Origin of the sequence: Klebsiella sp. G-Nf4 (assembly GCF_002810615.1) — a bacterium.
Taxonomy (GTDB): domain Bacteria; phylum Pseudomonadota; class Gammaproteobacteria; order Enterobacterales; family Enterobacteriaceae; genus Klebsiella; species Klebsiella variicola.
Map to the genome: position 1 here is coordinate 450,400 of NZ_PION01000001.1, position 57,671 is coordinate 508,070.

The 57,671-nt window shown below is 55.2% G+C and carries 48 protein-coding genes, 1 pseudogene and 1 riboswitch (2 of these 50 only partly in view); of the genes and pseudogenes, 26 read left to right on the forward strand and 23 right to left on the reverse strand.

Annotation, left to right across the window (positions count from 1 at the left end):
* The 3 genes from pqqB to CWM57_RS02275 form a co-directional block, all read right to left on the reverse strand.
* On the reverse strand, nt 1-622 hold the 5' portion of the coding sequence (pqqB, locus tag CWM57_RS02265) for a pyrroloquinoline quinone biosynthesis protein PqqB (protein WP_100675547.1). Its footprint begins 305 nt before the window's first position; 622 of the gene's 927 nt are visible here — the first part of the coding sequence; the start codon lies at nt 620-622; its stop codon lies beyond the left edge, outside the window.
* 54 nt (nt 623-676) lie between these two features.
* Nucleotides 677-748: a pyrroloquinoline quinone precursor peptide PqqA gene (gene pqqA / locus CWM57_RS02270; protein ID WP_002905689.1), complete on the reverse strand. Its 72-nt coding sequence runs from the start codon at nt 746-748 to the stop codon at nt 677-679.
* Nucleotides 749-884: 136 nt separating this feature from the next.
* Nucleotides 885-1,904: a dipeptidase gene (locus CWM57_RS02275; RefSeq protein ID WP_100675548.1), complete on the reverse strand. Its 1,020-nt coding sequence runs from the start codon at nt 1,902-1,904 to the stop codon at nt 885-887.
* A 243-nt stretch (nt 1,905-2,147) separates the two neighbouring features.
* On the opposite strand from CWM57_RS02275, the gene CWM57_RS02280 reads away from it, so the two are divergent.
* The 4 genes from CWM57_RS02280 (at nt 2,148) to CWM57_RS02295 (ending at nt 6,600) form a co-directional block, all read left to right on the forward strand.
* The gene (locus CWM57_RS02280; protein WP_100675549.1) at nt 2,148-3,140 is read left to right on the forward strand and encodes an alpha/beta fold hydrolase; all 993 of its coding nucleotides are present in this window, start codon (nt 2,148-2,150) and stop codon (nt 3,138-3,140) included.
* A gap of 86 nt (nt 3,141-3,226) precedes the next feature.
* Nucleotides 3,227-3,967: a response regulator gene (locus CWM57_RS02285; RefSeq protein ID WP_004180014.1), complete on the forward strand. Its 741-nt coding sequence runs from the start codon at nt 3,227-3,229 to the stop codon at nt 3,965-3,967.
* Complete coding sequence (locus tag CWM57_RS02290; protein WP_074385769.1) at nt 3,964-5,307, forward strand: sensor histidine kinase; 1,344 nt, start codon at nt 3,964-3,966, stop codon at nt 5,305-5,307. Before CWM57_RS02285 ends, CWM57_RS02290 begins: the two co-directional genes overlap by 4 nt.
* A gap of 102 nt (nt 5,308-5,409) precedes the next feature.
* Entirely contained in the window at nt 5,410-6,600 is a 1,191-nt protein-coding gene (locus CWM57_RS02295; protein ID WP_100630522.1) for a cytochrome c biogenesis protein/redoxin, read from the forward strand.
* 907 nt (nt 6,601-7,507) lie between these two features.
* On the opposite strand, the gene CWM57_RS02300 is transcribed toward CWM57_RS02295, so the two are convergent.
* From CWM57_RS02300 to tenA, 7 genes are all read right to left on the reverse strand, one after another.
* On the reverse strand, nt 7,508-8,401 hold the full coding sequence (locus CWM57_RS02300; RefSeq protein ID WP_074385771.1) for a LysR substrate-binding domain-containing protein: 894 nt from the start codon (nt 8,399-8,401) through the stop codon (nt 7,508-7,510).
* A gap of 205 nt (nt 8,402-8,606) precedes the next feature.
* A complete protein-coding gene (locus CWM57_RS02305) occupies nt 8,607-10,088 on the reverse strand; it encodes a pyridoxal phosphate-dependent decarboxylase family protein (RefSeq protein ID WP_165784124.1) in 1,482 nt (493 codons plus the stop codon).
* 9 nt (nt 10,089-10,097) lie between these two features.
* Nucleotides 10,098-11,483, reverse strand: a complete 1,386-nt coding sequence (locus CWM57_RS02310; protein WP_008804788.1) for a diaminobutyrate--2-oxoglutarate transaminase — start codon at nt 11,481-11,483, stop codon at nt 10,098-10,100.
* Between the two features lie 306 nt (nt 11,484-11,789).
* On the reverse strand, nt 11,790-12,725 hold the full coding sequence (locus tag CWM57_RS02315) for an ABC transporter substrate-binding protein (RefSeq protein WP_100675550.1): 936 nt from the start codon (nt 12,723-12,725) through the stop codon (nt 11,790-11,792).
* Between the two features lie 24 nt (nt 12,726-12,749).
* Entirely contained in the window at nt 12,750-13,490 is a 741-nt protein-coding gene (locus tag CWM57_RS02320) for an ABC transporter permease (protein ID WP_074385774.1), read from the reverse strand.
* Complete coding sequence (locus tag CWM57_RS02325) at nt 13,487-14,215, reverse strand: ABC transporter ATP-binding protein (RefSeq protein ID WP_100675551.1); 729 nt, start codon at nt 14,213-14,215, stop codon at nt 13,487-13,489. Before CWM57_RS02325 ends, CWM57_RS02320 begins: the two co-directional genes overlap by 4 nt.
* Nucleotides 14,212-14,907 carry a thiaminase II gene (gene tenA / locus CWM57_RS02330; protein WP_100630520.1) on the reverse strand — a complete coding sequence of 232 codons (696 nt, stop codon included), beginning with the start codon at nt 14,905-14,907 and terminating at the stop codon, nt 14,212-14,214. Before tenA ends, CWM57_RS02325 begins: the two co-directional genes overlap by 4 nt.
* Nucleotides 14,908-14,975: 68 nt before the next feature.
* A riboswitch (TPP riboswitch) is annotated at nt 14,976-15,077 on the reverse strand.
* Between the two features lie 220 nt (nt 15,078-15,297).
* Here tenA and CWM57_RS02335 point away from each other — a divergent pair.
* From CWM57_RS02335 to CWM57_RS02345, 3 genes are all read left to right on the forward strand, one after another.
* Entirely contained in the window at nt 15,298-16,419 is a 1,122-nt protein-coding gene (locus CWM57_RS02335; protein ID WP_100675552.1) for a BamA/TamA family outer membrane protein, read from the forward strand.
* Between the two features lie 18 nt (nt 16,420-16,437).
* Nucleotides 16,438-17,388, forward strand: a complete 951-nt coding sequence (locus CWM57_RS02340) for a porin family protein (protein WP_165784125.1) — start codon at nt 16,438-16,440, stop codon at nt 17,386-17,388.
* Nucleotides 17,389-17,453: 65 nt separating this feature from the next.
* On the forward strand, nt 17,454-18,560 hold the full coding sequence (locus CWM57_RS02345) for a DUF4056 domain-containing protein (RefSeq protein ID WP_100675553.1): 1,107 nt from the start codon (nt 17,454-17,456) through the stop codon (nt 18,558-18,560).
* 37 nt (nt 18,561-18,597) lie between these two features.
* On the opposite strand, the gene CWM57_RS02350 is transcribed toward CWM57_RS02345, so the two are convergent.
* From CWM57_RS02350 to CWM57_RS02360, 3 genes are all read right to left on the reverse strand, one after another.
* The gene (locus CWM57_RS02350) at nt 18,598-19,770 is read right to left on the reverse strand and encodes a Gfo/Idh/MocA family protein (RefSeq protein WP_022065966.1); all 1,173 of its coding nucleotides are present in this window, start codon (nt 19,768-19,770) and stop codon (nt 18,598-18,600) included.
* A 13-nt stretch (nt 19,771-19,783) separates the two neighbouring features.
* A complete protein-coding gene (locus tag CWM57_RS02355; RefSeq protein ID WP_100675554.1) occupies nt 19,784-20,707 on the reverse strand; it encodes a TIM barrel protein in 924 nt (307 codons plus the stop codon).
* 191 nt (nt 20,708-20,898) lie between these two features.
* On the reverse strand, nt 20,899-21,939 hold the full coding sequence (locus CWM57_RS02360) for a LacI family DNA-binding transcriptional regulator (protein ID WP_074385780.1): 1,041 nt from the start codon (nt 21,937-21,939) through the stop codon (nt 20,899-20,901).
* Nucleotides 21,940-22,338: 399 nt separating this feature from the next.
* On the opposite strand from CWM57_RS02360, the gene CWM57_RS02365 reads away from it, so the two are divergent.
* Nucleotides 22,339-23,595 carry a sensor domain-containing diguanylate cyclase gene (locus tag CWM57_RS02365; protein WP_074385781.1) on the forward strand — a complete coding sequence of 419 codons (1,257 nt, stop codon included), beginning with the start codon at nt 22,339-22,341 and terminating at the stop codon, nt 23,593-23,595.
* 124 nt (nt 23,596-23,719) lie between these two features.
* Nucleotides 23,720-24,661 carry a hypothetical protein gene (locus tag CWM57_RS02370; RefSeq protein WP_074385782.1) on the forward strand — a complete coding sequence of 314 codons (942 nt, stop codon included), beginning with the start codon at nt 23,720-23,722 and terminating at the stop codon, nt 24,659-24,661.
* Between the two features lie 60 nt (nt 24,662-24,721).
* Here the strand turns inward: CWM57_RS02370 and guaD are convergent, their stop codons facing one another.
* Entirely contained in the window at nt 24,722-26,032 is a 1,311-nt protein-coding gene (gene guaD / locus CWM57_RS02375; RefSeq protein ID WP_100630515.1) for a guanine deaminase, read from the reverse strand.
* Nucleotides 26,033-26,133: 101 nt separating this feature from the next.
* A complete protein-coding gene (locus tag CWM57_RS02380) occupies nt 26,134-27,630 on the reverse strand; it encodes an NCS1 family nucleobase:cation symporter-1 (protein WP_100675555.1) in 1,497 nt (498 codons plus the stop codon).
* A gap of 144 nt (nt 27,631-27,774) precedes the next feature.
* Between CWM57_RS02380 and CWM57_RS02385 the strand changes: the two genes are divergently transcribed.
* The 3 genes and pseudogenes from CWM57_RS02385 to puuE all read left to right on the forward strand — a co-directional run bounded on the left by CWM57_RS02385 (nt 27,775) and on the right by puuE (nt 30,179).
* Nucleotides 27,775-28,491 carry a GntR family transcriptional regulator gene (locus CWM57_RS02385; protein ID WP_002905523.1) on the forward strand — a complete coding sequence of 239 codons (717 nt, stop codon included), beginning with the start codon at nt 27,775-27,777 and terminating at the stop codon, nt 28,489-28,491.
* Nucleotides 28,491-29,359 (forward strand): annotated as a pseudogene (locus CWM57_RS02390) (aspartate/glutamate racemase family protein); the annotation flags it as partial. The gene CWM57_RS02385 and the pseudogene CWM57_RS02390, both read left to right, overlap by 1 nt.
* Entirely contained in the window at nt 29,247-30,179 is a 933-nt protein-coding gene (gene puuE / locus CWM57_RS02395; protein ID WP_074385786.1) for an allantoinase PuuE, read from the forward strand. The pseudogene CWM57_RS02390 and the gene puuE, both read left to right, overlap by 113 nt.
* A 185-nt stretch (nt 30,180-30,364) precedes the next feature.
* On the opposite strand, the gene CWM57_RS02400 is transcribed toward puuE, so the two are convergent.
* Nucleotides 30,365-30,946, reverse strand: a complete 582-nt coding sequence (locus CWM57_RS02400) for a hypothetical protein (RefSeq protein WP_074385787.1) — start codon at nt 30,944-30,946, stop codon at nt 30,365-30,367.
* A gap of 165 nt (nt 30,947-31,111) precedes the next feature.
* Between CWM57_RS02400 and CWM57_RS02405 the strand changes: the two genes are divergently transcribed.
* From CWM57_RS02405 to CWM57_RS02440, 7 genes are all read left to right on the forward strand, one after another.
* Nucleotides 31,112-31,648, forward strand: a complete 537-nt coding sequence (locus tag CWM57_RS02405; protein ID WP_074385788.1) for a dihydrofolate reductase family protein — start codon at nt 31,112-31,114, stop codon at nt 31,646-31,648.
* Between the two features lie 248 nt (nt 31,649-31,896).
* On the forward strand, nt 31,897-32,121 hold the full coding sequence (locus CWM57_RS02410; RefSeq protein WP_071839073.1) for a hypothetical protein: 225 nt from the start codon (nt 31,897-31,899) through the stop codon (nt 32,119-32,121).
* Nucleotides 32,122-32,954: 833 nt separating this feature from the next.
* A complete protein-coding gene (locus tag CWM57_RS02420; RefSeq protein ID WP_074386186.1) occupies nt 32,955-34,406 on the forward strand; it encodes a circularly permuted type 2 ATP-grasp protein in 1,452 nt (483 codons plus the stop codon).
* 5 nt (nt 34,407-34,411) lie between these two features.
* Complete coding sequence (locus tag CWM57_RS02425; protein WP_074386187.1) at nt 34,412-35,356, forward strand: alpha-E domain-containing protein; 945 nt, start codon at nt 34,412-34,414, stop codon at nt 35,354-35,356.
* Nucleotides 35,353-38,697: a DUF2126 domain-containing protein gene (locus CWM57_RS02430; RefSeq protein ID WP_100675556.1), complete on the forward strand. Its 3,345-nt coding sequence runs from the start codon at nt 35,353-35,355 to the stop codon at nt 38,695-38,697. Before CWM57_RS02425 ends, CWM57_RS02430 begins: the two co-directional genes overlap by 4 nt.
* Before the next feature lie 24 nt (nt 38,698-38,721).
* A complete protein-coding gene (locus tag CWM57_RS02435; RefSeq protein ID WP_074385791.1) occupies nt 38,722-41,268 on the forward strand; it encodes a circularly permuted type 2 ATP-grasp protein in 2,547 nt (848 codons plus the stop codon).
* Nucleotides 41,265-42,146, forward strand: coding sequence for a transglutaminase family protein (locus tag CWM57_RS02440; protein ID WP_074385792.1), 882 nt, complete (start codon nt 41,265-41,267; stop codon nt 42,144-42,146). Before CWM57_RS02435 ends, CWM57_RS02440 begins: the two co-directional genes overlap by 4 nt.
* A 60-nt stretch (nt 42,147-42,206) precedes the next feature.
* On the opposite strand, the gene CWM57_RS02445 is transcribed toward CWM57_RS02440, so the two are convergent.
* From CWM57_RS02445 to CWM57_RS02470, 5 genes are all read right to left on the reverse strand, one after another.
* Nucleotides 42,207-42,968, reverse strand: a complete 762-nt coding sequence (locus CWM57_RS02445) for an amino acid ABC transporter ATP-binding protein (RefSeq protein WP_061154520.1) — start codon at nt 42,966-42,968, stop codon at nt 42,207-42,209.
* Between the two features lie 8 nt (nt 42,969-42,976).
* The gene (locus tag CWM57_RS02450) at nt 42,977-44,077 is read right to left on the reverse strand and encodes an amino acid ABC transporter permease (RefSeq protein ID WP_074385793.1); all 1,101 of its coding nucleotides are present in this window, start codon (nt 44,075-44,077) and stop codon (nt 42,977-42,979) included.
* Between the two features lie 15 nt (nt 44,078-44,092).
* Nucleotides 44,093-45,271, reverse strand: coding sequence for an amino acid ABC transporter permease (locus CWM57_RS02455; protein WP_100675557.1), 1,179 nt, complete (start codon nt 45,269-45,271; stop codon nt 44,093-44,095).
* Between the two features lie 70 nt (nt 45,272-45,341).
* Nucleotides 45,342-46,367 carry an amino acid ABC transporter substrate-binding protein gene (locus tag CWM57_RS02460; RefSeq protein WP_061154523.1) on the reverse strand — a complete coding sequence of 342 codons (1,026 nt, stop codon included), beginning with the start codon at nt 46,365-46,367 and terminating at the stop codon, nt 45,342-45,344.
* 548 nt (nt 46,368-46,915) lie between these two features.
* Nucleotides 46,916-47,851 carry a LysR family transcriptional regulator gene (locus CWM57_RS02470; RefSeq protein ID WP_074385796.1) on the reverse strand — a complete coding sequence of 312 codons (936 nt, stop codon included), beginning with the start codon at nt 47,849-47,851 and terminating at the stop codon, nt 46,916-46,918.
* Between the two features lie 99 nt (nt 47,852-47,950).
* Between CWM57_RS02470 and CWM57_RS02475 the strand changes: the two genes are divergently transcribed.
* From CWM57_RS02475 to CWM57_RS02500, 6 genes are all read left to right on the forward strand, one after another.
* Nucleotides 47,951-48,385 carry a DMT family transporter gene (locus CWM57_RS02475; RefSeq protein WP_085334002.1) on the forward strand — a complete coding sequence of 145 codons (435 nt, stop codon included), beginning with the start codon at nt 47,951-47,953 and terminating at the stop codon, nt 48,383-48,385.
* A 9-nt stretch (nt 48,386-48,394) separates the two neighbouring features.
* Nucleotides 48,395-48,886, forward strand: a complete 492-nt coding sequence (locus CWM57_RS02480) for a DMT family transporter (RefSeq protein ID WP_074385797.1) — start codon at nt 48,395-48,397, stop codon at nt 48,884-48,886.
* Nucleotides 48,887-49,727: 841 nt separating this feature from the next.
* Complete coding sequence (locus tag CWM57_RS02485) at nt 49,728-51,323, forward strand: carbohydrate porin (RefSeq protein WP_100675558.1); 1,596 nt, start codon at nt 49,728-49,730, stop codon at nt 51,321-51,323.
* A gap of 270 nt (nt 51,324-51,593) precedes the next feature.
* Nucleotides 51,594-53,462 carry a beta-glucoside-specific PTS transporter subunit IIABC gene (locus CWM57_RS02490; protein ID WP_100675773.1) on the forward strand — a complete coding sequence of 623 codons (1,869 nt, stop codon included), beginning with the start codon at nt 51,594-51,596 and terminating at the stop codon, nt 53,460-53,462.
* Nucleotides 53,463-53,466: 4 nt separating this feature from the next.
* Nucleotides 53,467-54,927 (forward strand): glycoside hydrolase family 1 protein, encoded by a 1,461-nt coding sequence (locus CWM57_RS02495; RefSeq protein ID WP_100675559.1) that lies wholly within the window; start codon nt 53,467-53,469, stop codon nt 54,925-54,927.
* 23 nt (nt 54,928-54,950) lie between these two features.
* Nucleotides 54,951-55,784, forward strand: coding sequence for a PRD domain-containing protein (locus tag CWM57_RS02500; RefSeq protein WP_004205815.1), 834 nt, complete (start codon nt 54,951-54,953; stop codon nt 55,782-55,784).
* A gap of 72 nt (nt 55,785-55,856) precedes the next feature.
* Here the strand turns inward: CWM57_RS02500 and CWM57_RS02505 are convergent, their stop codons facing one another.
* Complete coding sequence (locus tag CWM57_RS02505; RefSeq protein ID WP_100630501.1) at nt 55,857-56,732, reverse strand: LysR family transcriptional regulator; 876 nt, start codon at nt 56,730-56,732, stop codon at nt 55,857-55,859.
* Nucleotides 56,733-56,861: 129 nt separating this feature from the next.
* On the opposite strand from CWM57_RS02505, the gene gstA reads away from it, so the two are divergent.
* Nucleotides 56,862-57,476, forward strand: a complete 615-nt coding sequence (gstA, locus tag CWM57_RS02510; RefSeq protein WP_100630499.1) for a glutathione transferase GstA — start codon at nt 56,862-56,864, stop codon at nt 57,474-57,476.
* Between the two features lie 48 nt (nt 57,477-57,524).
* On the opposite strand, the gene CWM57_RS02515 is transcribed toward gstA, so the two are convergent.
* Nucleotides 57,525-57,671: the 3' end of a PTS sugar transporter subunit IIB gene (locus tag CWM57_RS02515; RefSeq protein WP_012968173.1), read on the reverse strand. 168 nt of this gene lie beyond the right edge of the window; the window shows 147 of its 315 coding nt (coding positions 169-315); its start codon lies off the right edge, out of view; the stop codon is at nt 57,525-57,527.

Consider the following 57,671-nt stretch of genomic DNA (forward strand, 5'->3'; position numbering starts at 1 on the left):
GGAGGGCTTCATCCGGCTCACCCAGCCCCGGGGCATAGAACAGCGTCTGCCCGTTGCGGCGGTTTTCGATAAACAGCGCCACGTTATGGCCCGGCAGCGGCCGGTCGCGATACGGCGAATAGGGCGGCGCGTTGCTGGCGATAGGCACCGCGGTAAACTGCAAATCAGGACAGGCGTCAACGGTAAAAGGCTGCTGCGGGGCGATGGGATGATGCACCAGGCCGCCGTTCCAGTGTCGCAGCATGGTAAACACCGGGAAGCCGGTGGAGAGATCCTCATGAACCTCCGGGGTGCACCATACCTGGTGCGGGCAGCCTTCGCGCAGGCTCAGCAACCCGGTGGTGTGGTCGATCTGGCTGTCGGTGAGAATAATGCCGCCGATAGACGTCCCGCGCAGCACGCCGGGTTTATTTAACTCGGGGGTATGGGCAATCTGCTGGCTGATATCCGGCGAGGCATTGCACAGCACCCACTCTTTGCCGTTATCGCTGACGATGATCGACGACTGGGTGCGGGCGCTGGCCTGAATGGTGCCGTTGCGCAGGCCCTGACAGTTGGCGCAGTTGCAGTTCCATTGCGGGAAACCGCCGCCGGCGGCGGAGCCGAGGACTTTAATTAACATGAAGACGGACCGGGTAATGAATGAAGATGCCCGCGCGAACGGCGGGCGGGGCGACTAGCGGTTAGAAATGTACAGCGTCACTTCCAGACCGAGACGTAAATCGATAAAAGCAGGTTTCTTCCACATGTTTTGTTCCTCTTAAAAATGACAACAGGCCTCACGGATAATGGTGGATCTGTGACGGCCGCCGCATATTGCGCTTCACCGGGAGAGAGATCAACCCGGAATATGTAAGGAATTAACTTTATGTTTACAATATAACCTATTGTTGCCAAACATTTTTTAATACCTGCAGCCAGTTGTTCCACAACAGCTTATCCAGCACCAATTGATCATAGCCATTGTTCCGCAAGGCATTGATAAGCCGCGGTAAGCCGGCCACATCGCCCAGCTCGTCCGGCAGGGTGATGCCGTCAAAATCCGAGCCGAGAGCCACATGATCCTCACCCATTATGTTAATAAGATAGTCGATATGCCGGACAATGGTGGTTAAGGGCGTGTCGCTGTCACGCCGTCCGTCGGCGCGCAGGAAAGCATTGCCGAAATTGACGCCCACTACGCCGCCGCTGTCGCGGATCGCCCGCAGTTGCCGGTCGGTCAGATTGCGCGGCTGCGGGCACAGGGCGTGGGCATTGGAGTGGGTGGCCGCCAGCGGGGCGGTGGAGTGGCGGGCAGTATCCCAAAAGGCCTGTTCATTCATGTGCGAAACATCGATCTGCATCTTCAGGGCGTTGGCCTGAGCGATGAGCGCAATGCCCTCGCGAGTGAGACCCGGCCCGCTGTCCGGGCTGCCGGGAAAGGCGCCGGTGACCCCGCAGCCGAAGCGATTGGCGATGTTCCAGAACGGACCAATGCTGCGCACCCCGGCGCGATAAAAGGCCTGCAGATCTTCGCCTTGCGTGTCGAACCCGCCAGCACCTTCGATGTGCGCCACCATCGCCAGCGCGTTATCCTGGCGACAGCGTTCGATATCCGCCGCGCTCAGGCACAGCCGCGCGCGGCTGGCGTCATGGGCGCAAATCGCCTTGAGGATAGCCAACTGCTGCCAGAGGATCGCCAGCGGATCCCACTCCTCGCTGGCGTACTGCGGCGCCACGCGGGCGATATACTCCTGCGGCGGCACAAAGAGGGCGAACAGGCCGCCGGCCAGCCCGCCCTGGCGGATACGCGGATAGTCGAGATGGCTGTTTTCTATCCCGGCAAAGAAGGCGCTTACCGGATCCTCACGATGGTGAAGCCAGAGATTCAGCAGCAGGTCATTGTGACCATCAAAAATCGCCATAGCGGGTTCCTGCGTTCTTAAGTGGTGAAAAATGCCTGCCACGGTAACGGATTTATCTCCTGGGGCAAGCATAAATTCACATGCCCGCAACAATTGCCAACCTCGACTCTGTATCACACTGTATCTCGCGGCGCAGCGCTGACATTAAGAGATAAAAATGGCCCCGGTCGGGCACATGGCGGATACAAATTTCCGCTTAACTGGTCACGTACTCTCTTGATGATGATAAAAGGTGAGAAAGTGATGAACAGATTATCCCTGATCCGCTATACCAGCGCCGCGGCGCTGGGGTTATCCACCCTGTGGTCCGCCGCCGTTTGCGCCGCTGAAGACGCGGGGGCGTTCGACAAAATCCAACAGATCCGCGCCGGCGATCTGAATATGGGCTACGTGGATATTGGCCCGCGCGACGGCCAGCCGGTGATCCTGCTGCACGGCTGGCCCTACGATATTCAGAGCTATGCCCAGGTGGCGCCGGCTTTAGCGCAGAAGGGTTACCGGGTCATTGTGCCGTATCTGCGCGGCTACGGCACGACCCGTTTCCTCTCCGCCAGCACGCCGCGTAACGGTCAGCCGTCGGCGATGGCGGCCGATATTGTCCATCTGATGGACGCCCTGAACATCAGGCAGGCGGATCTGGCCGGCTTTGACTGGGGGGCGCGCACGGCGGATATCGTCGCCGCGCTGTGGCCGCAGCGGGTGAAATCCCTGGTCTCGGTGAGCGGGTATCTGATCAGCAGTCAGCAGATTGGCGAAAAACCGCTGCCGCCGCAGGCTGAGCTGTCGTGGTGGTATCAATTCTATTTTGCCACCCCGCGCGGGGAGGCCGGCTACCGGCAGAACACCCACGACTTTGCGAAATTTATCTGGCATCAGGCGTCGCCGCAGTGGCAATTCAGCGATGCGACCTTTGCCAAAACCGCCCGGGCGCTGGATAACCCGGACCACGTGGCGATCACCATCAGCAACTACCGCTGGCGCCTGGGGCTGGAGAAGGGGGAAGCGAAGTATGCCGGCTATGAACAACGGCTGGCGGCGCTGCCGCTGATAACCGTGCCCACCATCACCCTTGAAGGGGCGAATAACGGCGCGCCGCATCCGGCTCCCGCCAGCTACCGGGCTAAATTTACCGGGAAATATGAACACCGGGATCTGCAGGGGGCGGTGGGCCATAATCCGCCGCAGGAGGACCCGGCAGACTTTGTCCAGGCGGTGGTGGACGCCGACCGTTTGTAACCCGCACCTTGCCGGCGGCGCGACATTGCGCTTCCGGCAACACGGCTTATGCTTGTGAAGAGTTAATTTTGCCGCAGGAGCACCCTTTGGAGCGTATTGACCACATCCTGGTCGTCGATGACGACCGCGATATTCGGGAACTGATTGTCGACTATCTGGAAAAATCGGGATATCGCGCCAGCGGCGCGGCGAACGGCAAAGCCATGTGGTCGGTGCTCAAAAATCATCAAATTGACCTGATTGTGCTGGATATCATGATGCCGGGCGAGGACGGCTTAACGCTCTGTCGCCAGCTGCGCGCCAACCCGCAGCAGGATATCCCGGTGCTGATGCTCACCGCCCGCACTGATGACAGCGACCGGATCCTCGGCCTGGAAATGGGGGCTGACGATTATCTGATTAAACCTTTTGTGGCCCGCGAACTGCTGGCGCGCATCAAAGCTATTTTACGCCGTACCCGGGCGCTGCCGCCCAATCTGCAGATCACCGAGGCGGGCAGGCTGATCGCCTTTGGCGACTGGCTGCTCGACACTGCCGCCCGCCACCTGCTGGATGACAGCGGCGCCATCGTCGCCCTCAGCGGGGCGGAGTATCGGCTGCTGCGGGTGTTTCTCGACCACCCCCAACGGGTGCTGAACCGCGACCAGCTGCTGAATCTGACCCAGGGACGCGACGCGGAACTGTTTGAGCGGTCAATTGACCTGCTGGTGAGCCGACTGCGCCAGCGGCTACGGGAGGATGCCCGCGAGCCGGCCTACATTAAAACGGTGCGCAGCGAAGGCTATGTGCTGTCGGTGCCGGTCTCCATCCGCGAGAGGCATGAATGAGGTTTTGGCCCGCCTCGCTGCAGTCGAGGCTGATGGCGCTGCTGTTTCTGGCGCTGCTGCTGGCGAATACTTTAACCCTGTCGCTGCTGTTTTATGAGCGCATGAGCAGCGCCCGCAGCGTGATGCTGGACAACCTGGCCTCCGATGTCGCCACCAGCGTGGCGATCCTCGACCGTTTGCCGGCCGCTGAGCGCCCGCAATGGCTGCCGAAGCTGGCGCGCGGCAACTATCGCTATCTGCTGGGCGCCGGAGAGCGCGGCGACTACCCGGACAGCTGGCGTGCCCGGGACGCGGCCCGCTCCCTGCAGGAGGCGCTGAGCGCGCAGTATCCGGTCAGTATTGTGACGATCCCCGGCCCCCGGCAGCATATTCAGGCCCATATTACCCTCCACGACGGCGCCCCGTTGACTCTCGATCTGTGGCCGAAGCTACCGGCCATCGCCCGCTGGCTGCCGGTGGTGCTGATTGCTCAGTTTGTTCTCCTGCTGGCCTGCGCCTGGTATGCCGTTCGCCAGGTGTTGCTGCCCATCACCCGCTTTACCCGCGCGGTGGATGCCCTTGAACCGGCCAGCGACACGGCGGGAACCATGGCCGAGCAGGGGCCGGAAGAGGTCCGCCGTGCCGCTCGCGCGTTTAACGCGATGCAGGCGCGCATCCACGACCATCTGCAGGAGCGGGCGCGGATCCTCGCCGCCATCTCCCACGATCTGCAAACCCCGATCACCCGAATGAAGCTGCGGGTGGAGATGGCCGACCAGCCGGAACTGCGCGATAAGCTGCTGCAGGATCTCGACAATATGACCCGTCTGGTGCGGGAGGGCATCGCCTTCGCCCGCACCTCGCAACCGCTGGCGGAGGCGCGCCAGCGGCTGAACCTTGACGCCTTTCTCGACACCATCGTCTGCGATTATGCCGATGTCGGCCGGCCGGTGCGCTTTTGCCCCGAGGAGACCGCCGGGGTGGTGTGGATCCCACCGCAGGCTCTGCGCCGGGTGATGACTAACCTTATCGATAACGGGCTGAAATTCGGTACGACGGTCACGGTAACCCTGACCCGCGACGCCGCCGGGGATATCACTCTCCATGTGCTGGATGAGGGGCCGGGGATCCCGGAGGCCTCGCTACAGGCGGTGTTGCAGCCGTTTTATCGCCTGGAGGACTCGCGCAATCGCGATACTGGCGGCACGGGTCTGGGGCTGGCGATTGCTGCGCAGCTGGTCAGCCAGATGAACGGCATGCTGCGTCTGACCAACCGCCCGCAGGGCGGCCTGGACGCCAGCGTTCGTCTTGCCGCGGCGGGATTGTATCCTGCTGTATCTCCGGCGCAGACGGATAACTAAGCCGACAATTCTCTCGCTTTCCAGACACATCCGCCTTACATGCCCTTGCGGTAATGTCGTGGCTGCCACTCTCGGCAGCGACGGCATAATGAGGAGAAGGCGATGTCGATATTAATTGCATTTTTGGGCGGAATGTTAACCCTGCTGAGCCCCTGTACGCTGCCGGTGATCCCGCTGCTGTTCGCCAGCGTCCGGGGCCGACGGGGGCAGCTGGCGATTATGCTGGCTGGAATGGCGCTGATGTTCGGCGCGGTTTCGTGGCTGGTGACGGTCGCCAGCGGCTGGGTGGTGAATTTGACCCTCGCAGGCCGCGGCCTGGCGCTGGCGTTCTTCGCCCTTGTCGGGCTGAGCTTGCTTTCGCAGCGCGTCGCGCAGCGGCTGACTTCACCCCTGGTGGCGCTGGGAAATCAGCTTAACAACGCCAGCTCACGCCAGCGCGGCTGGATCGGATCGCTGCTGGCCGGGCTGGCGGTGGGCCTGCTGTGGGCCCCGTGCGCCGGGCCGGTATTGGGGGCGATACTCAGCCTGGGCTTTGTGCATCCGGGGCAGGCGACCACCGGCGGGTTGCTGCTGGCCTACGGCAGCGGCGGGGCGCTGATGTTATTCCTGCTGGGGTGGTGTGGTGCAGCATTGATCGCCCGACTGCGTCGCGGGCTGGCGTTCGGCGAACGGCTGCGCCGGCTGGCGGGGGTGGCGATGCTGGCCTCGGTGGCGCTGATCGCCAGCGGCGGCGATCGCTATCTGCAAAGCGCGGGAGGATGGAGTCAGGCGCTGGAGCAGCGGCTGGCCGCCCGTCTGCCGCAGCCGGAGCAAAAGACCATCCTCCAGCCCATCGCCGCGCCGCAGCCCAGCAGCGCGATGCCCTCCCTGGCGAGAGGCAGCGCGTGGCTCAACAGCCCGGCGTTAACCCCGGAGCGTCTGAAGGGCAAAGTGGTGCTGGTGGATTTCTGGACCCGGGAATGCATCAACTGTCAGCATACCCTGCCTTACGTACGCGACTGGGCGAACAAATACCGCGCGGCCGGGCTGGTGGTGATTGGCGTCCATACCCCGGAATATCCCTGGGAGCGTTCGCTGCCTCTGCTGCGCCAGGCGGTGAAAGACTGGCGGATAACCTACCCGGTGGTGGCGGATAATGAGTACGCCATCTGGAACGCCTTCGGTAATCAGTACTGGCCGGCGCATTACATTTTCGACGCTCGCGGACAGCTGCGTTATACCGCCTTCGGCGAAGGGGATTATGCCCGCCAGGAGCAGGTGATCCAGCAGCTACTGCAGGAGAGCAAAGCCTGACCCGCGGTGTAGACGTCGGGCGGACGGATCCCTCGAGCCCCTATACCTGATGCCGGGCGGCGCTGCGCTTGCCCGGCCTACACGAGCGCGCAGGGAGAATGTAGGCCCGGTAAGGCGCAGCCGCCACCGGGCATCGAAGCGGGAACGGCGCAGAATGCCCATTGCCGGGCGGCGCTACGCTTGCCCGGCCTACACGAGTGCGCAGGGAGAATGTAGGCCCGGTAAGGCGCAGCCGCCACCGGGCATTGAAGCGGGAGAGGCGCTGGATGCCTGTTGCCGGGCGGCGCTGCGCTTGCCCGGCCTACACGAGTGCGCAGGAAGAATGTAGGCCCGGTAAGGCGCAGCCGCCACCGGGCATTGAAGCGGGAACGGCGCAGAATGGCCATTGCCGGGCGGCGCTGTGCTTGCCCGGCCTACACGAGCGCGCAGGGAGAATGTAGGCCCGGTAAGGCGCAGCCGCCACCGGGCATTGAAGCGGGAACGGCGCACAATGCCCATTGCCGGGCGGCGCTGTGCTTGCCCGGCCTACACGAGCGCGCAGGGAGAATGTAGGCCCGGTAAGGCGCAGTCGCCACCGGGCATTGAAGCGGGAGAGGCGCTGGATGCCTGTTGCCGGGCGGCGCTGTGCTTGCCCGGCCTACACGAGCGCGCAGGGAGAATGTAGGCCCGGTAAGGCGCAGCCGCCACCGGGCATTGAAGCGGGAGAGGCGCTGGATGCCTGTTGCCGGGCGGCGCTGTGCTTGCCCGGCCTACACGAGCGCGCAGGGAGAATGTAGGCCCGGTAAGGCGCAGTCGCCACCGGGCATTGAAGCGGGAACGGCGCAGAATGCCCCTTGCCGGTGACTGCCGGACGGTTCCCTCTCCCTTCAGGGAGAGGGTTAGGGTGAATGGAAGTGGCGTGACACTGTCACATCTCGACCCACCCCTGCAGGGCCTCGGTCATTAGCTCGCCGAGCAGCGCCACGGCGGCGGAATGCTGTCCCTCTCGCGTGGTTTGTTGCAGGTTAACGGCCAGGCTCCCTGGCGATGGCAGTCGCCCGGCGACGGTGCGCAGGTTGCCGGGCATGCCAATGCGGGTGCGTATCGTCAGCCCCAGGCCAGCCTGTACCGCCGCCCAGATGCCGTTCAGGCTGTGGCTGACGAACACCACCTGCCAGGGGATCCCCGCGGCATCGAGACAGGCAATAGCGCGAGAGCGCATCAGGCACGGGCTATCGAACATCACCAGCGGCAGCGGCTCACCGGACGCCAGCAGAGCACCAATATCCAGGTCAGGATGCGCAATCCACGCCAGCGGGCAGCGACCCAGCCCGGGGCCCTGATCTTCGGTTTGCCACAGCAGCGCCAGATCCAGCGTCTCCTCCGCCAGCGCCTGGCGTAGCGGAGTATTGCGGTCCACCCTGGCGACTATCCGCACCTGCGGATGGTGCCGTTTAAACTGCCCAAGGATCCCCGGCATCAGCGATTCGCCAAAATCTTCCTGCATACCAAGGTGGATCTCGCCGGTGAGCCGCTCGCCCTGCAGCGCGCGCAGGGTTTCATCATTGAGTGCCAGCAGTCGTCTGGCGTAGCTCATCAGCTTTTCGCCTTCCGCGGTGAGCACCAGATGCCGCCCCTGTTTGGCCACCAGCGCCGCACCGCACTGGCTCTCCAGCTTCTTAAGCTGGGCGCTGACGGCGGAAGTGGAACGCGACAGGCGCTGCGCTGCCTGGGCGAAGCTGCCGCACTCCATGCCGGTCACAAAGCTGCGCAGGGCGTCGAGATCCAGCCCCGGTAAGCGTTTCTCCATCATCATCCTCATTTTCAGGATGTTTATCCTGAACGTTGTTATTTTCGGGATAGTACTGTGGCATCGCGAAAGGCAGGCGTCAACGGGCCCTGCGACCAGCCAGGGAGCAGAGAACGTCAGTGGCGCGGAAAGAAATAAAAAAGCCGATAAGGGCATTATCGGCTTATTGCAGGCAAGGCTGACAGCGGGGCGGCAGGCGCCGCCTCGCCAAGGCAGGTTATTGCGCCAGCAGCTCCTGAGCGGTGTGTTCCACCAGGTTCAGCAGCACCTTCACGTCATCCAGCGTCACCACCGGGTTCAGCAGGGTCAGTTTCAGGCAGGTGACACCGTTGTGCTCGGTCACGCCAACGTTAGCGCGGCCGGAAGCCAGCAGAGCATCGCCGACACGCTGGTTAAGCAGGGCGATAGCCGCCGCGTCGCTCTGCGCCATCTGCGCCGGACGGGAACGGAACAGCACGCTCGCCAGCTGCGGCTGCATCACCAGCTCCAGCGTCGGCTGAGACTTCACGTACTCCGCCACGTTTTTCGCCATTGTGACGCCGTGATCGATGATCGCCGCATACTGTTTCTGGCCGAGCGCTTCCAGACCCATCCACAGCTTCAGCGCATCGAAGCGACGGGTGGTCTGCAGCGACTTAGACACCAGGTTCGGTACGCCGTGTTCTTCATCGAACTCGGAGTTCAGATAGGCCGCCTGATAACGCATCAGCTCGTAATGGCGCGCGTCCTTCAGCAGGAAGGCGCCGCAGCTGATGGTCTGGAAGAACTGCTTGTGGAAGTCCAGGGTAACGGAATCCACCAGCTCCAGACCGTCAAGGTAGTCGCGATACTGCTCAGACAGCAGCAGCGCGCCGCCCCAGGCTGCGTCAACGTGCAGCCAGATCTGATGCTCCGCAGCGATACCGGCGATGTCGCGCAGCGGGTCGATAGCCCCCGCGTCGGTGGTGCCGGCGGTGGCGACGATCGCCATGATCTGCTCGCCGTTAGCCTGCGCTTGCGCAATCTTCGCTTTCAGATCGGACACGTCCATCCGCGCGAATTCGTCGGTTTTCACCAGCGTGACCGAGCGGTAGCCGAGGCCCATCAGCGCCATGTTCTTCTGCACCGAGAAGTGGGCGTTTTCCGAGCACAAGACTTTGTACTTGCGGATATCCCCCGGCAGCCCATCCTGCTGGATAGAGTGCCCCTGACGGGCAAAGAAGGCGTCGCGCGCCAGCATCAGGCCCATCAGGTTGCTCTGGGTGCCGCCGCTGGTGAAAACGCCGGCGTCGCCAGCCGGATAACCGACCCGGGCGCGCAGCCATTCAATCAGCTTCATCTCAATGATGGTTGCCGACGGGCTCTGGTCCCAGGAGTCCATGCTCTGGTTGGTGGCGTTGATCAACACTTCCGCCGCCTGGCTAATCACCAGGCTCGGGCAGTGCAGGTGCGCCACGCACTGCGGGTGATGCACCGACAGGCTGTCTTTCAGGAAGTACTCGATCGCACGATCAATCGCCGCCTGGTTACCCAAACCCTGTTCGTTAAATTCAAGGGAGATACGCTCACGCAGCTCGTCAACGCTTTTCCCCTGATACATCTCAGGTTGCTTCAGCCACTGCACAACGGCCTGGCTGGTCTGCTCGATAACCTGCTGATAGGCCTCAACGCTCTGCGCTGAACCAGCAAGAATCGGATTCAATGTGGACATGGTGGTCACTGACTCCACTCAGACCGGCTTTACGCCGGCGGCCAGCAGGGCCTGTTCAAATTTGTCGAGGAACACATCCAGTTCCGCGTTGCTGATCAGCAGGGACGGCAGCAGACGCAGCACGCAGCCGTGACGACCACCGCGCTCGAGGATCAGGCCCGCTTCAAAGCATTTCTTCTGCAGCAGGGCAGAGAGTTCGCCGTCAGCCGGGTAGCAGCCCATGTGATCCTGAGCTTCGTTCGGCTTGACGATTTCGATACCGATCATCAGACCAAGACCACGTACGTGGCCAATGACCGGGTAGCGTTTCTGCAGCTCGGCCAGTTTGCCTTTCAGCCACTCGCCCTGGGCAGCGACTTTGTCGGCAATCTTGTTGTCGCGCAGATGACGCAGGGTGGTCAGACCGGTAGCCATCGCCAGCTGGTTGCCGCGGAAGGTGCCGGTGTGGTGACCCGGTTCCCAGGCGTCGAACTGTTTTTTAATGCCCAGCACCGCCAGCGGCAGACCGCCACCGACCGCTTTCGACATCACGATGATGTCCGGCTGGATACCGGCGTGTTCGAAGGCGAAGAATTTACCGGTACGGGCAAAGCCAGCCTGCACTTCATCGACGATCAGCAGAATGCCATGCTCTTCGGTCACTTTGCGGATGCGCTGCAGCCACTCGACCGGCGCCGGGTTCACGCCGCCTTCACCCTGCACGGCTTCGAGGATCACCGCCGCCGGTTTACGGACGCCGCTCTCCACGTCGTTGATCAGGTTTTCGAAGTAGTAGGTCAGGGCTTTCACGCCGGCTTCGCCGCCGATGCCCAGCGGGCAACGATACAGGTGCGGGTAAGGCATGAACTGGACTTCCGGCATCATGCCGTTAACCGCTGCTTTCGGCGACAGGTTGCCAGTGACGGACAGCGCGCCATGGGTCATCCCGTGATAGCCGCCGGAGAAGCTGATCACCGCCGTACGGCCAGTGTATTTTTTCGCCAGTTTCAGCGCGGCTTCCACGGCGTCAGCGCCGGAAGGACCGGTGAACTGCAGGCAATACTCTTTCCCTTCGCCCGGCAGGCAAGAGAGCAGGTATTCGGAGAAACGATCTTTTAACGGGGTAGTCAGATCGAGGGTATGTAACGGCAAGCCGCTGGTAATGACACTTTGGATGCTCTGCAATACATCAGGGTGGTTGTGGCCCAGAGCGAGAGTACCGGCGCCCGCGAGGCAGTCCAGGTACTGTTTGTTATCCGCATCCGTCAGCCACACGCCTTCAGCTTTAGTGATAGCCAGCGGTAACTTACGCGGGTAACTCCTGACATTCGATTCGAATTCGGCCTGACGGGCCAAAAAGGTTTCGTTGTTTGCGTCTAATAAATCGGCACGTAAAGTATCAATACGGACTTTATCCGTCATCATATCACTCCCACAACCAGCATTGCGGTTGAACGCTGGTTGAATAATTGGTCTAAGGAATTGAATTGGCATTCATAAAGCGCGCACAATATATGGCTTTTTAAATCCGCATTCAACGTTTTATTGATTGCGCTATTTTGACGTTATTCTTACCGGGGTAATAATTAACGTAACCTGCTGAATTATAATAGAACAACTGCGTGTCACGATAACCCTTTAAAGTGTAATTATTAGTGAGAAAGTCTCTATATTTTTATTGCCGCTGCGTTAAAACGCTGACGGCATGCGTTCCGTCAGCGATAGCAAGACTCAATGCAGTTCAACCGCATAATTTGTTAAAGGTGTGACTTTTTTCACCAACTTATTGTTATATAAAAACTGTTCATAAGCTTCATAGCGCGGTTTATCCAGTGCCGCCGGATCGGTGGCGAACAGCGGCACGGTTTGCAGCCACGCCTGGTGGTTGAGTTCGGTTTTCAGCTCCGGGTGGGCGGCGGCAAACGCCTCCCAGCTCTCCTGCGGATGGGCGCGCAGATAGCTCACCCCGGCCTGCAGGGCGGTGAGGAATTTACGGATCCTGGCCTCATGAATCGCGTCGCGATGGGCGACAATCACCAGCTCGTCATAGGTCGGTACGCCATAATCTTCGACGTTCATCACCACCGGCGTTTTGCCCTGCAGCTTCAGCTCCTGCGCTTCTATATTACGATAGCCGCCGATGACTGCGTCCACCTGGCCCGCCAGCAAGGCGCTGGTCAGCTGGAAATTGACGTTAACCAGTTTGATGCTGGCCGGATCGATACCCGCGTGTTGCGCCATGGTCGACAGGGTGGCCTGCTCAATGCCGCTGACCGAGTAGCCCACCTTCTTGCCTTGCAGATCTGCCGGAGTTTTGATGTGCTTATCCAGGGCGATCACTGTGTTCAACGGCGAGTTAATCAGGGTTCCGACGCGCACCAACGGTAACCCTTCGTCAGCGAAGAAGTGCACCTGCGGCTGGTAGGTGATGGCCAGATCCGCCTGACGGGCGGCCACCATGCGGGGAGGCAGCGCGGGATCGGAGGGAGGGACAATCTTGACGTCCAGCCCCTGAGCCTTAAAGGCGCCGATCTGCTCGGCCACCATAATCGGCGCATGGTCGGGGTTAATGTACCAGTCCAGCACCAGCGTCAGCGGTTCATTGGCCAGCGCGTGGCCGCTGAACAGAGCCGTCAGGGTTGCCCCGGCGAAAAGCGACTTTTTCATCTGTTTTCCTTTATTACTTCATCTTTATTCCGGTGACCAGTCGATCAGCCGGTGCAGCAGGGTATCTACCGCCAGCCACAGCAGGAGGGTCAGTAGCACTAAAATAAACAGCGCGGCGAAGCAGATATCGGTTTGCAGCCGCGCATTGGCATTGAGCATGACGTAGCCCAGCCCCTCAGCGGAGCCGACCCATTCGCCAATAATCGCGCCGATGGGCGCCACCGCCGCCGCCATCCGCAGGCCCGAGCCCAGCGCGGGCAGGGCAGCCATCAGGCGGACATGCCGCAGCTGAGCGCCAAAGGAGGCGTTCATGCTGCGCGCCAGATCGAGATATTCCTGGTTGACCCGTCGCAAGCCATCAAAGAAGGCGGAAGTCACTGGAAAGAAAATCACCAGCACGGCCATTGCCACTTTGGCGCTCATGCCAAAGCCCAGCCACAGCACCAGCAGCGGGGCGAGGGCAAAGACCGGAATCGCCTGACTGGTGAGCACCAGCGGCATCAGCCAGCGCTGCAGGCGTGGAGAGAGGATCATGCCCAGCGCCAGCGAGACGCCGAGCGTTACGCCCAGCGCCAGGCCGCTCAGGATCTCACTGAGCGTGATAAGCGTGTGCCAGCCGAGATAGGCGCGATTAACCCACAGCGCCTCGGCGACCGCCATCGGGGAGGGTAAAAGAAAGTGAGGAATGCCGCTGCGGCTGGCCAGACCCCAGAGGATCATCAACCCGCAGAACACCATACCTCCCCGCCAGAGACGTCCGGTCATGGATGAGCCCTCATCAGTTGCTGCAGCAGGGCGGCCTGGCTGTTCAAGAGATCGGGCGCGTCCGGCGCGCGCGGAGGTGTGCCGGCGAGGTGATGGCTGTCATCGATGTCGCCGTCGGCCGCCGAGAGGACCAGCAGGCGGTGGCTCAGCCGGCAGGCCTCCAGCGGATCGTGGGTGATCAGCACCACCGTGCGACCAGCCAGCAGGGTGGCTGCCAGGGTTTGAATGCGCGTGCGGGTGAGGGTATCCAGCGCCGAGAAAGGCTCATCCATCAGCACGATGGGGCGATCCTCATACAGGGTGCGGGCCAGCGCGGCGCGCTGACGCATGCCGCCGGAGAGGGTTGCCGGCCGGGCGTCGGCGCAGGACGAGAGCTCCACCTGGTCAAGCAGGGCGGCGACCCGGGCGCGATCGACTTTTTCACCGCGCAGCCGCGCGCCGAGGGCGACGTTGTCCCGGACGCTCAGCCAGGGGTAGAGCAGATCTTTCTGCCCCATCCACGCCAGACGGCCCTGAATCGGCTGCCCATCGCTGGCGACCACCGCTCCACGGGTGGCGGGCGCCAGACCGGCCATTACCCGCAGCAGGCTGGTTTTGCCAGCCCCGCTGGCGCCGAGCAGCGACACCCACTGCCCGCCGGGGACCGTAAACGACAGGTTGTCGAACAGCCGGCGGTCGCCGAAATGCAGGCTCAGGCCACGGACCTCGATACCCGGCGCCGTCACGCCCGGGTCTCCGCCGCCGCGTTGAGGCCCATCTGCCAGAACTGCGCCTCAAGGCGGGTGGCGGTGGTAAAAATCTCGCTCAGCTCAGTGAGCCGGGCCTCGCTCCCGCGCTGCTGCCACACCGTTTCCAGCAGCGCCAGCGCGGCGTTGACGCCGTGCAGATAGCCTTCATCGCCATAGTTGCGGATCCACGAGGCGTAGGGGTTATCGTTCAGCCGGGTGGCGGGATGCTGCAGCAGGCCGAGACCGATTTCCGCATAACCGGCTACGCAGGGCATCAGCGCGACCAGCAGATCCAGCGCGTCACCCGAGTGGCCAATATCCAGCACGTAGCGAGTATAGTTAATGGTTTCCGGCGCTTCAGGCTGGGTAGCCATCTCCTGCTCGCTAATGCCCCACCGGGCGCAGTAACCGACGTGCAGCGGCAGTTCGTTGAGGATGGCGTTCATTGAGGCGGCCGCGGCCCGCATCTCCGGCAGCGTGCGCAATTTACTCACCAGCAGCGCGTAGCTGCGGGCAAAGTGGATCAGAAACAGATAATCCTGGGTCAGGTAGCGACGAAACGCGCTTTCCGCCAGGGTGCCCTCGGCAAGCTGCTGGACGAAAGGATGCGCCACATAGTGCTGCCAGTCAGCGGCGGCCAGCTGGCGTAAACGGCCGTAAAGACCATGGCTAAACGCGGGAACAATCACAGGACCTCCAGTCATTCAGGGGAGATCCGGGCGTGCAGGGGTGTGAACAGGCAATGGCGGTAATGCAGGCAAAATTGCCGACCCGTCCCTTCGCTGGCATGACCCAGATCAGGTTCAAAGGGTTCGGCTTGCGCCATCTCAGCCCTCACGGGACACCCCTCGGTAGCGCTATGTTATACGACATTCACCTTTTGAATACAATCACCGCGCTGTCCGGTATTGCGATGGCATGTTTCTGTGATAGCCAGCACTTTTTCGTATAAAAATAACCTAAAAACAGGCGGCTGCGCGTTGGTGAGCATTATTCTCTTACGTTATATTTTCATTATCCCGTTGTGATAATCCTGTTCGCCACGCGTGTTGTGCGCGCCCCAAAGCCCCGGAGTGAGCATGAAATTTCCGCTGTCCACGCTGGCGCTTCTGTTCCTGTTGTGCCCGCCTGGTGATGCCGCCGATCTGTTCGATGCGGAAGATGGCATGCTCGATATGAGTCAGTATCTCGCGGAAAACCGTTATGGTTTTCTGCCGGTGCCGCTGGCGATCACCGAGCCGGCGATCGGCTATGGCGGAGGGCTGTTTGGCCTGTTTTTACACGGTAAAGGCAGCCGGGAAAGTGGGCAGTTTATTCCTCCGCCGCTTACCGCCTTTGGCGGGGACGCCACGCAGAACGGGACCTGGTTTATTGGCGGCGGTCATCGCCACACCTGGCAACATGACCACATTCGTTACCTGGTGGGGGCGGGTTACGCTAACGTTAATCTGGATATCTATTCCGGCGATACGGGCGGCTTCAGCCACGGTAAATCGGTGCAGACGGAGACCAAAGGCATCGCTGCGCTGCAAAAACTGCTGTTTCGCGTGGGCGACACGCCGGTATTCCTCGGAGCTTCGCAGGTATATGCCCGAGCGGATGTCTCTAGCGACAACCCGGTGGTCAACCGGGTCTGGCAGCAGGTGCTCGGGCAAAACAGCACCTCTTCGGCGCTGGGGGTGGTGGCGGAATATGACACCACCGATAATATTTTCTATCCTCAGAGTGGGTTAGCGCTGAAGGGCGAATATCGTTTTTTCCGTTCGCTGCTTGGGGGCGATTATCACTACAACACTTTCTCGCTGGACGGGAAGGTTTTTATTCCGCTCAGCCACACGCTGACGCTGGCGGTCGCGGGCAATTATCAGTCATTAACCCACCATGATAACCCTCTGATGCCGATGGCGCGTCCCTATATCGCGCTGCGCGGCATTTCGCGCTACCGCTATCAGGGCGACTACGTGGTCACGGCGCAAACCCAGCTGGCCTGGGCGTTCACCCCGCGCTGGATCCTGCAGGGATTCGTTGGCGCGGGGAGCGCCGCTGACACGGCGGGCGCGCTAGGGGAACAGTCAGAGGTGGCATGGGGGGCCGGTTTTCGTTACCTGATTGCACGACAGTACGGTTTGCGTACCGGGATTGACGTGGCGTTCAGTGAGCATGAGCAGGCGGTCTATTTCAATGTCGGTTCGGGTTTATAACTACACATGAGAATAACAATGAGAGCATCCGGAACGGTGTTAACGCTGCTGTTGGCGGCCTGTGGCGCGTCGGCCGCGGAGCAGAGCGAGAGCGACAGCGACAGCTATTTTCCGATATGGGGCGATGAGGCACGCGCCCGGGGGTATTCGATCCCGTTACCCTACGGCGTCAACCTGAGCTATATGAATATCCGTCAGGATATCATGGTCGACAGTATTACCTTTTCTGGGCTTAAGCTGGGCAACCATCCCATTCCCAGCGATATGTTCGCCATCGATGCCGGGCACACCCGCGAGAAGAGCAAAACCGAAAACCTGCGCCTCGATATGTGGGTCTTTCCGTTTCTCAACGTTTACGGGCTGGTGGGGCATACCCGCGGGTCGTCTGTTTCCCAGGTCTCCGTGGATTCGGATCCTTCGCAGTTTCGCGGTCTGGATCGGGTGATCGCCGGCGCGGTTCACCAGCTTTATCAGAGCGGAAAACTGCAGAATATTGATTTTACGCTTGATTTCAAAGGAACCACCTGGGGAACCGGCTTTACGCTCGCCGGGGGATACGGCAACTGGTTCGGGTTAGTAGACACTAACTACACCCGTACTGATTTCGATATTCTCGACGGCAGCATCTCGGCGGTCACCGTCTCGCCGCGCGTCGGCTACCGCTTCAGTTTTCAGGGGATCGACGGGCCGTCCCACCTCAGCCTGTGGGTCGGGAGCATGTATCAGAACGTGCAGCAGGAGTTTAAAGGCGATCTGGCCGACCTGCATATGCCGCCAGAGCTTCAGCCCCTGATTGCCGCGGTCAATAAAGACGGCGAGGGGAAATTCGACGTCAAGCAGAAGCTGACCTCACCCTGGAATATGCTGATTGGCGCCCAGTATGAAGTCACCAAAAACTTTAACGTGCTGACTGAATTTGGTTTTAACGAGCGCAATAGCTTCTTTGTCTCTGGTGAATACCGTTTTTAACTAAAACTGCTGGCGCCATCTGCCGGTAAGATGCGCGCTCTTTTGTTGTTGTGGAGAGGCTATTGATGCGTAAAGCCTTATGGCTGCTGTTTGCACTGTCGCTGCCGGCGCTGGCGCAGGATCCGGTGCTGCCCGCTGTGACGGCGATCCATCCGGTGCCCACCCTGGGTGAGCTGCCGCCGCCGGAGTCGCTGCGACCGTGCTGCGCTTTTGGTTACGACCTGCACGTGCGCGCGGTGGGCATCCCGATCCCGGTATACCAGATTGGCAATGTGCTGACCCTGGATACGCTTGGCAAGCACCATTACAACGACAGCGCGTTCGGGGCGGTGAAAAACCTGCTGGGGCTCAGCGAGGAGCAGAACGGGCTCATCTATACCCGTCGCGGCGGGTTTATTGATATCGCCCATGTGCGCGATACGGCGGACTACACCTTCTATCTGTTCAATCGTATTGCGCCGACGCTGGGCCAGGCGGGGCGGATCTTCTATAGTGAAGAGCTGGGCGTGCGCCGCGTTCAGCTGAATGCCTTTACGCCGCCGGCGGGCGTCAGGCAGCGCTATCAGCTGGCCGCCTGGCTGGCGGGTCATCTGGCCTTCGAAATTGCCCAATGGCATGAAATTGCCCAGTGGTATGGCTTCCAGTCTGTCCCCGGGTTTTCTGAGGAGATCTCCGCTTTTTCGCCAGAGGATCTCTACTCCAATTTACTCGGCGCCAGGCTGGCGATTAACGTGATCCTCAGCGGGCACGGAGGTTCGCTGGAAGACTATAACCAGGCCATGGATGCGGCGCTGAAACAGGTGCTGACCCGATTGATGGTGGCGACGCGAGGGGAGACGGAAGCGATGTTTCAGCGGATCGACGGCGACTGGTGGAACAGTCACCGGCGGGTGCCGGATAAGTTTCTGGTGCTGAAACGTAACTACGATCTGCAGGAAAATCGGCTGCCGACGCCGGTCCCTTTCGAAACCCTGCCGCCGTATCGCCTGACTATGCCGGAGCAGGTTGGGGGGTTCCGCTTACGCGACCTCGGCGAACTGCAGATCTACCCAGGGCATGATATGCAGGCGCTGCCGGTTCCCGCGCAATACTATGGCGCCGGCGCGTTCCAGGCGCTGGCGGATAGCGCACGTGAGGCGGATAAGACCCAGCTGTCACGAATTGAAAAATAGCCGTAAAGGCTCAGGGCGAGCGCCCTGAGCCAGTGAGTTAGCGGAAGTCGACCCAGCAGGCGCCGTTGTCGGCAGACCGTACACAGTTTTCCACCCAGCGCACGCCGAATGCGCCGGCGCGAGCGTCCGGATACCAGAAGTCGGCCAGCAGCGCTTCATCGCGACGGTCGGCGGCATCCATCGCGATGGCGAAACGGCGATAGAGATTCGACCATGCCTCAAACAGCCCCTCCGGATGACCGCCGCCGATGCGGTCATCCTGACGCGCCAGCGGATCGAGATAGTCCATGCCGCGCTCGAGGATGCGTACCGGCTCGCCCTGGATTTCATAGCGCAACTGGTTGGGCTGCTCATCCCACCATTCGAGACTGGCTTTTTCACCGACGATACGCACCTTTTGCCCGTGCATGGATCCGCAGTTAACGGCGGAGCTCCACAGCGAGCCGACGGCGCCGTTGTCATACTCCATCAGCACATGGGCGTTATCTTCCAGCGGCGCGCGGCTTTTGACGAAGCTTTGTCTGGCGCACATCAGCCGGGTGATGTTCAGCTGTGGGGCCATGGTTTCAACCAGAAACAGCGGATGAGTGGCCAGGTCGCCCAGAACATAGCTGGGGCCGACAAAGCGAGGATCGACCCGCCAGCGGGTACTGGCGTTTTCCAGCTCCACCGGCTGGGCGTGAAAACCGTGGGCAAACTGCATATTGACGATACGGATGTCGCCCAGCAGCCCGTCGGCGATCATCTGCCGGGCCTGCAGGATCAACTGGTGGCCGGCATAGCCGTAGGTCACCCCGATGATCTTGTGCTGCCGCTGGCTGAGCGCCACCAGTTCGTCAGCTTCCTCGCTGCTGAAGCACAGCGGCTTTTCGCACACCACGTGCAGCCCGGCCTCCAGCGCCGCCCGGCAGATGGCATAATGGGTGTTATTTGGTGTAGCAATCGACACCGCCTGAATGCCGTCCGGACGCTCCGCCTCGCCGCGGAACAGGCTCTGGTAGTCGGCGTAACAGCGTTCGGGATCCACCCCCAGCTGTTGGCCGAACTGGCGTCCGCGCTCGGCATCAATATCAAAGGCGCCGGCCAGCAGCGTAAAGGTGTTATCACGCAGCGCCGCTGAGCGGTGAATATAGCCGATCTGGCTGCTGCCGCCGCCGCCGACCATGCCCCAGCGCAGGGTGCGGTCGAGAGGTTTTAAACCGTTAATCATGTTGCGTCTCCTGTCAGAATCCCACGTCGCGCAGATAGCGCAGACTTTCCGTGACCGCCTGCAAGCTGCCTGCGGCATGGCGCGGATCACGCTCTTGTTCAATGGTTATCCAGCCCTGATACCCCCGACGGGCGAGAAAGTCTTTGATGGCCGGATAGTCAATGGCGCCGCTGCCGAGCGGGCACATGACCCCTTCGGCGCAGGCGGTGAAAAAGTCGATGCCCTCGGCGAGGGCGCGCTGGTAAACCTGCGGATCCACATCCTTGAAGTGCAGGTAGTCGAGTCGCGCGTAATAGCGATCCAGCCAGTCGAGCGGATCCATACCGGCGTAGTAGAGATGTCCGGTATCCAGACACAATCCCGCGACGTCGTGCGGAATATCGTTCGCCAGCCGCTCGATTTCATCCGCAAATTCGATGCAGCCCCCGGCATGGGGATGGATAACCGCCCGGACGCCATACTCCTGCCAGGCGAGGGTGCTGAGGGCGGTAATGTGCGCCATCATGCGCTGCCAGTCTTTGTCATCGAGTCGTGGAGCCAGCGCGCCGCGCCCGGCAAAGCGTGCCCGTTCAGGGTTGCCGAAATCAATAATCACCAGGTAAGGCGGCTGAACAGGATGCCCTGGCGTGGGTTCGGCGGCCGGAACCTGCGACAGATTGCGGCAGATCTGATGCGTCAGCGCCACCAGGGTGGGGAAATGGGCCTCGCTGACCAGATCGTCAAAGATCGTACCGGCTACCAGCGACAACTGATGCTGTTCCAGCGCCGCGCGCAGGCTGGCCGGGTCGGTGGGCAGGTAGCCCCAGGGCCCAAGCTCAATGCTGCGATAGCCGGCCTGCGCCGCCTCCTTCAGCACGGTAGCCCAGGCGGGAAGGTCAGGGTTTTTGGGGTCATCCACGCCCCAGCTGCAGGGGGCATTGGCGATAGAGAGTGTCATGTTGGCTTCCTTTTTACACAGGGGATGCCGCTGAGTATTGAATAAATATTTCATTCTCAACAATGATGGAATGATGATTTTTTGATGGCCATCATGCTTTGAATTGATGTGGTTTTTGATAGTTTTTTATCAAATTGAGGGCGGGCGCGGTCTGCCCGTTAACTGGCCCCGGTGGCGGCGGGGCCGGGAATTTACATATTTTCTTTGGTGATGATATCGAAAGGCTGAGGGAGAGAAATCACCTCGCTGTGCGAGCGAGAAACCGCGTCCGTTATGGTGCGTAGCGTGGCAGCGGCAAACGCCTCCAGCCGGTGGTTAAGCATGATGTCGATGGTGCCATCGATCAGCGCCAGTTCACTGTCGTTTAGCGGGCCGTGGCAGACCAGGGTGATCGCCTGCTGACGGCCGCTGTCGCGCAGCGCCTCGACAATGCCTTCGACGCCGCCGCAGGGGGCATAGATCGCCTGCAGGGCCGGGTACTGACTCAGCATCTGCTCCGTCACGGTCCTGGCGATATCCGCCCGTTCATGGCTGCGAACCGGCTCCAGGATCTGCTGCCCCATGCCTTGTTCACGCAGGCAGGAGCGGAAGCTGATCTCACAGCTTTCCTGACAGGTAAAACGATTGTCGCCAATGATAATGCCAATTTCACCATTCCCGCGGCATAAGCGCTCGATAAACCAGGCGGCGGTGCGCCCGGCTTTTTGATTATCGAGGCCGATATATCCGCTGCGCTGGGGGACCGACAGATCCGAAAGCAGGGTGAACACGCGAACGCCGCGGGCGGCAGCCCGGGCGACTGCGTGGCGAATCAGCGGGTGATCCAGCGCCACCAGGCCTAACACGTCCACCTCGTCACTTAGCCGGTGAATGGCCTGAGCCATCGCTTCCACCGCATCAATGGCAAAATGCAGTATCACCGGCGCCTGGCCTGCCGGTAGCCATGGGGCGGCCTCGCGCGTCAGCGCTCGGGCCAGCGGCAGGTAGAAGGAGTGGGTCTCTTGCAGCAGGATAAACCCCATTCTGACCGTGACCGGCGCTTTACCCGCTGCCAGACGATAGTGGGGTTGCTCGAGGGTAAACCCCAGCCGTCGTGCCGCCTCCAGTACACTGAATGCCGTGGACTCCTTCACCGCCGCACGCTTGTTCAGCACCCGGTCGACGGTGGCAATACCGACTTTGGCTTCACGAGCGATATCGGCAAGCGTGATTTTGGTAGCGTTTTTTTTCACTGTGATGGCCGTTTGTGATGAGAGTTATGATAGAAACTATCACGAATAGTCTGGGCATAAAAGCCGCAACGCGGGTGTCCTGGACAAAGCCAATACGCAGCCAACCGGGGGTAAGACCGATATACATACTCTGTGATCAAAAGCGACTACCAGTTCTGGTATTGCTGCTATGCTGTTGAAATAGAATTAATAAAAAAGACATTTTCGCATCCAGTCGGTTAAACCACGCGCAAAGTCGCCTCGGGTGGGCGTTGCTGCGTGCAGAACCGACTATACTTGCCGCGCATGCGCGTCATTAAGGTTTTTCGGTTTCTTTTTGCTATCACTTTATACCAGCGTCAGGGCCGCTCATCGTTGTGCGTTGCTCCGGCGCCGGGAATTGGTCGGTTTGGGGCCTGTATGTTATTAAAAGAACTGGCTGTTTTTGATGTATTAAGTACCCCGATATGGGTAGTCCATCCTTTTAATGAAAGTGTGGTCTATGCCAATCAGGCTTCCCGGACGTTGAGCGGCGATATGTCGCTGAAGGAGATGCGTAACGGTATCTATTCGACCTGTCCTGAAACACAGTTACAACATTATCTTCGCTATCTCGATACGATGACCGAGATATTTGAAGTCTGGACGCTACAGACTGAGAAGGGCCTGCAGTCGGTGTATTGTAAAACCACCCTGGTTGAGACTGACGACAGCGGTACCTTACTGCTGTTTGAAGCCGTGAAGCTGCTGGCGCAAAATCAATCCATTCACACCGGGTCCCGCCGCTACCAGCGGCGCAACAATGGCTTTTTTGCCCGTTTTTTTATGACCAATACCGCGCCGATGTTATTGATCGATCCCAATAAGGATGGTCGAATTGTCGATGCCAATATTGCGGCGCTGCGTTTTTATCATTATTCCGATGAGGAAATGCGCAATAAACATACCTGGCAAATTAATACCCTTGGTCGGGACGTGATCCCCATCATGAATAATATTGCCAATATGCCAGGCGGGCATAAACCGCTTAATTTTACGCATATTTTAGCCGACGGTACGCTGCGCCATGTCCAAACCTACGCCGGGCCCGTAGTGCTTTATAATATTCGACTGATGTTGTGTATTATTCACGATATCACCGAGGAAGTGCATCTGAAAAAAGAGCTGGAATTTTCTGCCGCCCACGATCCCCTCACAGGATTGCTTAATCGCCGCGAATTTTATCGCCTCGTCGAGGCACCGTCATTTATCGCGCAAGGCTTTTGTCTGCTGTTAATCGACATCGATCATTTCAAGAGCATTAATGATATTCACGGTCATCAAAAAGGGGATGAAGTCCTGCTGGTGCTCTCGCGCATTCTGGAAACATCGGTTGATCGTGAAGATAAAATTTATCGCTGGGGGGGAGAAGAGTTTCTGCTCTTTTTACCCCATTCGCCGATAGCGCGCGCCCTGATACTGGCGGAAGGGATCCGCCAGGCGGTCAGCGAGTATCAGACGCTGTCGGTGACGGTGAGCATCGGCGTGGCCGAACACCATGACGGGGAAGCGATTGATCAGCTTTTTTCCCGCGTCGATAAAGCGCTGTATGTGGCCAAAAATGATGGGCGCAACCGGGTCTCGCGCATGCCGTTTGAAAATGTGGAACTGCTGCACAGCCGCGGAGGCGCGGCCTGAGCAGCCCAATGCTTTTTCTCCCCGCCGGACGCGCAGGCTGACTCACCGACTATACTGAGTGAACGCCAGCCTGCTGATTTGGGTGGCAATATTGTTAGCCTGTCGCTGAGGTGGCAAACGACATATGGTGCGTCTTCTCGTTCTCCTGTCGGTCCTTTCGCTTTCCGCGCCAGCGACGCTGGCGGCGAACGGCCACGCCATCAAACAGCGTGCCGATGCCGTATTGACCCTGATGAGCTATACCGTTGTCCCTGACGTGACCGCCAGCGATCTCAACATTGGTTCCGGCAGCAACGACAAGCATAATCTGGCCATCACCCAGTTTGGCGGCGGGGCAACCCTCAGCGAGTCGTTCCCGCTGTATCTTGAAGGTACGATGGGTTACAGCCGTTACGACCCGCGCTTTGTGGTCAGCAATGGCGAACAGACGCGGAATGTGCCGACCAAATGGAACAGTCTGACCACCACCGGCGGTGTCGGCTGGGATTTTTCGCTGCACCGGGACAGCCTCGGAGGCAACCTGGTGTTGCGGCCGATCGTCAATGTGATGCTCGGTACCCTGGCCAGCGATGCGCGCCTCGGCAGCTGGGCAATCGAGCGAAAAACCAACGCCGATCTGCAATTCCTCGACGGCGGTCGGTTCAATGCCTGGGGGCTCGGCGGGGCGTTGATGCTGGATTACGAACGCTTTTCCGCCACCCAGGATATTGATGCCGAACTGCGTTACTCCTATATGCATCTGCAAAGTTTCGGCAGTAGCGCTGAGGTGGTGCAGGGAGAGGCCAGCGCGGAGAATCTCGGCTTGTATCTGCGCCGCCGCGCGCCGATAGCGGACTGGACGCTGTTGGGTAACCCGCTGCGTTACGTTCTGGAGGGGGCGCATACCGAATTTCTCGGCGACCAGCGAGGGGCGCTGGGCTTTACCGGTTTGACCTCCCTGGGGATTGGCCTCGAGCTGGACAGCAGTAAATACCCGGTCTTTATCACTCGCACCCGGTTGGTGGCGCGCTATATGTTCGGCAATAACACCACAGGCTATGGTGTAGGCCTGGCAATGAGTTTTTGATGACCTCAAATCTGGTGCCGGACGGTTCCCTCTCCCATTGGAAGAGGGCCAGGACGAGGGTCAATCCTGACACCACACCCGCTCGCCATTCACCCACGTCTCGCTGATATTGCGTTCATCTCCCAGGGTCATCAGCACGAACAACTGCTCATAAATGTCATGGCAGCGGCCTGTGCGCAGACGCTGCAGCGGGGTGACCGCCGGGTCAATCACCACAAAATCTGCCTCTTTGCCCGGCTGAAAATTGCCAATTTTCTCCTCCAGCCGCAGGGCTCGCGCCCCGCCGAGGGTGGCGTGATAGAAGGCCTCGCTGGCGCGCAGGCGATAGCTCTGCAGTTGTCCTACCTTGTAGGCCTCGCCCAGCGTCCGCAGCATGCTGAAGGTGGTGCCAGCCCCGACGTCGCTGCCAATGCCCATCCGCACCTGGTGCTGCCAGCAAGCTGGCAGGCGGAACAGTCCGCTGCCGAGAAACAGATTCGAGGTCGGACAGAAGGCGACGGCGGATCCGGTGTCATGCAGGCACTGCCACTCGGCATCATCGAGATGGATCCCGTGAGCAAAAACGCTGCGTTCGCCGGTGAGCTGATAGTGATGATAGACATCCAGATAGTGCTCATGCTCAGGCCACAGCTGTTTAACCCAGGCGATCTCCTCGCGGTTTTCACTGAGATGTGTCTGCAGCCAGGTGTCGGGAAACTCAGTCCGCAGGCGCTGCACGGCCTCCAGCAACGCCGGTGTCGAGGTAGGGGCAAAGCGCGGGGTGATGGCATAGCCCAGCCTCCCGCGCTGATGCCAGCGGAGGATCAACTCCCGGGTCTGCTCGTAGCTCTCCCCGGCGGTTTCGCACAGATAATCCGGCACATGGCGATCCATCATCACTTTTCCGGCGATCAGCCGCATATTCAGACGCAGCGCTTCGCTGAACAGCGCCTCGGCCGAAGCCGGGTGCAAGGTACAAAACACCAGCGCGGTGGTGGTGCCATGGCTAATCAGCTGGTTAACAAAAAACTGCGCTATCTCCTGCGCATAATCCGCATCGGCAAACTGGCTTTCCACCGGGAAGGTGTAGGTGGTGAGCCACTCCAGCAGCTGTTCGCCAAAGGCGCCGATCATTTCAGTCTGCGGATAGTGAATGTGGGTATCGACAAAACCGGGCAACAGCAGCTTGCCTCGCTGGTCGACATAGCCCTTCAGCGGATGCAGAAAGGCTTCTCCTTCCTGCCATGGCAGCAGCGCGATAATTTTCCCATCCTGCAAGAACAACAGGCCATCATCGAGATAGCGGGCCTGGGCGGCCACCTCATCCGGGGTCTCTGCTACGCCGGCGATATCAAAAAATGCACCGCGCACCGCGGTCTGGTAATCCATCATCGAACCTGCCTTCTCTTAACGCTCCGGGAATAGTGATAAATAGCAAGATTGGTGCCAGTTTGCAGACTGCCGCGGCCAGACGCCGCGGCAGGTGGTGAGGGTTACTCTTTTTGCGCTACCGCGCCGGAACGGAAGGATGCTGTCGCCTGCACTTCACGCTCGTCGCGGGCCAGCCAGCGGTAGAGGGTGCCACCGAGGAAGACCCCAATAAACCAGCTGAAGTTCGCCACTTCATGCAGGGCCGGAATAAAGCTGATGATTAGCCCCAGGGCCACTGTCGGCAGCAGGGCGGTAATCGCTTTCGGGTTAAAGCCGTTGCGGTACCAGTATTTACCCTTCGGCGTATCGTTAAACAGATCGTCCACCGACACCCGGCCGCGTTTGATGAGATAGAAGTCGGCGATCAGGATGCCAAACAGCGGGCCAATAAAGGCACCCAGTACGTCGAGGGTATAGTGGATCAGTTCCGGAGAGTTAAACAGGTTCCACGGCGTCAGGAGTATCGAGCCCACCGCGGCAATCATCCCGCCGGTACGGAAGCTGATTTTCTGTGGCGCGCAATTGGAAAAATCGAAGGCCGGAGAGACGAAGTTAGCCACGATATTAATGCCGATGGTGGCGGTAATCATGGTCAGCAGGCCAATGGCCACCGCCAGATCGTTACCCACGCGGCTGACGGTTTCGATCGGGTCAGTGATCATTTTGCCGAACAGCGACTGGGTGCCGGAGACAATCACCACGGTCACCACCGAGAACAGCAGGAAGTTAAACGGCAGCCCCCAGCGGTTACCGCGGCGGATCTCGCCCATGCTTTTGCCGTAGCGGGAAAAGTCACCGAAGTTGAGCAGCGGTCCGGAGAAGTAGGAGACCACCAGCGCCGTGGCGGTGATCATCTGCCAGGTCTGCTCGCCGGCGCTCAGGGATTTGCTGGCGAGGGTAAAGGAGATCCCGTCCAGACCGGTCTTGTATACAATCCAGCCGGCCAGCGCCAGCATCACCACATAAACCGCCGGACCGGCGATATCGATAAAGCGTTTGATGGCGTTCATGCCATGCCAGAACACCATCGCCTGCAGCAGCCACATGGTGGCGAAGCACAACCAGCCGAGCGTCGACAGCCCGAGAAAGCTGCTGCTGGTCAGCGAGGCAAGGGAGGGCCAGAACTTGAGCAGGACCAGCATCAGGGCGTTAGCCGCCAGATAGGTCTGAATACCGTACCAGGCAAACGCGATCAGCCCGCGGATCACCGCCGGGATATTGGCGCCGAAGACGCCAAACGCCTGACGGCAGATAACGGCGTATGGCACCCCGGCCATCTGGCTCGGCTTCGCCACCAGGTTAGCGCACAGCTGCACAATACAGATGCCGACCAGCAGGCAGAGCAGAACCTGCCAGCTGGCCAGTCCAAGCGTAAAGAAGCTCGCCGCTACTACGTAGCCGCCCATGCTGTGCACGTCCGACATCCAGAATGAAAAAATATTGTACCAGCTCCAGTTCTGGTCGCGGGTGGGCGCCAGATCGTCATTACATAGCCGCGGACTGTAGCTGGCGGCCGCCTCGTGAGTCTTCTTCTGCTGCGTGTGGGATGAATGTGGCATGAAACCTGCTCCTCTGAATGAAAACCCTTTGATATGGATTGCTGAGGCTATTGCAGGATCCAGGCCAGAATGATGAATCTTGTATACAAAAAATAAATTTTATGTATACGATCTGCTATCGATAAGTGAAACCGGAGTGGGTTAATGAATAATGAACATCGTCTCCAGGCCGCGCCAGCGCTGCAGGACAAGGACGAAAGCATTTACCAGGCGCTGATGACGGCCATCGTCGAACATCAGTTGCCGCCGGGCAGCAAACTGCCGGAAGAGGCGCTGGCGGAGGTATTCGCCGTGAGCCGCACCGGCATCAGAAAGGTGCTGCAACGACTCGCCGCTGTGCAACTGGTCACGTTGACGCCCAAACGTGGTGCACATGTCACCAGCCCCAGCGTGGAAGAGTCCCAGGCGATCTTTCGCACCCGGGCGCTGCTTGAGGTCGCCAATTTGCCCGATGTGATCGCGCGCTGTCAGCCGCCGCATCTGGCGGCGCTGGAGAACATTATTCAGCGTGAACAGCAGGCGCATGAGGCGCATGACGGCCCGGCGGCGATCCGCCACTCCGCTGACTTTCATATTCAGCTGCAGGCCATCTCCGGTAACCCGGTGCTCACCGAGATGGTGACCCGCCTCAGCCAGCGCTCCTCTTTAGTGATTGCCGCCTGGGGCGCCCCCTGGCGACAGGGCTGTCGCTGCGACGATCACCAGCAGCTGGTGGGTTTGCTGCGGGATAAAGCCCTGCAGCCACTTAGCGAGGCGCTGATGCACCATTTTGATCATATTGTCGCCAGCTTGTGTTTCGAGCGCGATGGCGTCAGCCTGCCCGATTTTTCCCGGTTGTTCGCCGGCCACAAGGAGTCGTGATGTCTGCCATATGTATACAAGTGATCAACCCCAATACCAGCCTGGCGATGACCGAAACGATAGGCGCCGCCGCGCGTGCGGTCGCCGCGCCGGGTACCGAGATCCTTGCGGTCTGTCCCCACGCCGGGGTACCGTCCATTGAAGGCCACTTTGACGAGGCCATCGCGGCGGTCGGCGTGCTGGAGCAGATCAAGGCCGGACGCGAGCAGGGGGTGGACGGGCATGTGATCGCCTGCTTCGGTGACCCGGGGCTGCTGGCGGCGCGGGAGCTGGCGCAAGGGCCGGTGATCGGCATTGCGGAAGCGGCGATGCATATGGCGACGATGGTCGCCACCCGTTTCTCCATTGTGACCACGCTGCCGCGCACGCTGATCATCGCCCGTCATTTGCTGCACCAGTACGGATTTCATCAACACTGCGCGGCGCTACACGCCATTGATTTGCCGGTGCTGGCGCTGGAAGACGGCAGCGGCCTGGCGCAGGAGAAAGTGCGTGAGCGCTGCATTCGCGCGCTGAAAGAGGATGGTAGCGGGGCGATTGTCCTTGGCTGCGGTGGGATGGCGACCCTGGCGCAGGAGCTGACCCACGAGCTGCGGGTGCCAGTGATCGATGGCGTCAGCGCGGCGGTGAAGATGGTGGAGTCACTGGTCGCGCTGGGCCTGGCGACCAGCAAGCACGGGGACTTAGCGTTCCCGGAGAAAAAAGCGTTAAGCGGACAGTTTCAGTCGTTAAATCCATTTTAAAAGGGGCAGGAGATGGGAGAGAACCAGGAGCACTATCCTCGCGATCTGCGAGGTTATGCAGGGCAGCCGCCGCACGCGCGCTGGCCGGGTGGGGCGCGGATCGCGGTGCAGTTCGTCCTCAACTACGAGGAAGGCGCTGAGAATCACGTCCTGCATGGCGATGCGGGTTCGGAACAGTTCCTGTCCGATATTATCGGCGCCGCCAGCTACCCGGCACGCCATATGTCGATGGATTCACTCTATGAGTACGGCAGCCGGGCAGGGTTCTGGCGCATCCATCGTGAGTTCAGCCAGCGCGGGCTGCCGTTGACCGTTTTCGGCGTGGCGATGGCGCTGGCGCGGCACCCGGAGATTGTGGCGGCGATCAAGGCCGCGGATTACGATGTGGTCAGCCACGGCTGGCGCTGGATCCACTATCAGCACATGGATATTACTGAGGAGCGCGAGCATCTGCAAAAAGCGGTGCAGGTGCTGACCGACCTGTTCGGCAAACCGCCTACCGGCTGGTATACCGGCCGCGACAGCCCCAACACCCGCCAGCTGGTGGTGGAGCACGGCGGCTTTGACTACGACAGCGATTATTATGGCGATGATTTACCTTTCTGGAGCGAAGTGGCCTGCAGCGACGGCAGCCAGCGGCCACACCTGATCGTGCCTTATACCCTCGACGCCAACGACATGCGCTTCGCCACCGCCCAGGGATTCAACACCGCGGAGCAGTTTTATACCTATCTGAAAGACAGCTTTGACGTGCTGTACGCCGAGGGTGAAACCGCGCCGAAGATGATGTCCGTGGGGATGCACTGCCGGCTGCTGGGCCGCCCGGGCCGTTTCCGCGCGCTGCAGCGTTTCCTTGACTATATCCAGCAGCACGACAAGGTGTGGGTCTGCACCCGGCAGCAGATCGCCGACCACTGGCGCGAAACCCATCCGTATCGCGGGTAGCTTGCTGCCTCTCATCTGGCCCTCTCCCCAGGGAGAGGGTACCGCCAGATAGTGTATGTTGCATTGACATACCCTGAGAGGCTGGCGGCTGTGTACCAGGAGGGCATGTGGTAAACTCAGGCGTAACAATGTCCAGAGGAATACCTTTAACCCAGGTGGACCTCATTTCCTTGCGACTGTCTTTGTTATCGAATAACGGACTTAACAGCCATAAGGGTCCTTTTTCGAATCCATCCACTGCCTGCCCGTATTGCCAGCCAGTAAGCCGTCATTTTCAGCAGAGTCGCTCTATCCGGACAGTAAATAAACGTTTCAGTTTGCAGCTCATGTTGCCCTTCATTCACTGTTTTTACTCGGTAGCGCAGTAAGAGCTTCGCGCTGCCCGGCATCACAGGCGCCAGATAAGCTTCAGTATTCGGCACGTTTTCCAGGCCGAAGTCCGCACGCCAGAATTGTCCGCGCAATCCGTAGCAGAGCTCGGATGCTGACTTTTCCAGAAGGGTAAAACTGTCCAGGCCAAAGCGGCTAACCGGCAGGGGGTATTTATTGCGCCGAAATTTTTGCGGAAATTGTCGTACAGACATCAATAACCGGATAACGGCGTCCTGCTGAATATCGAATGTCGCTATTAACGGCAGGATTTTTTCAGGCGAGTACGTCCTGATGATCGTCTGGTGTTTTTCATGGAACTGAAACTGTGGCAAGAAAACGGGTATATCCTGCCATTGAGCAAGTGCTCTGCTGGTAACGAATCCCGGGTTCAGCATGTTATTTCCTTATTATCCTTCAAGCCCAACCAGAGTAACAGATGCTTCACGGCAAACAAGAACCGCACAGCATCCGGTGATGACATTGTGATAGGTTACTTTATGGGGAGCAGCTAACATCGCTTAATTCAACGGCATATACACAAGCTGAATACGGAGCACTTGATGGTCACCACACATGTTTTTATCGCGGTCAGTCTTGATGGATACATCGCCCGACAGGATGGCGATATTGACTGGCTGTTGCAGCGCGATGACCCGACAGAAGATCATGGCTATGCTGCATTCATCGCGGACAAAGATTGGATCGTTATGGGGCGAGGTACCTATGAGAAGGCGCTGACCTTTGACGAATGGCCTTATGATCGACCCGTACTGGTTCTCTCCCGACAGCTAACCGATACCTCCGTGCCCAAAGCGTTGAAGGACAAAGTGCAAATCTCATGCCGCACGCCAAGGGAGGTGCTTGCTGACCTGACGGTAGAGAACGCGCGTCGCGTCTATTTAGATGGCGGGCAGGTCATACAGTCGTTCCTGCGCGAGGGGCTGGTCGCCGATATCGTTATCACGACCATTCCTGTCCTGCTTGGCTCGGGAAAACCGTTGTTCGGATCCCTGACCAGGGATATCGATTTGACGCTGTTATCAAACCGCAGCTTTCCTTCGGGTCTGGTGCAGTCGCACTATCGGGTGACGTCATAAACTGCCTATAAACATAGCGGCGACCTACGCAAAAGCGAGAGTACCGTCCTGCCGCCAGCGGTACTCTATTATATAGGGCATTCACTTCATCTCTGGTGGGCTTTAGCAGGGGAGCAACCTGCTATAGACAGATTCACCGCTACATCCACCGGAATGAAAACGAATTTTACCCCTACATTTAGTGATGGCTACCTACAGATGGTTCGTCTATTCTGCCTGTATTAACGACCAGGCCGGAGTCACGCTTTGTGGATAATCCCATTATTCTGAAAACCATCGTTAGCTTTATTCTCATTCTGTGGGTAATCGATGTATTCAGGACCAGGAAAAGAAAACGTTTTGATCCCGCTATTGAAGCCGCTGATGCCAGAGAACGCCATCAATGGCGCTATTTCAGATGGGCGTTCCGGATCATACAAGTGGTAGCGGGAGTGTATATCTTCGTGCAGCTGATTCAGGTTTTACTGAGATAGATTCTACAGCCAGGTACGACTGGACAGAACATCCTGGTGAGCAGAATAACGCAAGTGAATTGTTCTGTGGCGGCGCGCAGAAACCTCTGCCGCCGATGAACATGTGCTCATGGTTCAAATCATTGCAATTCAAAAACAGGGTGCGCCGCCATCATTCGGCATCCGATACAGGCGAGACATGCGCGCGCAGGCGAAGCTGACCCGTGGTGCGCTCCAGGGAGAAAGAATGCCGCTCTCATCAATGAAGGAGGGTAAGTTAAGCAATAACCAGAGAGTAAACGTCTTGCACCGAAAGTAACCTATCGTATGGTGCAGGGCTAATCTGAAGCTTCGTTGAATAGAAGAAATGCAACGCCTCATTTTGGTGCTTTACGGTATCTCTCCTGCATCATGATGATCCATGCTCCATAGTAAATTACCATTACGCATCATGTTATCTTATTGATAATAAATGAATAAATTAATGGCACGCTTTGTGCTTAAATTAATGTGAAAGCTTAAAAATTTAACTCCATGAACAAGTGATAATAACCTGTAGCTTGCATTGTCAGTACCGATGCGATGGGCCAAAAAATGATTTTCAATGCGATCATAATTTAACTCGCAACCGATTAAACGTTCACATTGACGATGATGGCCAAGGGGAGGTGACGGTACACAATATAACCATCAATACTAAATCAAAAATTCATGCAGAGATTTTTTATAAAATGACTCTGTGTTGCAAATAATAACTCCTCCTGTGTTTTGAGAAACGAAAGCTTTGAAGCTTTGTTCTGTGAAAGTAAAGTCTATACTGCCCAGGTCGGCGATTTAACAAGGATACAATGCTGATGCATAAACTCATAAAAAATTACGAAGCCGACATCTTTTTCGATGAGCTGATCGACCATGAGGGCAATCCACGTTTTTCCGCACAACGTCTGATTCAATGCCTTGATTCTCTTCCGCCGGATGAACTGGAGAAACGTCGTCTGACGGCAGAGGCGACAATTCAGGAAATGGGGATTAGTTTTACGGTATATACCGATAAAGGAAATATCGACAGGATTTGGCCATTCGATATTATTCCACGCATTATTGATGCCAGAGACTGGGCAATAGCGGAAACAGGCCTGAAGCAACGTCTTACCGCTCTGAACCGCTTTATCGATGACCTGTATAATGAACAAAACTGCATCAAAGATGGCATTATTCCTGAATATATTATTAAGGAATCTAAAAATTTCCGTCCTGAGTGTGTTGGCATGAAGCCACCGTATGGCGTATGGGCGCATATTTGCGGTACCGATTTAGTCCGGGATGAAACCGGGCAATTCTACGTCCTGGAAGATAACCTGCGGGTGCCTTCTGGCGTCTCCTATATGCTGGAAAACCGCGCCATTACCAAGCGCGTCCTGCCAGAACTGTTTGAAAGTGACGAGATCAAACCGATTGATGCTTATCCGGCACAGCTGCTGGAAACCCTGACGGCCCTGTCGCCGCGGCAGATTGAACGCCCGGAGATCGTGGTGCTGACACCGGGTATTTATAACTCCGCCTACTTCGAGCATGCCTTCCTGGCTCAGCAAATGGGGGTGGAACTTGTCGAGGGCGCCGATCTGTTTGTCGGCGACGACGACTGCGTCTACACCAAAACGATCTATGGCCCGGAGCGGGTGGACGTCATTTACCGGCGCATTGACGACATGTTCCTCGATCCGGAAGTCTTCGAGCCTGAGTCGGTTCTTGGCGTGCCTGGCCTGATGCGGGCCTGGAAAGCCGGAAATGTCGCGCTGGCTAATGCGCCGGGTGCCGGAGTGGCGGACGACAAGGTGGTCTATGCATATGTTCCGGACCTGATTCGCTACTATCTTGACGAAGAACCCATTCTCCCGAATGTCGAAACCTTCCTTTGCCAGAACGATGACGACCGCGAATACGTACTGCAGAATCTGAATAAGCTGGTGGTGAAACCGGCTAATGAATCAGGTGGTTACGGTATGTTGGTCGGGCCGCATTCAACCAAAAAAGAGCAGCAGATATTTGCCAAACTGATCCAGGAAAATCCCCGTAATTATATTGCTCAGCCGACACTGAAGCTCTCCACCGCACCGGCGCTCATCGCCAAAGATTATCTCGAGCCGCGCCACCTTGATTTACGTCCATTTATTTTGCAAAGCAAAGAGACTTACGTGACGACCGGCGGCCTGACGCGGGTGGCGATGAAAAAAGGTTCGTTAGTGGTGAACTCATCGCAGGGCGGTGGCAGTAAGGATACCTGGATCGTGGAGAGCAAACGATAATGAATATGCTATCAAGAGTTGCGGCACGCCTGTACTGGAGCGCGCGTTATCTGGAACGCGTGGAGAATATCGCACGGTTAGTCAGCGTGTATGACGATCTGCTTTACGATCTGCCACGCGATATTGCGGTTTCCTGGTATAACCTGATTGAAATTAACAGCGGTGTCGTCTTGTTTAACCAGCGCTATAAGATTAAAGACGAACGTAATGTTCTGAAATTTCTGCTGGCTGACGAGAGCAACCCAGATTCACTGCTGTCGTCATTAAAAATGGTCCGTGAAAATATCCGGACCAGCCGCGATGTGGTGCCGGGCGAAATGTGGGAGCTGATTAATGAGCTGGATCTCTATGCCCGCCAGAATATCCGCCTCGGTATCAACCGTTCTGAACGGCATACCTACCTTAATACCATCATAGAAGGATGTCAGAAAATTGTTGGTTTACTGACCGGTTCGATGAGTCGTGATGCCGGCTGGTATTTTCTGAACATGGGGCGCTATCTCGAGCGCGCCGATATGAATACACGCATTCTTGACGCCGCGAATTCCCTGATGATGCAGGCGCGTGAGGAAGAGAGCATTAAGTTAGGCCAGGTCGTGTGGTCGAAGGTACTGAAATCACAAAGCGCCTATCTCAGCTTTCGCCGGGTGATGCGCTGCTCTATTAAAGGCTCGCTGGTGGTCACTTTGCTCCTTACGGACAGGCATTTCCCCCGTTCGCAGCGCTTTTGTCTGGAGCAGATCAAACTGGCCGCCGCTGAGCTGCCGCGGGCATCAGACGTTTCTGTGCACATCGACAGCCTGCTGCTTGCGACCCGGGGCGTTGAACACTCTCACGATCTGAACCGAGAGTTCAGCCTCTATCTTAATGAAATCCAGCTCAGCCTGATTGCGCTTCATCATCTGATTACCGACAACTGGTTTCATTTCCTGCAAGGAGATGCCGTATGACCATCCGGGTAGCGATTCAACATAAAACGACCTATGACTTCGATCGTTTGATCAACGTGGCGCCACATATTTTGCGTCTGCGGCCTGCGCCACATTCACGTACGCATATCCATGGCTACTCCCTGAAAGTGACGCCAGAGGACCATTTTATTAACTGGCAGCAGGATCCCTTCGGTAACTATCAGGCACGTCTGGTGTTTCCTGAAAAAGTGAAGCGCCTGGAGTTTGCGGTGGAGGTGATCGCGGATATGACCGTGATCAACCCGTTTGATTTCTTTATCGAAGAGTATGCCGAGAATTTCCCCTTTGCCTATGATGCCTTGATGCAAGAAGAACTCGCGCCTTATCTCAAGGTCACCGAGCAGTGTCCTGAGCTGGAGGCGTGGCTGGCAAGCGTTGATTGTGAGGAAATGGTGCCTATCGTCACCTTCCTCGTGCAGCTCAATAGCCGACTGGCCAACGAAATTGACTACGGTATTCGCCTTGAACCCGGCGTGCAGAGTTGTCAGGAGACGCTGACATTAAAAAAAGGCTCGTGCCGGGATACCTCATGGTTGCTGGTACAGATACTGCGTAATCTGGGGCTGGCCGCGCGCTTTGCCTCTGGCTATCTGGTGCAGCTCACCGCCGATGTGAAAGCGCTTGATGGCCCCTCAGGCCCGGAACAGGATTTCACCGATCTGCACGCCTGGTGCGAGGTCTATTTACCCGGCGCCGGGTGGGTGGGGCTCGACCCGACCAGCGGTCTGTTCGCGGGCGAAGGGCATATTCCTTTAGCCTGTACGGCTGACCCGCAGTCTGCGGCGCCGATTACCGGCGCAACCGACCCGTGCGAATGCGAGTTTAGCTATTCCAATATTGTCACCCGCATCCATGAAGATCCGCGGGTCACACGGCCTTATAGCGAAGACGAGTGGGTTAACATCAATGCACTGGGGCGCGCTGTTGACGCCGAACTGCAATCTAACGATGTGCGACTGACAATGGGGGGCGAACCGACGTTTATCTCCATTGACGATATGGATTCCGCACAGTGGAATACCGATGCGCTGGGTAAAGATAAATTACGCCTCGCGAAAGATCTGTTACTGCGCTTAAAAACGCAGTTTAGTCGCGGCGGATTGCTGCATTATGGTCAGGGAAAATGGTATCCGGGCGAAGAGGTTCCGCGTTGGGCGCTTGGATGCTTCTGGCGTACCGATGGCGAGGCGTTGTGGCACGACCAGGCGCTCCTGGCCCGTGTCGATCGGGATTATGGCCACACCCTTAGCGACGCGGAACGATTTGGTGAGGCTCTATGCCGGCAGTTAGGGGTTGCCGCCCGCTATTTACAACCCGCTTATGAAGATTCGCTCTACTATCTGTGGCTGGAGCGTTCTCTACCTGAGGGGGTCGATCCGAGGACCGCAAATCTGAATCATGACCTCGAACGGCGGAGACTGGCGAGTTTGCTTAGCCGCGGGATGGAAAACCCCACGGGCTACATCCTGCCTGTCGAATTCGATGGCGCATGCTGGCAAAGTAGCCCCTGGCCAATGCGTGCCGGGCTGATTACACTGATCCCCGGTGATAGCGCGATGGGCTACCGTCTGCCGCTCAATTCGCTGCCGCCATTAGCCGACGATGAGATCGTCGTCGAACGAGATCCTTTTGAACCTCGCGAACCCCTTCCGGTCTTTGCTATGGGGGGAGAGACGGCCCCTGTTCGTGCCCGGCAGACCTTACAGCAACAAAAAATGGTCGCCAACGGCACTAAAAGCGTGGTCCGTACCGCACTGTGTTTCGAACCGCGAGAGGGCAAGCTGCATCTGTTCCTGCCCCCGGTAACCCACCTCGAGAATTATGTGGCCCTGGTGCATGCCATCGAGGAGGCGGCCAGTGAACTGCAGCTTCCGGTGGTGATTGAAGGTTATGAGCCGCCAAAAGATCCTCGCTTGCAAAAGCTGTTATTGACCCCCGATCCGGGGGTTATCGAGGTCAATATTCACCCGGCCAGCCACTGGGATGAATTGGTGCATAATATTGAAACACTCTACGAGCAGGCGCACCAGGCAAGGCTGGGGGCCGAGAAGTTTATGCTTGATGGTCGGCACACCGGCACCGGAGGGGGAAACCATGTCACTTTGGGCGGGAGTACGCCAGCCGACAGTCCGGTACTTCGACGTCCCGATCTCCTGCGTAGCCTGGTGACCTACTGGCAACATCACCCCGGTCTTTCCTACTTATTCTCCGGTATGTTTATTGGACCAACCAGTCAGGCTCCGCGCCCGGATGAAGGGCGCGATGAAGCCCTCTATGAAATGGAAATTGCCTTCCAGAATATGCCGGAAGGGCTGGTTGATACGCCATGGCTGGTGGACAGACTGATGCGCAATCTGCTGGTGGATGTCACCGGCAATACCCATCGTTCAGAATTCTGCATTGACAAACTCTATGCGGCAGGCAGCAGTAGTGGTCGCCTGGGGCTGCTGGAGTTCCGCGGTTTCGAAATGCCCCCTCACGCTCGCATGTCGCTGGTGCAATTACTGCTCCTCCGGTGTCTGGTGGCGCGTTTCTGGAAAGAGCCGTATCACCAGCCGCTGGTCCGCTGGGGGACACAGCTGCACGATAAATTTATGTTGCCGCATTTTGTCTGGCAGGATGTGAAAGAGGTGGTGGATGATCTGCAGCGTCATGGTTATCCCTTCAAACTGGCGTGGCTGTTGCCGTTTGAAGAGTTCCGTTTCCCACACTATGGCCGTCAGCAAATCGATGATATTGAGCTGGAGCTGCGCTGGGCCATCGAACCGTGGCATGTTCTGGGTGAGGAAGTGACGCTGTCCGGGACGTCGCGCTATGTTGACTCCTCCGTCGAACGTATACAGGTGCGCCTGTCGGGTTTAACCGAAGGGCGCTACGTGCTGGCGTGTAATGGCCGCCGCGTGCCGCTGCGGGCTACCGGAAGACAAGGAGAGATGGTGGGGGCGGTACGTTATCGGGCGTGGGCGCCACCGTCAGCGCTGCATCCGACGATTGGGGTAAATACCCCGTTAGTGTTTGATTTGATTGATACCTGGAATGGTCTTTCCATCGGCGGCTGCACCTATCGCGTCAGCCACCCTGGCGGACGTAACTATGAGACGCGACCGGTTAACAGCAACGAAGCCGAAGCCAGGCGTGTCAATCGCTTTTGGGATCATGGTTTTACCCAAGGTACATTGATCCCCCCACCGGCATTCAGCGCGCTAAGGACCTTCTATGAGCATGAGCAGGTACCACGCCCGATGGCTCCGCCTGCAGAGGAACCTGGTGATGAATACCCACATACTCTGGACCTTCGCAGGAAGTATACTAGGATTTAGTTTTGAGCCGGGTAATCAGAATACATGACTGCTTCTTTTTCTGAATCAATCGCGCCGGCCTGTGAGCCGGCTTCTTTCTCTGTCGAGAACGCGTCGACAGCAATTTATAACGAGGCCTGCGATCTGACGAACATCCTCCGCCCACACTGGACGGAGGTGATGAACAGCGTCAGTGAGATGGGTGTGGAAGGGATGGAAAACCGTCTTCGCCAGGCACAGCGTATTTTGCGTGATGATGGCGCCACCTATAACCTTAATGGTGATCCGCTTTCGCCAAACGTCTGGTCGCTGGATATCATTCCCACTCTGTTGGCGGAGGGGGAATGGGCAACCGTGGAACGTGGGCTGGCTCAGCGTTCGCTGCTATTCGATCTGATGCTTAAAGACCTCTATGGTGAACAGCGCCTGCTGAAAGAGGGGATCATCCCGTCAGAAATTGTCTTCTCTCACCCAGGTTTTCTGCGTCAATGCCACGGTATTCGTTTGCCTGGGGCTCACAATCTGATCTTCCATGCTGTCGATTTGGTTCGCGGTGGGAATGGACAGTTTGTGGCGATTGGCGATCGCACTCAGGCCCCGAGTGGTACTGGCTATGTTCTGGAAAACCGAATCGCTGTTTCCCGCGTACTGCCATCGTTGTTTCGTAACAGTCATGTCCGGCGACTTTCCGGTTTCTTTCATGCGCTGCGGCATACGCTGGCCAGCCTTGCCAGCCACAAAACCGATACCCCGCGGATCGTCGTCCTCACTCCCGGCGCCTACAGCAGTACCTATTTTGAGCACGCTTATCTGGCAAACTATCTCGGCTTTCAGCTGGTGCAGGGAGGCGACCTGACCGTGCGTAACGGCAGAGTATGGTTGAAATCCCTGAATGGCTTGTCGGAAGTGGATGTGATTTTGCGCCGGATGGATGATACCTACTGCGATCAGACAGAACTCCGTTCCGACTCTCGCCTGGGGGTACCCGGGCTGCTTGAAGTGGTGCGCAACGGTAACGTCGTGCTGGCTAACCCACTGGGCTCAGGGGTCCTTGAAGCTCCGGCGTTGCTGGCGTTTATGCCTGAAATAAGTCAGTTTTTGCTGGGTGAACCGCTGTTGATCCCCACGGTGAAGACCTGGTGGTGTGGCCGGGCGGAGGACCGCGACTTTGTGATCCACCACCTTGATCAACTGATCATCAAACCGTCTTATCGGAGTTTTGATAGCAAAAGTATCTATGGCCATAGTCTGGATGACGCAGGCCGCAAGCTCATTCTTCAGCAAATTACTGCTAGTCCGCACAGCTACGTGGCTCAGGCCTATATTCCGGGTTCACGTGTTCCGGTGTGGGCTAACCAGCAAATTGAGTATCGCCCCACGATTTTCCGTGCTTTCACCGTTGCCGCACCGGAAGGATACTGCGTCATGCCAGGAACGTTGTCGCGGGTAGCAGAGTCTGCAGATGATTTTATTGTCAGCGACTTATCCGGCGCACGGAGTAAAGATACGTGGATACTTGGTGAAAGCTTCGATACCGCGCAGCCACTTCTGACAGACTCGATTCCCCGCGATGAGGGAAATTTGCCCAGCCGGGTGATAGAAAACCTGTTCTGGTTCGGCCGCTATGCGGAACGCGCGGAAATGAGCCTGCGCCTGATACGTATTCTGTTCAAACAGCTTAATGGCGTTGAGCAATTTATGCCTGAAAGTCGCGAAATTCTGCTGGGGGCATTATCAGCGCTCACCGGGACATTTCCTGAAAGCGACGCTGTCGGCGACCAGAATCATGAACTGTCTTCACTGGTTTGTGATGGCCAACGTGCGGGATCGATAAAATTTAATATCCTCAACATGCTGGCCTGCGGTGAGCAGGTGAAAGAGATGCTATCGGCCGATACTCGCATAATCATCAATGAATTACGTGATTATATTCGGACGGTGGAAGTCGCCTATCAAGACGGGCTGCCGGAGTTGCCGGAGGAGTCGCTGGATAATCTGGTCACCTCTTTACTGGCCCTGTCCGGACTGAGTCATGAGAGCATGCTGCGGGGCATGGACTGGCGGTTCCAGGAAATTGGTCGCCGCGCTGAACGGGCGCGTCTGACCGCCATTCTGCTGAAACATACCTTAACCCGCGCCGTTCCTGGTTTGCAGCAACAGCAAATTTTAGAATCGGTACTGATGAGCGTCGAGGCGTTAATTTCCTTTCGACGACGTTACCGGGGGCAGATGAATATCATTTCCGGTCTGGATTTATTGATGCTGGATGGGACGAACCCGCGTTCATTGATTTACCAGGTTGATCGGTTGCGTAAATATCTCCTCGATTTGCCGCGCCTGGAGGGACAAACCTCCAGCCTGACATCTGATATGCGACCGGTGATGAAATCACTCACGGATATTCAACTCGCCGATCTTGATCTACTGGCACAGGTTGATGAACAAACCGGACTGCGGGAACAACTGGATACGATAATGACGCAGATAATCAGCCAGCTGGAGCAATTCACCACCTTGCTGAGCGACAAATATTTCGACCATGCCAATGGACCGCAGCAACTGATTAACACCCAGTGGAAGACCGACTTATGAAATACCGGGTACGACATCTTACAAAGTACCAGTACAATTCTCCGGTGACGTTATGCTACAACATGACGCACCTGTTGCCGCGAAATACCGCGAATCAGCACTGCCTGCAACGGCGGATCATCGTAACGCCGATGCCGGTTTATCAGAACGAAGGGTGTGATTATTTCGGCAATTTGACGTTTTATTTTTCGATCCAGGTCCCGCACGACACCCTGACCATTGAGATGGAAAGTGAGCTTGATATTGACGAAATCAACCACGCGGACCTGCTGAATAGCCACTCTCTGACCTGTGGAGAGTATCGGCAGCGATTACATGAGTCCGGCACGCCGGAGCTGCGGATGGCGAAAGAGTATTTGCTCGATTCCAGTTTAATTCGCCGTTCTCAGCAACTGGCTTCCTACGTAGCGGATATTTTTCACGATGATGCCCCGGTCATTCAGGCGGCGGCGGCATTGACCCATCGTATTTTTGAGGAGTTTACTTTCGATCCGATTGCGACCAGTGTCAGCACCCCGCCAGAGCAGGTTTTACAGGAAAAGCGGGGCGTCTGTCAGGATTTTGCCCATCTGGCGATCGCCTGCCTGCGTTCCGTCGGCTTACCCGCTCGCTATATCAGCGGCTATATTGAAACGCTACCGCCCGAGGGGCAGGAAAAATTAGTCGGGACCGATGCGTCGCATGCGTGGTTTGCCATTTTTATCCCGGATGCAGGCTGGCTGGAGTTTGATCCGACTAACGATCTCATGCCTCAGGGACAACATATTGTGACGGCGTGGGGCAGGGATTACGCCGATGTTGCCCCATTGCAGGGGGTTATTTTTGATGGCGGAGCCACGCTGGCCCTTGAAGTTGCGGTCGATGTACAGCGCGGCTGAGCACTAATATTTCCCCCTCAGCGAGAGCGGAGGGGGAAAATTGGAAGTAACCCTGGGCGTTTAGTGTATAACCTGCGACAAAAACGTACGGGTACGTTCTGATTTTGGATGGGAGAAAAATTCCTGTGGCGGCGCCTGTTCGACAATCTCACCGCGGTCCATGAAGATCACCCGATCGGCCACCGTACGGGCAAAACCCATTTCATGCGTGACGCACAACATAGTCATACCATCTTCCGCCAGGCCAATCATTGTATCGAGCACTTCTTTGACCATCTCCGGATCAAGTGCTGAGGTAGGCTCATCGAACAACATGATTTTGGGTTTCATGCACAAAGAACGGGCGATCGCCACACGTTGCTGTTGACCCCCCGACAGCTGCCCGGGAAATTTATGCGCATGTTCCGCAATACGGACACGTTGCAGATAGTGCATTGCCAGCGCTTCCGCTTCTTTCGCCGGCATCTTCCGTACCCAGGTCGGCGCCAGGGTACAGTTCTGCAAAACGGTCAGGTGGGGGAACAGATTAAAGTGTTGAAATACCATGCCGACTTCAGTGCGTACGCGTTCTATGTTGCGGACATCATCGTTCAGATGAATGCCATCAACGACGATCCGCCCTTGCTGGTGTTCTTCCAGGTGGTTGATGCAACGAATCGTGGTCGACTTACCCGATCCTGAAGGCCCGCAAAGAACAATGCGTTCACGAGGTTTCACCTGCAGGTTAATATCTTTCAAAACGTGAAACTGACCGTACCATTTATTCACATTTTCGAGCGTAATCATCATGGCGTCAGCAGAATTAATCATAGTATGTGTCATGTAAAACCTCAGTGCGATTTGCGCCCGGTGTGAAAGCGCTTTTCCAGATACTGGCTGTAGCGCGACATGCTAAAACAGAAAATCCAATAGACGAGGGCTGCGAAAACATACCCCTCTGTCGACATACCCAGCCAGGCAGGATCTACCGTTGCCTGCTGTACGCTACTGAACAGATCGAACAGTCCAATGATGATCACCAGACTGGTGTCTTTAAATAGCGCGATTATCGTGTTTACCAGCCCCGGGATGGTGAGCTTGAGCGCCTGGGGGAGAATAACCAGAACCTGCGTTTTCCAGTAGCCCAGCGCCAGCGATTCCGCCGCTTCATACTGTCCTTTGGGAAGCGCCTGTAGCCCCCCACGCACGACTTCGGCAATGTAGGCCGACTGGAACAGAATCACCCCGACCAGAGCGCGCACCAGCTTATCGATAGTGCTCCCTTCGGCCATAAACAGCGGCAGCATCACCGATGACATAAACAGCACGGTAATCAGCGGCACGCCTCGCCAGAATTCAATAAAGATGACCGACAAGGTACGAACCACCGGCATCGTTGACCGCCGTCCCAGCGCCAGTAAAATCCCCAATGGCAACGCGCCGGCAATCCCGACAGAGGCGATAATTAATGTCAGCGTCAGGCCCCCCCACTGGCGGGTTTCAACACGTTCGAGGCCGAAAAACCCGCCGTACATCAGGAACCAGACCATAAGAGGATAGATCACGGCCCAACAGGCGATATAACGGCCCCGGCGCGGCATCGACTTGATAAACATCGGGATAATCGACAGCACGCCGATTATCAGAGCGAGATTAATGCGCCAGCGCAGTTCATGCGGATACAGCCCATACATAAACTGGCCAAAGCGTGCATGGATGAACACCCAGCAGGCGCCTTCTTTGGTACAGTCTGCACGGGTGGTGCCCATCCAGTTAGCCTGAAATACCAGCCAGTTTAGCGCTGGCGGTATAATGTTGCAGATAATCCACAGGCACAACAGTGTCAGCAGCGTATTGAACCCGCTGGAGAACAGATTTTTCCGTGCCCAGCGCCAGGCTTTACGCACCGGGCTGGTGGGGACTGGCGGTGTTTCATGTGTGGTAGCAAACATAGTCATTCCGTTCTCTTAACGCTCAACCAGCGCAATTTTGCGGTTGTAGAGGTTCATCAGCAGCGAAATCATCAGACTGATAAGCAGGTACACTGCCATGGTGATGGCAATCGTCTCGATAGCCTGACCTGTCTGATTCAGTACCGTACCGGCAAACAGCGAAACCATATCCGGGTAGCCGATCGCAGCCGCCAGTGAGGAGTTTTTTACAATGTTGAGGTACTGACTGGTCAGCGGGGGAATGATGACCCGCATCGCCTGCGGGATAATCACCTGCCGCATCGTTACGGGATTCGGCAAACCCAGCGAACGGGCCGCTTCATTCTGTCCATGTGGAACAGACTGGATACCGGAGCGAATGACTTCGGCAATAAATGAAGAGGTGTAGATCGACAGCGCCAACGTCAACGATGCCAGTTCCGGTATCATCACGAATCCGCCACGGAAGTTAAACCCGCGCAGCTGTGGGATATCCCAGTGAGTGGCCGCGCCAAACAGGATATGGGCAATCAGCGGGAAGAGAACGATCATTGCCGCCGCAATCGGCCATGTTCGCCGCAACTGGCCGGTTTTCAACTGATGTTGACGATTGTAATGCCGTAAACCGACGCTACCAGCGATCGCCAAAACCAGCGCAATAACGAACGGCCAGCTGCCAGGTGCGTAGGTAGGCCAGGGGATGTACAGACCGCGGTTGCTGACAAATGCCAGGTCGAATGCGCTCAATGCTTCTCGCGGACCAGGTAAATTACGCAGCACGGCGAAGTACCAGAAGAAAATTTGCAACAAGGGCGGAATATTACGGAATGTTTCGATGTAGATGGTCGATAGCCTTCGCAGCAACCAGTTATCCGATAGCCGCGCGAGGCCGATGAAGAACCCAAGAACAGAAGCGAAAACAATGCATAGCGCGGAAACCAGCAGGGTGTTGGTTAACCCCACGAGAAAGACGCGAGCATAGGTATCGCCTTCCGTATAATCAATCAGATGCTGGACGATACCGAAACCGGCGCTTCGCTCAAGAAAACCAAAACCGGAGGTAATACCGCGATTGGCAAGGTTGATCACCGTGTTGTGGATCAGATATCCCACAATAGCAAGCACGGCTATGATGGCGGCCATCTGGTAAAGCCAGGCGCGAACCGTGGGGTTACCGAACGAAAAATCCCTTTTCACGGTTGGGCGTTGAGACATGTTGAAACCTCATTAAAAAAAGCGCATCGGCTACCCCCCGCGAGGGGCGGTAGCCGTCTGGAAGGCAGAATTAACGTACCGGCGGTGCGTACTGGATGCCGCCCTGGTTCCAGAGCGCATTCTGTCCACGCGCGATTTTCAGAGCACTGTCTTTACCGACGTTGCGGTCAAAACTTTCCTGGTAGTTACCCACCTGTTTAATAATGTTGAACGCCCATTTGTTGTCGAGCTTCAGATCTTTGCCAAAGTCACCTTCAGCCCCCAGGAGGTGAGCAATGTCAGGGTTAGACGGTTTTGCCGCCATCTGCTCAACGTTTTTCGACGTGATACCCATCTCTTCTGCGTTCAGCATGGCGTACAGAGACCATTTAACGATGGTGAACCAGTCGTCATCTCCACGGCGAACCACTGGACCCAGCGGCTCTTTTGAAATCACTTCTGGCAGAACAACAAATTCATCCGGTTTGCCCAGCTTAATACGCAGCGCATACAGTTGAGACTGGTCGGAAGCCAGCGTATCGCAACGACCGCTGTCGAGGGCTTTTGCGGACTCGTCAGAGCGATCAAAGGTCACTGGTGTGTATTGCATTTTGTTGGCTTTGAAGTAATCAGCCACGTTCAGTTCAGTATCCGTACCGGCCTGGATACATACGGTGGCGCCATCCAATTCTTTAGCGCTTTTGAGACCCGCTTTTTTATGGGTCAGGAAGCCAATGCCGTCATAGTAGTTAACCCCCGCGAACAAGAACCCCATCCCGCCATCGCGCGAAGAAGTCCAGGTTGTATTACGCGACAGAATATCCACTTCACCTGATTGCAGGGCGGTAAAACGCTCTTTGGCCGTCAGCGGGGTATATTTGACCTTGCTGGCATCGCCAAACACTGCCGCTGCCGTAGCACGGCAGATATCGACATCAATACCGGTGAATTTGCCGCTCGCATCTGCATAAGAGAAGCCCGGTAAACCATCACTGATACCGCACTGAACAAACCCTTTTTTCTTAATTGCATCCAGCGTGGTACCCGCATGCGCTTGCTGCGCGACAGCGAACAGAGAAGCCGCGGCGACCAGTGTGGAGAACATTATTTTTTTCATAAATCATCCTGTGTGGATAAGTCGTGGTGTTATGTGGTTGTGTTGGGCACTGTACCGTGCATTTTTCATGTGGCGGTCTGCCATTTTGGCTTAAGCAAATTTGATGCCATGCCTTCATATCACTGAATTTACAGGAGGATTTGCGCATAATCTGAATCAGCGAGTAAGTTACACTCACTCTTGAGCACTAAAAGGAGACAATGTGAATCTTGGTGAGCAAAAACAGTGCAAAAGTTTCACGAAAGAAAGCAGCATGAGCCAAATAAGTTGTTGGCAATGGAATTTAATGACGAAACGGCTTACGGGTATAGAAAGTGGATTTTTAAGGGCGAAAAGGGGAGGCGCTGGACAATATCGTTGACAGTAGAGGAAAATTTGCAGGCAAAATCGAACTATTTTACCTGCAACTATTGTTTCTCTCAGGAAGCTAAATGTTTCATCACTTATTGCTGATTTGCCATTGATACAGCAATACCAGGTTTAAGACTCCACTCACTTCAGTCATAAGCAGGAAGCAAAATTCAAGACGAGCAATAAAGTTGCAGAACTTATTGAGACTGCCAGTAAAGCGGTGAACCGAACGCGTCTATGTAGTAATCGATAATCGCCCGAACGTTCAGCGGAGGGTGGCGGGCATTCGGATAGATTGCCGCGATGTGCTGTGGCTCCGTTTTTATGGACCTATCCAGTTCCGGCAGCAGCCCGACAAGCTCGCCGCTCTTCAGCCGGTCTCCAATCAGCCAGTCAGGAAACAGCACAATCCCCATCCCCCCAAGTGCGGCAATCAGCAGGGTTTCAGCATTATTCGATGACATCAGGGGCGAGACGGGGTAGTGCACCCATTCCTCTCCGCGCCTGCGCAGCAGCCATTGGTTTGGTCCTGACGAACCGCGATAGACCAGGCATTTATGCCGCGCGAGCTCTTCGGGTGATCCCAGCATGCCGTGCCGGCGGATGTAATCCGGTGACGCGGCAAGATGATAGAACTGCTGGCCAAACACGCGCGCATGAAAGGCGGAATCCGTCAGCACGCCAATCCGGAAAATCACGTCAGCCGGCTCCCGGTGCGGATCGATGTAATCATCCGTCAGCGTAAGCTCAATACTGAGCTTCGGATATCGCTCCGTCAGGCCGGGTAACGCGGGTGCGACATGGCGTTGTCCAAAGAATACCGGTGCGTTTATGCGGACCATTCCGGAAGGCTCAAGCATTCTCTCGTTGAGTTCCCGCCGCGCCTCCTCCATGCTGCCCGTCATCGCTCGCGCATAGCGGATAAAAAGATGGCCGCTTTCCGTCGGGATTATCGCCCGGGTATTGCGGTAAAAAAGCTGCTGCCCGAGCACATCCTCCATCTGATGGATGACGCGCGAAACCTGAGAGGCTGATATCCCTTCCCGCCGTGCCACCACCGAGAAATTCTGCGTTTCATAAACGTCTATAAAAATCAGCAGGGCGCGAATACTGATGTTCCCAAGCTCACTCATTAATGCATATCCTGCACAGGTGTTTATCTCATTATGGCATTTTTCACATCCATGTTAAGTCGTAATCTTCTCCGCCTGGACTACGGGAGATTGATTGCTATGCAACTAATATTGATTTTTATCGTCATTGCCGGAGGCATGGGACTGTCCATAGAGGCAGGATTGCTCGGGCCACTGGGTGGGGAGGTCGGTGACCTCTGGGCGACCTTCAGCATATTTGGCGTGGGCGCGGCGCTGACCTTCCTGCTGATGCTTTTTTTCAGCCCGCGTAACAGCCCGTCATTCTTTGCGCAACCAGCGTGGCAGCTACTTGGCGGCGTGCTTGGGCCGATTTACGTCATCATCCTGACCGTGGTAACGCCGGCAATCGGCATCGCCATGACTATGATTGGCATCCTGGCAGGCCAGGTGTTCAAGAGCCTGATTATCGATCACTTCGGCCTGCTCGGTACGTCGCACAGGAAAATTGACAGTAAACGTATTATTGCGCTGATTTTCATCATTGCAGCGCTGGTTATGGTTGCACAGGGTTAAATTAACTTTATGACTATTATCATGATTCTTCTTGCCGTCGCCGGTGGCGCCATGCTGAGTATCCAGGCGGCTATCAATGGCCAGCTGGGCAGCAAGGTCGGCGTATTCAAAAGCGCGTTCCTGACATTTTCTGTCGGCGCACTGGTGACGGGGTTGCTGATCTTTTTCTTCGAACCCAAACACACCCTGACGTTGATGGACGTACCTAAATGGCAACTGCTGGGCGCAATGTTTGGCGTACCGTATATCGTCATTATGGTACTGGCCGTCCAGCGTATTGGCGCGGCAGTTGCTACGGTCGCTGTCATTTTTGGCCAGTTAACCATGAGCATGCTGATCGATAACTTCGGCTGGCTGGGCAATGCGTCGATTCCATTCTCGATGAGCCGTCTCGGCGCCATTGTCTGCCTGGGTATCGCGCTGTTCTTCATTTACTCCAGCAGCAGGTCAAAAGCCGCAACGGCGAAAATCCCCAGGCAGCAGGAAAACGCTAACACATAAGCCCAGGCAGTTCAGATGCTCTCTCTGAAGAATGCCAGAAATATCCTGGCACTCTTCAGGTGTTACACGGCAATACCATGGGCATATTATCAGGGACAAAAACCCGGTGCGCGTAGGGTTTATCCCGCTTTTGCTATTGAGAAAGGTCGTTTAATTTGCTTCCGGCAACGGTTGAAATTTGTAAGGTATGTCACATTTTTAAAAAATATCAAAGTAAGCTATTGTAAAAAACTCCTACAAAATATTTAAATACACAGGCAGAACGACAGGCGTGTAACTGGTAAAGCAGGCAAGACCTGAGATGAGCGATGAATTTAGACCTATTCATTGTTCATCTCAGGTCTTTTTTTTTGCATTTGAGGTAGCAAATGGATTCCAAAAAAACAGCGCAGAAAATACGTAAATTGAACGGCGTGGCAAGCAATTTTGAACATATTTAACATTGTTTTCCCGGCTACGACTCAGCTTAAATGACAAAAAACTTTCTGCTCCGGACAATCCAAATGGCGTCAGGCTTACTTTTATCGGGAAGGGCGGTCATCTGCGTGCATTTGTAACAACAGAACTGTTGTGACGAGATAAGGCAAGAGAAGTATCCGTTCACGTTGCGAATCAGCACTGTTAAAGGAGCTACAACAATAAAATAATTTTGAAAGCATTTTTTATTTCCAAAAACAAGATTAATGATAAGAATCGCTCCGTTTCACTGGAGTTAAATAGCTATGAAATAATCAGGCTAAATACGCTTGCTTACCATATATATTTCAACCTGGAAAGGCGGGGCATAATTTTATTTTAATATGCGCTTTTACCCCTGTATTTTATATGAGAATTTTAAAATATGAACAAGACTATTCTATTTTGCCTTATCTCTGCCATGTTCAGCAATGCTTATGGACAGAGTTTAACAGTGGAAGAGAGACTGGCTTTGCTTGAGAAACAACTCCAGGAAAACACTGCAGAATTAAAAAGCACAAAAGCAGAATTAACCAGGTATAAGCAAGCTGATAAAACAAACAGAAACACAGTCAACTCAGTAGATGAAAAAAGCCAGCCAACAACAAATTCTGCCACTTCAACTATTGTTGCAGCATCGAGTACTAGCAACAAAACAGGCAATAGTGCCACGACTAAAGTTAATAATGATCTTACATTGAAAGAAATTAGTGACTTTGTTAAAAACGATATTGGATTTTCGTACAATGGTTATTTCCGTTCTGGTTGGGGAACGGCTAATCATGGATCGCCAAAAGAATATGCTATTGGATCTCTTGGCCGTTTCGGCAATGAATATACCTCATGGTTCGATCTTCAACTCAAGCAGAAAGTGTACGACCAGGATGGTAGAACTGCACATGCTGTCGTTATGCTGGATGGTAATGTGGGTGAGCAATACAACAATGCAGTCTTTGATAAAGATGCCGAGAGTAACTTACAATTTTCTGATATCTATCTCACGACGAAGGGATTTCTTAATTTTGCCCCTGAAGCTGATTTTTGGGTAGGTAAGCACTATCTGCCTAAGTATGAGATACAGATGCTTGACTGGAAAAGCGTCAGAACAGAAAGCGGAGCAGGGCTCGGTATAGAAAACTGGAAAATGGGTCCAGGCAAATTTAACGTTGCTGTAGTGCGGCAAGACCTGAACGCGCGCGCTCTTGATTATGATACATCAGGAAATTCATTACAGATCAATACGAATGCGCTTGATATACGTTATCGTGAAATTCCCTTATGGGACAAGGCAACATTAGAACTTGATGGTCGCTATAACATGGCAAACAAATCAGATGTCGTGAAGTCAGGAGAGGCTGATGGTCAGTATTATCATGTAAAAGATGCCTGGCTGGTAGGTGCGATTTTAAGGCAGAAGTTTGACGCAGGGGGTTATGACGAATTAACCCTGCAAGCTGCCGATAATTCTATTGCCAGTTCTTTTGCAAAAATTTCTGGAGCAAATCCAACATTTGGGAGTGGTGATAACTATTATGGAAATCACACAAATGGCAAGGCATTCAGAATAATTTCTCAAGGGGAATTTTACCCCACGGGAAACACTATTATTGCACACGCACTAGTATATTCAAATGGTAATGATATATTTAGCTATGATACTGGTGCTCATACAGATTTTGAAAGTTATCGAAGTGTCATCCGTCCTGCTTATATCTGGGATAAATTCAACCAGACCGGGGTAGAACTCGGATGGTTTAGACAGGATAACAAAACTCAAGAGCAGACATATAGTGAATCAGGTTACAAAACAACATTGTATCATGCGCTTAAAGTTAATACATCAATCCTAACCTCAAGGCCAGAAATTCGTTTCTATACAACGTATATCCGGGCAAACCAGAACGAGATATCGAATTATCAATTCAACGATAATAAAAAAGATCAATTGTCTATTGGCGCTCAAGCTGAGGTGTGGTGGTAACTATCGGTTAAGATAAAGCAAATATAATACAGGAGGAAAATATTCTCGGGAGGATTTTTATATCGTGGTCATTTACGAGGATTATTATGTGATAACTGTCACATTTTGATAAAAGATGGGTTAATTTTATTGCCTGTAACTATGTATATAGTATATTGTTGGCAAATATGTAGTACAGGCGTGTAACTGGTAATGCAGGCAAGACCTGAAATTCTCCCCCTCTTTTGGGGTGAGAATTTCAGGTCTTTTTTTTTGCTCATGAGGCAACTTATGGATCATCTAAATACTGGGCGTTCAATTCTCAAATTAGTCGGTGGAGCAGGTAACATCGAACACATTGAACATTGCTCAACCAGATTGCGATTAAGCTTGTATGACAATGCTAAAGTTGAAGTATCTGACCTCAAAAAATTACCTGAGGTAATGGGTGTCGTGACAAATGTGCAGTGTCAGATAGTCATTGGCAAAGACGTTGTTAAAGTGTTTGATGCTATTAGATCGTTAATGGCTAATGATGCTGACGCAAAACAGAAGCCAGGAACCAAGAAGAAATGGAATGCATGGTTGATTGATTTTGTTATCAGTATCTTTCAACCACTCATACCTGCAATTGCAGGTGGCGGCGTGCTGAAATCCATTTTAATTATTTTGAATATGGCTGGATGGCTGACTAAAGACAGTTCGACATATCAAATTTTGGACTGCATCGGAACCGCGCCTATTTATTTTTTACCCTTACTTATCGCCATCACTACTGCGAATAAGCTTAAAGTTAATCCATTAGTTGCATTGACTGCTGTCTCAGTCTTGTTGTTGCCCACATTTACTACCCTGGCAAAACAAGGTGCAACGTTAATGACTTTCGACATTACGAACGTCTCCTATGCAGCGCAGGTGTTTCCCGCAATTCTCTGTGTTATTTTTTATGCACAAACGGAATCTCTTTTCAATCGTTATACGCCTAATGCATTACGTGGTTTCTTATCGCCCATGTTATCGCTGGTCACGACGGTCCCCGTCACATTGCTTATCCTTGGCCCATTAGGTTTTGAAATGGGTTCTCTGTTAACGCATCTGATCCTTTGGATGCATGGCAAATTTGGATTCATCGCAACAGGCTTACTTGCGGGCGGACTGCCATTTATTGTAGCGGCCGGTATGCATAAACCTTTCCTCCCTTATGCCATAATGTCAATGGGGCAAACAGGTAAAGAATCTTTGTATAACCCGGCTTCCTTAGCTCACAATATCGCTGAAGCAGGAGCCTGCCTTGCCGTTTCGCTAAAAAGTAAAGATAAAATGTTTAAAGGGACTGCTCTTTCCTCTGGAATATCAGCTCTGTTTGGCATTACTGAACCTGCACTTTACGGGATTACTTTACTGCATAGGCCAGTACTGATCTCTGTGATGTTGGGTGCAATGGTCGGTGGATCCTTCATGGGATTTATGATGGTCTCAGCTTATGCAATAGTAGCGCCGAGCCTTGCCAGTATCTCAATTTTTGCGTCACCGGATAATCCAACCAGTTTGATATATGCAATCATCGGTGCACTTGTTTCATTCTGCCTGGCATTTTTATCAACATTATTCTTCTGGAAAGAAAAAACGGCAACGCCCCATCCAGAGGAGGAAATGCCCAAATTTGAGAAGACTGAAGCCACTGCTAATCCAGTCTTAATGAATGACTTTACCTTTACCAGTCCGGTTGAAGGGAAAGTCATCCCCCTGACAGATGTCAACGACGATGTATTTTCTTCAAAAATCATGGGGGATGGTATCGCTATCGTTCCAACTGTGGGAGCACTATATGCACCTGCCGATGGCGTTATTGAGCATGTGTTCGAAAGTGGCCATGCAGCCAGCATGATGACTACCCATGGAGTAGAGGTTATCTTTCATATAGGAATTGATACGATACAAATGAACGGTCAAGGCTTTCACCCGAAAATTACAGATGGCCAACACGTTAAAGCGGGTGAACTATTAATCGAATTTGATATTGATGAAATAACTAAAGCGGGTTATGACCCAGTCGTAATAATGGTTATTACCAATAGCGATCGTTTTATGATGAAGCCGTCGAACGATCATTCCAATACACTCCAGCAGTTTAATATTTTTTCATTAAAAGAGGCTTGATATTATGTCGAAATCTATTCTTCCCAAGAATTTTTTATGGGGTGCAGCCATTGCAGCCAATCAGGCAGAGGGTGCATGGAACGTTGACGGCAAAGGGCCTTCTGTTGCAGATGCAGTTGCCTATAAGGCGCATTTGAGCACAAGCGACTATGCCGGCCATATGGCCGTATCTGATCAAAACGTGAGTGATGCGCTTGAGGGGAAGAATGATCAAAATTACCCTAAACGCAGAGGCATAGATTTTTATCATCGTTACAAAGAAGACTTAGCGCTTTTTGCCGAAATGGGTATAAAAGTCCTGCGCGTATCAATCGCATGGTCACGAATCTTCCCAACAGGTGAAGATGAGCAACCGAATGAAAAGGGATTACAGTTCTATGAAAATATGTTCACTGAAATGCGCAGACTTGGCATTGAACCATTGGTTACGCTCTCACATTATGAAATGCCATTAGCATTGAGTGAGAAGTATAATGGCTGGGTCCACCGAAATGTTGTTGATGCGTTTGTACGCTTTTCAAATGTATGCTTTGACCGTTATAAGAATTTGGTACGTTACTGGTTAACATTCAACGAAATTGATAGCATTCATCGGCATCCTTTTACGACAGCGGGTGTCCGCGAAGAAAAAAGTCAACCAGGAGAAAGCACGCAGGATATTTATCAGGCGTTGCATCATCAGTTTGTTGCTTCGGCGTTAGCGACAAGAGACTGCCACGAAAAGATACCTGGCAGCCAGGTCGGATGTATGCTTACTAAGTTAACAACTTACCCACTGACCTGTCATCCTGCTGACGTAGAAGCCACTCTGAAAAAAAATCTCGAAAACTATTTTTATTCAGATGTTCAGATTAAAGGCGAATATCCACCATTAATTAAGCGGGACCTGGAACTGCGTAATATCAAGATAAAAATGCAGCCGGATGATTTGGAAACGTTACGTCGCTATACTGTAGATTTCCTTTCATTCAGCTATTATATGTCCATCACGGAATCTGTTCAGTCCGATGCAGAGCGCACGGCAGGAAATACTATCATGGGTGTAAAAAACCCTCATCTACCGGCTTCTGAATGGGGATGGCAAATAGATCCTGTAGGGCTTAAAATTTCGCTACTGGAGCTTTACGATCGATATCAAATTCCTTTATTTATTGTTGAAAATGGGTTTGGTGCAAAAGATACAGTGGTTGATGGGAAGATACATGACGATTACCGTATTAATTATTTTCGTGCGCATTTTGAGCAGATGATTGAAGCTGTCAAAGAAGGTGTCGATTTAATAGGGTATACGAGTTGGGGAACAATTGATATTATTAGTGCTGGAACGTCGCAAATGACCAAACGCTATGGTTTTATTTATGTAGATCAAGATGACGAGGGGAACGGTTCTTTGAATCGGTTACGCAAGGACTCCTTCTATTGGTATCGCAAGGTCATAGCGACTAACGGGACTGATTTAAGTTAATCATTGCTACCGCGGGAACTGAGATGAAAGTTAAAAAGTCCTTAAATAACAGCATGTTGCTTGCCGAAAATGACGGTAAAGAGATGATACTCTTTGGCAAAGGTATCGGTTTTAACACCAAGCCAGGGACAATTATCGACTTGCAAAGTGTAGAACAGGTCTTTATGCCTTTGGATACCCTCAAGTCGCGACATTATCTGTCACTAACGGACACAATTCCCGCGGATTTCTTTGAGATCACTCATGAAATTGTCAAGCTGGCTCAAGCACATTACAGCGAAAAGCTTAATTCAGTTTTATTATTCACCCTCGCGGAACACTTGCATTTTGCTGTTGAACGCTGTAAGACAAATACGAACATTGCGAATAAACTGACCTGGGAAATAAAGCGGTACTATCAGAAAGAGTATAGCATTGGCGAGTTGGCAAGAGATTTGGTATCAGCTAAGTTTGCGGTGAGCCTTCCTGATGACGAGGCTGTACACATTGCTTTTCATATTATCAATGCAACTTTTCAATTTGATGAGACTAACGCACATAAGCAAGTAGAGTTAGTGAACAGAATTGCTGAAATTGTACGTTATAAACTCAATCAAAATATTGATGTTAATTCAATTCACTATGCCAGGTTTATTACGCATTTAAGATATTTCGCTGAAAGGGTATTAAATAATAGCCTTGCAACAGAAGAAACTGACGACTTCTATAATGAGTTAATTCGTTTCCATCCAAAAGCGATGGTGGTTGCTGAGGTGATTCGTGACTTTATAAAAAGCAATTACGCCATTGCTATTCCTAATGATGAACTTACCTGGTTAGGCATACATATCAGCAAACTCAGTAAGTATTCAAAGTAAAATTTTAGTTTGGGAACAGGAGTGAGGTTAGAGATTGATGCCATCGCGATGAGATGATTCACGCTTGAGCGCTCATCTTCGTTTACGTAGCGCATTAAGCAGCGCCTGTGTGGCATCAGAAGACGATCCGGATGGCGAACAAACCAGCCCAAATTCACGATGAATAGCCGGCGTCACTGGCGCCACGCACAGGTTGCGCAAGGTCTCCGGCAGGGCGGATTCCGGTACCAGCGCGACGCCCATCTCTTCACCGACCAGTTTACAGGCGCTTATCCAGTCGCGAACCGTCACGCGGATATCAGAGAGTTGCAACCCGGCCTTTTCCATCAGGCTTTTGCCATTCACGACACAGCCGCCCGTCGCCAGAACAAAGGGCTGGTCCGCCAGCGCCTTTAGCGTTATTCCATCAGCTCTCGCATGCTGTGCCAGCCGATGGCTGGCGGGCAGGACCGCGACCCATGCATCCTGTCCTAATACCACCTCTGCACGTCCGGGAACGGGATTCATGACTACCCCAAGCTCAACGGTGTCTGCGGCAAGCCACGCTTCGACTTCTTCGTCAGAGCCTTCCAGCACGACAACGTCAATACCCGGATGCAGGCGCTTAACGTCGCGCAGCAGGCCGGGCAACAAGGTAGACGTCACGGAGGGAAAACTGGCCAGCCGAATGCGACCGCGGGTGACGTTCCGGCCCCGATCAGCCAGTTCGCGGATGGCGTTCAGCTGCGAAAGCATGTTTCTGGCATGTTCAACCACCTGCTCACCCAGGGCGGTAATCCCGATGTATCGTCGCTCACGGGTAAATACCGGAAAGCCCAGGGAAGCCTCCAGTTGGGCAATGGCCTGGCTGGCGCCGGACTGGGTCATGCCTATCTCCTCGGCAGCGCGTGAGATATTGCCAGCATCCGCCACGGCCACCAGCAGGCGCCAGTGTAAAAGATTCATCATGATTATCAGTAGCTCAACTAATAGTTCTTTTCTATATCATTAATTTTACAGTGCGATCGGCGTTAAATACAGTGTGCAGAGGATCGTTCAGGACGTTGTCGGACGGCTTTACACATTAACGGAGACTAGATGAAACTCTATTACGCGCCAGATACCTGTTCATTATCACCGCACATCGTGCTGCGCGAGCTGAACCTTGAGTTTGAACTGGTGAAAGTCAACAACAGAAGCAAGATCACCGCTGATGGTCGCGACTTCCTCGCCATTAACCCGAAAGGGTATGTTGCTGCGCTTGAGCTGGATGATGGGCAGATACTCACCGAGGGGCCGGCGATGGTGCAGTACCTCGCCGACCGTAAACCCGAATATGGCCTGGCGCCGCGCGCGGGCAGCTGGGAAAGGGTGCGCCTGCAGGAATGGCTTAACTTTATCACCAGTGAAATACACGCGGGTTCGGCACCGCTGTTTAATCCCGCGCTGCCGGAAGACGTCAGAACGATGTTCCGGGACAAGCTATTCCGACGGTTCGATTTTCTCCAGACGACGCTCAGCGAAAAAAACTATCTGACGGGGTCATCCTTTAGCGTGGCGGATGCCTACCTCTTCACGGTGCTGGGATGGTGCAAATTCTTCGCGATCCCTCTGGATCGCTGGCCAGCGCTATCGTCGTACATGGAAATAATAAATGCCCGTCCTGCTGTACAGGCGGCATTACTGGCTGAAGCGTCTCAACAGGGCAGGTAGAAGGCGACATGCGTAGAAAAGGCCGCGCAAAAGAGGCGGCCTTCGGTGTCAGACTGCCAGTTCAGGCATCTGCGCCATCACAAACGCGAAAACTTTTTCCGCGTCGAGTGAGGCATAGGGCAGACTTTCAATCACCGCAATAGAACGAGCGTCGCCAACGATCCCTCTTATCTCCGCGACCTTATACTGAATATG

What these genes read in the sequence shown, in the direction of transcription:
- CWM57_RS02275 (WP_100675548.1), bottom strand. Translation starts at nt 1,904, where the DNA reads ATGGCGATTTTTGATGGTCACAATGACCTGCTGCTGAATCTCTGGCTT.
- CWM57_RS02280 (WP_100675549.1), top strand. Translation starts at nt 2,148, where the DNA reads ATGAACAGATTATCCCTGATCCGCTATACCAGCGCCGCGGCGCTGGGG.
- CWM57_RS02290 (WP_074385769.1), top strand. Translation starts at nt 3,964, where the DNA reads ATGAGGTTTTGGCCCGCCTCGCTGCAGTCGAGGCTGATGGCGCTGCTG.
- CWM57_RS02295 (WP_100630522.1), top strand. Translation starts at nt 5,410, where the DNA reads ATGTCGATATTAATTGCATTTTTGGGCGGAATGTTAACCCTGCTGAGC.
- CWM57_RS02300 (WP_074385771.1), bottom strand. Translation starts at nt 8,401, where the DNA reads ATGAGGATGATGATGGAGAAACGCTTACCGGGGCTGGATCTCGACGCC.
- CWM57_RS02310 (WP_008804788.1), bottom strand. Translation starts at nt 11,483, where the DNA reads ATGATGACGGATAAAGTCCGTATTGATACTTTACGTGCCGATTTATTA.
- CWM57_RS02315 (WP_100675550.1), bottom strand. Translation starts at nt 12,725, where the DNA reads ATGAAAAAGTCGCTTTTCGCCGGGGCAACCCTGACGGCTCTGTTCAGC.
- CWM57_RS02320 (WP_074385774.1), bottom strand. Translation starts at nt 13,490, where the DNA reads ATGACCGGACGTCTCTGGCGGGGAGGTATGGTGTTCTGCGGGTTGATG.
- CWM57_RS02335 (WP_100675552.1), top strand. Translation starts at nt 15,298, where the DNA reads ATGAAATTTCCGCTGTCCACGCTGGCGCTTCTGTTCCTGTTGTGCCCG.
- CWM57_RS02340 (WP_165784125.1), top strand. Translation starts at nt 16,438, where the DNA reads ATGAGAGCATCCGGAACGGTGTTAACGCTGCTGTTGGCGGCCTGTGGC.
- CWM57_RS02345 (WP_100675553.1), top strand. Translation starts at nt 17,454, where the DNA reads ATGCGTAAAGCCTTATGGCTGCTGTTTGCACTGTCGCTGCCGGCGCTG.
- CWM57_RS02350 (WP_022065966.1), bottom strand. Translation starts at nt 19,770, where the DNA reads ATGATTAACGGTTTAAAACCTCTCGACCGCACCCTGCGCTGGGGCATG.
- CWM57_RS02355 (WP_100675554.1), bottom strand. Translation starts at nt 20,707, where the DNA reads ATGACACTCTCTATCGCCAATGCCCCCTGCAGCTGGGGCGTGGATGAC.
- CWM57_RS02365 (WP_074385781.1), top strand. Translation starts at nt 22,339, where the DNA reads ATGTTATTAAAAGAACTGGCTGTTTTTGATGTATTAAGTACCCCGATA.
- CWM57_RS02370 (WP_074385782.1), top strand. Translation starts at nt 23,720, where the DNA reads ATGGTGCGTCTTCTCGTTCTCCTGTCGGTCCTTTCGCTTTCCGCGCCA.
- guaD (WP_100630515.1), bottom strand. Translation starts at nt 26,032, where the DNA reads ATGATGGATTACCAGACCGCGGTGCGCGGTGCATTTTTTGATATCGCC.
- CWM57_RS02380 (WP_100675555.1), bottom strand. Translation starts at nt 27,630, where the DNA reads ATGCCACATTCATCCCACACGCAGCAGAAGAAGACTCACGAGGCGGCC.
- CWM57_RS02385 (WP_002905523.1), top strand. Translation starts at nt 27,775, where the DNA reads ATGAATAATGAACATCGTCTCCAGGCCGCGCCAGCGCTGCAGGACAAG.
- puuE (WP_074385786.1), top strand. Translation starts at nt 29,247, where the DNA reads ATGGGAGAGAACCAGGAGCACTATCCTCGCGATCTGCGAGGTTATGCA.
- CWM57_RS02400 (WP_074385787.1), bottom strand. Translation starts at nt 30,946, where the DNA reads ATGCTGAACCCGGGATTCGTTACCAGCAGAGCACTTGCTCAATGGCAG.
- CWM57_RS02405 (WP_074385788.1), top strand. Translation starts at nt 31,112, where the DNA reads ATGGTCACCACACATGTTTTTATCGCGGTCAGTCTTGATGGATACATC.
- CWM57_RS02420 (WP_074386186.1), top strand. Translation starts at nt 32,955, where the DNA reads ATGCATAAACTCATAAAAAATTACGAAGCCGACATCTTTTTCGATGAG.
- CWM57_RS02425 (WP_074386187.1), top strand. Translation starts at nt 34,412, where the DNA reads ATGCTATCAAGAGTTGCGGCACGCCTGTACTGGAGCGCGCGTTATCTG.
- CWM57_RS02430 (WP_100675556.1), top strand. Translation starts at nt 35,353, where the DNA reads ATGACCATCCGGGTAGCGATTCAACATAAAACGACCTATGACTTCGAT.
- CWM57_RS02435 (WP_074385791.1), top strand. Translation starts at nt 38,722, where the DNA reads ATGACTGCTTCTTTTTCTGAATCAATCGCGCCGGCCTGTGAGCCGGCT.
- CWM57_RS02440 (WP_074385792.1), top strand. Translation starts at nt 41,265, where the DNA reads ATGAAATACCGGGTACGACATCTTACAAAGTACCAGTACAATTCTCCG.
- CWM57_RS02445 (WP_061154520.1), bottom strand. Translation starts at nt 42,968, where the DNA reads ATGACACATACTATGATTAATTCTGCTGACGCCATGATGATTACGCTC.
- CWM57_RS02450 (WP_074385793.1), bottom strand. Translation starts at nt 44,077, where the DNA reads ATGTTTGCTACCACACATGAAACACCGCCAGTCCCCACCAGCCCGGTG.
- CWM57_RS02455 (WP_100675557.1), bottom strand. Translation starts at nt 45,271, where the DNA reads ATGTCTCAACGCCCAACCGTGAAAAGGGATTTTTCGTTCGGTAACCCC.
- CWM57_RS02460 (WP_061154523.1), bottom strand. Translation starts at nt 46,367, where the DNA reads ATGAAAAAAATAATGTTCTCCACACTGGTCGCCGCGGCTTCTCTGTTC.
- CWM57_RS02470 (WP_074385796.1), bottom strand. Translation starts at nt 47,851, where the DNA reads ATGAGTGAGCTTGGGAACATCAGTATTCGCGCCCTGCTGATTTTTATA.
- CWM57_RS02475 (WP_085334002.1), top strand. Translation starts at nt 47,951, where the DNA reads ATGCAACTAATATTGATTTTTATCGTCATTGCCGGAGGCATGGGACTG.
- CWM57_RS02480 (WP_074385797.1), top strand. Translation starts at nt 48,395, where the DNA reads ATGACTATTATCATGATTCTTCTTGCCGTCGCCGGTGGCGCCATGCTG.
- CWM57_RS02485 (WP_100675558.1), top strand. Translation starts at nt 49,728, where the DNA reads ATGAACAAGACTATTCTATTTTGCCTTATCTCTGCCATGTTCAGCAAT.
- CWM57_RS02490 (WP_100675773.1), top strand. Translation starts at nt 51,594, where the DNA reads ATGGATCATCTAAATACTGGGCGTTCAATTCTCAAATTAGTCGGTGGA.
- CWM57_RS02495 (WP_100675559.1), top strand. Translation starts at nt 53,467, where the DNA reads ATGTCGAAATCTATTCTTCCCAAGAATTTTTTATGGGGTGCAGCCATT.
- CWM57_RS02500 (WP_004205815.1), top strand. Translation starts at nt 54,951, where the DNA reads ATGAAAGTTAAAAAGTCCTTAAATAACAGCATGTTGCTTGCCGAAAAT.
- CWM57_RS02505 (WP_100630501.1), bottom strand. Translation starts at nt 56,732, where the DNA reads ATGATGAATCTTTTACACTGGCGCCTGCTGGTGGCCGTGGCGGATGCT.
- gstA (WP_100630499.1), top strand. Translation starts at nt 56,862, where the DNA reads ATGAAACTCTATTACGCGCCAGATACCTGTTCATTATCACCGCACATC.